The 56,740-nt window shown below is 43.2% G+C and carries 58 protein-coding genes, 5 pseudogenes and 2 riboswitches (1 of these 65 cut by a window edge); of the genes and pseudogenes, 13 read left to right on the top strand and 50 right to left on the bottom strand.

What is annotated here, in order from left to right:
- From ACESTK_RS10705 to ACESTK_RS10645, 13 genes are all read right to left on the bottom strand, one after another.
- Nucleotides 1-107, bottom strand: partial view of a BMC domain-containing protein gene (locus tag ACESTK_RS10705; RefSeq protein ID WP_118577770.1) — the 5' portion only. The gene continues 442 nt to the left of window position 1, outside the view; 107 of the gene's 549 nt are visible here — the first part of the coding sequence; it begins with the start codon at nt 105-107; the stop codon falls past the left edge of the window.
- A gap of 16 nt (nt 108-123) precedes the next feature.
- Nucleotides 124-1,452, bottom strand: coding sequence for a 4Fe-4S dicluster domain-containing protein (locus ACESTK_RS10700; protein WP_118577771.1), 1,329 nt, complete (start codon nt 1,450-1,452; stop codon nt 124-126).
- Nucleotides 1,453-1,456: 4 nt separating this feature from the next.
- A complete protein-coding gene (locus ACESTK_RS10695; RefSeq protein WP_117850917.1) occupies nt 1,457-1,723 on the bottom strand; it encodes a EutN/CcmL family microcompartment protein in 267 nt (88 codons plus the stop codon).
- A 104-nt stretch (nt 1,724-1,827) separates the two neighbouring features.
- A complete protein-coding gene (gene pduL, locus ACESTK_RS10690) occupies nt 1,828-2,472 on the bottom strand; it encodes a phosphate propanoyltransferase (protein WP_117850748.1) in 645 nt (214 codons plus the stop codon).
- Between the two features lie 128 nt (nt 2,473-2,600).
- Entirely contained in the window at nt 2,601-2,879 is a 279-nt protein-coding gene (locus tag ACESTK_RS10685) for a BMC domain-containing protein (protein ID WP_005427721.1), read from the bottom strand.
- Nucleotides 2,880-3,082: 203 nt separating this feature from the next.
- Nucleotides 3,083-3,385, bottom strand: a complete 303-nt coding sequence (locus ACESTK_RS10680; RefSeq protein WP_118577772.1) for a BMC domain-containing protein — start codon at nt 3,383-3,385, stop codon at nt 3,083-3,085.
- Between the two features lie 21 nt (nt 3,386-3,406).
- Nucleotides 3,407-3,682, bottom strand: coding sequence for a BMC domain-containing protein (locus ACESTK_RS10675; protein WP_118577773.1), 276 nt, complete (start codon nt 3,680-3,682; stop codon nt 3,407-3,409).
- A 128-nt stretch (nt 3,683-3,810) separates the two neighbouring features.
- On the bottom strand, nt 3,811-4,125 hold the full coding sequence (locus ACESTK_RS10670) for a BMC domain-containing protein (protein ID WP_118577774.1): 315 nt from the start codon (nt 4,123-4,125) through the stop codon (nt 3,811-3,813).
- Between the two features lie 23 nt (nt 4,126-4,148).
- A complete protein-coding gene (locus ACESTK_RS10665) occupies nt 4,149-5,387 on the bottom strand; it encodes a zinc-binding dehydrogenase (protein WP_173717926.1) in 1,239 nt (412 codons plus the stop codon).
- A gap of 17 nt (nt 5,388-5,404) precedes the next feature.
- Nucleotides 5,405-6,793 (bottom strand): aldehyde dehydrogenase family protein, encoded by a 1,389-nt coding sequence (locus tag ACESTK_RS10660; protein WP_118577776.1) that lies wholly within the window; start codon nt 6,791-6,793, stop codon nt 5,405-5,407.
- 72 nt (nt 6,794-6,865) lie between these two features.
- Complete coding sequence (locus ACESTK_RS10655; protein ID WP_118577777.1) at nt 6,866-7,732, bottom strand: class II aldolase/adducin family protein; 867 nt, start codon at nt 7,730-7,732, stop codon at nt 6,866-6,868.
- A 255-nt stretch (nt 7,733-7,987) separates the two neighbouring features.
- Complete coding sequence (locus tag ACESTK_RS10650) at nt 7,988-8,461, bottom strand: EutP/PduV family microcompartment system protein (RefSeq protein ID WP_195991568.1); 474 nt, start codon at nt 8,459-8,461, stop codon at nt 7,988-7,990.
- Between the two features lie 6 nt (nt 8,462-8,467).
- Nucleotides 8,468-8,845, bottom strand: a complete 378-nt coding sequence (locus ACESTK_RS10645; RefSeq protein ID WP_021924989.1) for a BMC domain-containing protein — start codon at nt 8,843-8,845, stop codon at nt 8,468-8,470.
- A 279-nt stretch (nt 8,846-9,124) separates the two neighbouring features.
- Here ACESTK_RS10645 and ACESTK_RS10640 point away from each other — a divergent pair, with 279 nt between their 5' ends.
- Nucleotides 9,125-9,838 carry a phosphatase gene (locus ACESTK_RS10640; RefSeq protein WP_373119711.1) on the top strand — a complete coding sequence of 238 codons (714 nt, stop codon included), beginning with the start codon at nt 9,125-9,127 and terminating at the stop codon, nt 9,836-9,838.
- 123 nt (nt 9,839-9,961) lie between these two features.
- Here ACESTK_RS10640 and ACESTK_RS10635 read toward each other — a convergent pair whose 3' ends face one another.
- From ACESTK_RS10635 to bsh, 13 genes are all read right to left on the bottom strand, one after another.
- Nucleotides 9,962-10,270 (bottom strand): cysteine-rich small domain-containing protein, encoded by a 309-nt coding sequence (locus tag ACESTK_RS10635; RefSeq protein ID WP_118577780.1) that lies wholly within the window; start codon nt 10,268-10,270, stop codon nt 9,962-9,964.
- 460 nt (nt 10,271-10,730) lie between these two features.
- Nucleotides 10,731-10,919, bottom strand: a riboswitch (cobalamin riboswitch).
- A gap of 91 nt (nt 10,920-11,010) precedes the next feature.
- The gene (locus ACESTK_RS10630) at nt 11,011-12,057 is read right to left on the bottom strand and encodes a GDSL-type esterase/lipase family protein (RefSeq protein WP_118577781.1); all 1,047 of its coding nucleotides are present in this window, start codon (nt 12,055-12,057) and stop codon (nt 11,011-11,013) included.
- A 169-nt stretch (nt 12,058-12,226) separates the two neighbouring features.
- The gene (locus ACESTK_RS10625) at nt 12,227-13,582 is read right to left on the bottom strand and encodes a C40 family peptidase (RefSeq protein WP_195379212.1); all 1,356 of its coding nucleotides are present in this window, start codon (nt 13,580-13,582) and stop codon (nt 12,227-12,229) included.
- 372 nt (nt 13,583-13,954) lie between these two features.
- Nucleotides 13,955-15,475, bottom strand: a complete 1,521-nt coding sequence (locus ACESTK_RS10620; protein ID WP_295260874.1) for an N-acetylmuramoyl-L-alanine amidase family protein — start codon at nt 15,473-15,475, stop codon at nt 13,955-13,957.
- 310 nt (nt 15,476-15,785) lie between these two features.
- Entirely contained in the window at nt 15,786-16,772 is a 987-nt protein-coding gene (locus ACESTK_RS10615; RefSeq protein WP_148461163.1) for a diaminopimelate dehydrogenase, read from the bottom strand.
- 292 nt (nt 16,773-17,064) lie between these two features.
- A complete protein-coding gene (locus ACESTK_RS10610; protein ID WP_118577784.1) occupies nt 17,065-17,724 on the bottom strand; it encodes a J domain-containing protein in 660 nt (219 codons plus the stop codon).
- Complete coding sequence (locus ACESTK_RS10605; RefSeq protein WP_118577785.1) at nt 17,708-18,562, bottom strand: DUF5685 family protein; 855 nt, start codon at nt 18,560-18,562, stop codon at nt 17,708-17,710. The genes ACESTK_RS10610 and ACESTK_RS10605 overlap by 17 nt, the downstream gene beginning before the upstream one ends.
- Before the next feature lies 1 nt (nt 18,563).
- Nucleotides 18,564-18,977: a hypothetical protein gene (locus tag ACESTK_RS10600; protein ID WP_118577786.1), complete on the bottom strand. Its 414-nt coding sequence runs from the start codon at nt 18,975-18,977 to the stop codon at nt 18,564-18,566.
- Nucleotides 18,978-19,118: 141 nt separating this feature from the next.
- Nucleotides 19,119-20,321, bottom strand: a complete 1,203-nt coding sequence (locus ACESTK_RS10595; protein WP_148461162.1) for a class I SAM-dependent rRNA methyltransferase — start codon at nt 20,319-20,321, stop codon at nt 19,119-19,121.
- Nucleotides 20,322-20,637: 316 nt separating this feature from the next.
- Nucleotides 20,638-21,249 carry an ECF transporter S component gene (locus tag ACESTK_RS10590; protein WP_118577788.1) on the bottom strand — a complete coding sequence of 204 codons (612 nt, stop codon included), beginning with the start codon at nt 21,247-21,249 and terminating at the stop codon, nt 20,638-20,640.
- Between the two features lie 348 nt (nt 21,250-21,597).
- Nucleotides 21,598-23,226, bottom strand: coding sequence for a DUF1002 domain-containing protein (locus tag ACESTK_RS10585; protein WP_226854711.1), 1,629 nt, complete (start codon nt 23,224-23,226; stop codon nt 21,598-21,600).
- Between the two features lie 231 nt (nt 23,227-23,457).
- A complete protein-coding gene (lon, locus tag ACESTK_RS10580) occupies nt 23,458-25,731 on the bottom strand; it encodes an endopeptidase La (RefSeq protein WP_226854709.1) in 2,274 nt (757 codons plus the stop codon).
- 199 nt (nt 25,732-25,930) lie between these two features.
- Nucleotides 25,931-26,905 (bottom strand): choloylglycine hydrolase, encoded by a 975-nt coding sequence (bsh, locus tag ACESTK_RS10575; RefSeq protein WP_195991537.1) that lies wholly within the window; start codon nt 26,903-26,905, stop codon nt 25,931-25,933.
- A gap of 246 nt (nt 26,906-27,151) precedes the next feature.
- On the opposite strand from bsh, the gene ACESTK_RS10570 reads away from it, so the two are divergent.
- Nucleotides 27,152-28,387, top strand: coding sequence for a nucleotide sugar dehydrogenase (locus ACESTK_RS10570; protein WP_148461157.1), 1,236 nt, complete (start codon nt 27,152-27,154; stop codon nt 28,385-28,387).
- 15 nt (nt 28,388-28,402) lie between these two features.
- Here the strand turns inward: ACESTK_RS10570 and ACESTK_RS10565 are convergent, their stop codons facing one another.
- The 4 genes from ACESTK_RS10565 to ACESTK_RS10550 form a co-directional block, all read right to left on the bottom strand.
- Nucleotides 28,403-28,576, bottom strand: a complete 174-nt coding sequence (locus tag ACESTK_RS10565; protein WP_319017259.1) for a DUF6783 domain-containing protein — start codon at nt 28,574-28,576, stop codon at nt 28,403-28,405.
- A gap of 65 nt (nt 28,577-28,641) precedes the next feature.
- Nucleotides 28,642-29,364: a LytTR family DNA-binding domain-containing protein gene (locus tag ACESTK_RS10560; protein ID WP_226815623.1), complete on the bottom strand. Its 723-nt coding sequence runs from the start codon at nt 29,362-29,364 to the stop codon at nt 28,642-28,644.
- A gap of 134 nt (nt 29,365-29,498) precedes the next feature.
- Nucleotides 29,499-30,254, bottom strand: coding sequence for a ThiF family adenylyltransferase (locus ACESTK_RS10555; protein ID WP_148461155.1), 756 nt, complete (start codon nt 30,252-30,254; stop codon nt 29,499-29,501).
- A gap of 241 nt (nt 30,255-30,495) precedes the next feature.
- Nucleotides 30,496-33,714: a response regulator gene (locus ACESTK_RS10550; protein ID WP_118577792.1), complete on the bottom strand. Its 3,219-nt coding sequence runs from the start codon at nt 33,712-33,714 to the stop codon at nt 30,496-30,498.
- 55 nt (nt 33,715-33,769) lie between these two features.
- On the opposite strand from ACESTK_RS10550, the pseudogene ACESTK_RS10545 reads away from it, so the two are divergent.
- Nucleotides 33,770-33,904, top strand: a pseudogene (locus ACESTK_RS10545) (DUF6783 domain-containing protein); the annotation flags it as partial.
- A 78-nt stretch (nt 33,905-33,982) separates the two neighbouring features.
- A riboswitch (cyclic di-GMP riboswitch) is annotated at nt 33,983-34,073 on the bottom strand.
- Nucleotides 34,074-34,147: 74 nt separating this feature from the next.
- Here the strand turns inward: ACESTK_RS10545 and ACESTK_RS10540 are convergent.
- On the bottom strand, nt 34,148-34,348 hold the full coding sequence (locus ACESTK_RS10540; protein ID WP_272067007.1) for a hypothetical protein: 201 nt from the start codon (nt 34,346-34,348) through the stop codon (nt 34,148-34,150).
- Nucleotides 34,349-34,455: 107 nt separating this feature from the next.
- Between ACESTK_RS10540 and ACESTK_RS10535 the strand changes: the two genes are divergently transcribed.
- The 5 genes and pseudogenes from ACESTK_RS10535 to ACESTK_RS10515 all read left to right on the top strand — a co-directional run.
- Nucleotides 34,456-34,623, top strand: a complete 168-nt coding sequence (locus ACESTK_RS10535) for a hypothetical protein (RefSeq protein WP_173716616.1) — start codon at nt 34,456-34,458, stop codon at nt 34,621-34,623.
- Nucleotides 34,624-34,707: 84 nt separating this feature from the next.
- On the top strand, nt 34,708-34,980 hold the full coding sequence (locus ACESTK_RS10530; RefSeq protein WP_118578232.1) for a type II toxin-antitoxin system RelB/DinJ family antitoxin: 273 nt from the start codon (nt 34,708-34,710) through the stop codon (nt 34,978-34,980).
- A complete protein-coding gene (locus ACESTK_RS10525) occupies nt 34,977-35,258 on the top strand; it encodes a type II toxin-antitoxin system YafQ family toxin (RefSeq protein ID WP_148461153.1) in 282 nt (93 codons plus the stop codon). Before ACESTK_RS10530 ends, ACESTK_RS10525 begins: the two co-directional genes overlap by 4 nt.
- Nucleotides 35,259-35,347: 89 nt before the next feature.
- Nucleotides 35,348-36,040: pseudogene (locus ACESTK_RS10520) on the top strand (phage tail tape measure protein); the annotation flags it as partial.
- Between the two features lie 28 nt (nt 36,041-36,068).
- Nucleotides 36,069-36,437 (top strand): annotated as a pseudogene (locus ACESTK_RS10515) (recombinase family protein); the annotation flags it as partial.
- Between the two features lie 29 nt (nt 36,438-36,466).
- Here the strand turns inward: ACESTK_RS10515 and pnuC are convergent.
- From pnuC to ACESTK_RS10490, 5 genes are all read right to left on the bottom strand, one after another.
- Nucleotides 36,467-37,147, bottom strand: coding sequence for a nicotinamide riboside transporter PnuC (gene pnuC / locus ACESTK_RS10510; RefSeq protein ID WP_148461152.1), 681 nt, complete (start codon nt 37,145-37,147; stop codon nt 36,467-36,469).
- A 401-nt stretch (nt 37,148-37,548) separates the two neighbouring features.
- Nucleotides 37,549-38,913, bottom strand: a complete 1,365-nt coding sequence (gene rlmD, locus ACESTK_RS10505; protein WP_373119706.1) for a 23S rRNA (uracil(1939)-C(5))-methyltransferase RlmD — start codon at nt 38,911-38,913, stop codon at nt 37,549-37,551.
- A gap of 390 nt (nt 38,914-39,303) precedes the next feature.
- Nucleotides 39,304-39,534, bottom strand: coding sequence for a hypothetical protein (locus ACESTK_RS10500; protein ID WP_173716615.1), 231 nt, complete (start codon nt 39,532-39,534; stop codon nt 39,304-39,306).
- A 115-nt stretch (nt 39,535-39,649) separates the two neighbouring features.
- The gene (pcrA, locus tag ACESTK_RS10495; protein WP_226854703.1) at nt 39,650-41,881 is read right to left on the bottom strand and encodes a DNA helicase PcrA; all 2,232 of its coding nucleotides are present in this window, start codon (nt 41,879-41,881) and stop codon (nt 39,650-39,652) included.
- The gene (locus tag ACESTK_RS10490; protein ID WP_373119704.1) at nt 41,882-42,070 is read right to left on the bottom strand and encodes a DUF6783 domain-containing protein; all 189 of its coding nucleotides are present in this window, start codon (nt 42,068-42,070) and stop codon (nt 41,882-41,884) included.
- A gap of 204 nt (nt 42,071-42,274) precedes the next feature.
- Here ACESTK_RS10490 and ACESTK_RS10485 point away from each other — a divergent pair, with 204 nt between their 5' ends.
- Nucleotides 42,275-42,901: a DUF1836 domain-containing protein gene (locus ACESTK_RS10485; protein WP_118578215.1), complete on the top strand. Its 627-nt coding sequence runs from the start codon at nt 42,275-42,277 to the stop codon at nt 42,899-42,901.
- A gap of 92 nt (nt 42,902-42,993) precedes the next feature.
- On the opposite strand, the gene ACESTK_RS10480 is transcribed toward ACESTK_RS10485, so the two are convergent.
- Nucleotides 42,994-43,320 (bottom strand): YerC/YecD family TrpR-related protein, encoded by a 327-nt coding sequence (locus ACESTK_RS10480; protein WP_118578214.1) that lies wholly within the window; start codon nt 43,318-43,320, stop codon nt 42,994-42,996.
- 227 nt (nt 43,321-43,547) lie between these two features.
- On the opposite strand from ACESTK_RS10480, the gene ACESTK_RS10475 reads away from it, so the two are divergent.
- The gene (locus ACESTK_RS10475) at nt 43,548-44,243 is read left to right on the top strand and encodes a YesL family protein (RefSeq protein ID WP_118578213.1); all 696 of its coding nucleotides are present in this window, start codon (nt 43,548-43,550) and stop codon (nt 44,241-44,243) included.
- Nucleotides 44,240-45,172 carry a TIGR01212 family radical SAM protein gene (locus ACESTK_RS10470; protein WP_207742919.1) on the top strand — a complete coding sequence of 311 codons (933 nt, stop codon included), beginning with the start codon at nt 44,240-44,242 and terminating at the stop codon, nt 45,170-45,172. The genes ACESTK_RS10475 and ACESTK_RS10470 overlap by 4 nt, the downstream gene beginning before the upstream one ends.
- On the opposite strand, the pseudogene ACESTK_RS10465 reads toward ACESTK_RS10470, so the two are convergent.
- Nucleotides 45,145-45,252: pseudogene (locus ACESTK_RS10465) on the bottom strand (DUF6783 domain-containing protein); the annotation flags it as partial. The gene ACESTK_RS10470 and the pseudogene ACESTK_RS10465 overlap by 28 nt on opposite strands.
- Here ACESTK_RS10465 and ACESTK_RS10460 point away from each other — a divergent pair.
- Nucleotides 45,229-45,279, top strand: a pseudogene (locus ACESTK_RS10460) (hypothetical protein); the annotation flags it as partial. The pseudogenes ACESTK_RS10465 and ACESTK_RS10460 sit on opposite strands and share 24 nt — an antisense overlap.
- A 168-nt stretch (nt 45,280-45,447) precedes the next feature.
- Nucleotides 45,448-45,960 carry a DUF4364 family protein gene (locus tag ACESTK_RS10455; RefSeq protein ID WP_148461144.1) on the top strand — a complete coding sequence of 171 codons (513 nt, stop codon included), beginning with the start codon at nt 45,448-45,450 and terminating at the stop codon, nt 45,958-45,960.
- Between the two features lie 127 nt (nt 45,961-46,087).
- Here ACESTK_RS10455 and ACESTK_RS10450 read toward each other — a convergent pair whose 3' ends face one another.
- The 12 genes from ACESTK_RS10450 to infC form a co-directional block, all read right to left on the bottom strand.
- Nucleotides 46,088-47,410 carry a replication-associated recombination protein A gene (locus tag ACESTK_RS10450; RefSeq protein WP_226854700.1) on the bottom strand — a complete coding sequence of 441 codons (1,323 nt, stop codon included), beginning with the start codon at nt 47,408-47,410 and terminating at the stop codon, nt 46,088-46,090.
- A 287-nt stretch (nt 47,411-47,697) separates the two neighbouring features.
- Nucleotides 47,698-48,510 carry a polysaccharide deacetylase family protein gene (locus tag ACESTK_RS10445; RefSeq protein ID WP_226854689.1) on the bottom strand — a complete coding sequence of 271 codons (813 nt, stop codon included), beginning with the start codon at nt 48,508-48,510 and terminating at the stop codon, nt 47,698-47,700.
- Between the two features lie 276 nt (nt 48,511-48,786).
- Nucleotides 48,787-49,404, bottom strand: a complete 618-nt coding sequence (locus ACESTK_RS10440) for an AAA family ATPase (RefSeq protein ID WP_148461142.1) — start codon at nt 49,402-49,404, stop codon at nt 48,787-48,789.
- 218 nt (nt 49,405-49,622) lie between these two features.
- Nucleotides 49,623-50,333 carry an ABC transporter ATP-binding protein gene (locus ACESTK_RS10435; protein WP_195477682.1) on the bottom strand — a complete coding sequence of 237 codons (711 nt, stop codon included), beginning with the start codon at nt 50,331-50,333 and terminating at the stop codon, nt 49,623-49,625.
- A 13-nt stretch (nt 50,334-50,346) separates the two neighbouring features.
- On the bottom strand, nt 50,347-51,105 hold the full coding sequence (locus ACESTK_RS10430; RefSeq protein WP_226854687.1) for an ABC transporter ATP-binding protein: 759 nt from the start codon (nt 51,103-51,105) through the stop codon (nt 50,347-50,349).
- Between the two features lie 2 nt (nt 51,106-51,107).
- On the bottom strand, nt 51,108-52,181 hold the full coding sequence (locus tag ACESTK_RS10425) for a branched-chain amino acid ABC transporter permease (RefSeq protein ID WP_226854685.1): 1,074 nt from the start codon (nt 52,179-52,181) through the stop codon (nt 51,108-51,110).
- Between the two features lie 10 nt (nt 52,182-52,191).
- Nucleotides 52,192-53,076, bottom strand: coding sequence for a branched-chain amino acid ABC transporter permease (locus ACESTK_RS10420; RefSeq protein WP_118578208.1), 885 nt, complete (start codon nt 53,074-53,076; stop codon nt 52,192-52,194).
- A 391-nt stretch (nt 53,077-53,467) separates the two neighbouring features.
- The gene (locus ACESTK_RS10415; protein WP_118578207.1) at nt 53,468-54,628 is read right to left on the bottom strand and encodes an ABC transporter substrate-binding protein; all 1,161 of its coding nucleotides are present in this window, start codon (nt 54,626-54,628) and stop codon (nt 53,468-53,470) included.
- 48 nt (nt 54,629-54,676) lie between these two features.
- Complete coding sequence (locus ACESTK_RS10410; RefSeq protein WP_255610517.1) at nt 54,677-54,805, bottom strand: hypothetical protein; 129 nt, start codon at nt 54,803-54,805, stop codon at nt 54,677-54,679.
- A gap of 351 nt (nt 54,806-55,156) precedes the next feature.
- Entirely contained in the window at nt 55,157-55,513 is a 357-nt protein-coding gene (gene rplT, locus ACESTK_RS10405; protein WP_117850812.1) for a 50S ribosomal protein L20, read from the bottom strand.
- Between the two features lie 40 nt (nt 55,514-55,553).
- Nucleotides 55,554-55,751: a 50S ribosomal protein L35 gene (gene rpmI, locus ACESTK_RS10400; protein ID WP_117850817.1), complete on the bottom strand. Its 198-nt coding sequence runs from the start codon at nt 55,749-55,751 to the stop codon at nt 55,554-55,556.
- A gap of 88 nt (nt 55,752-55,839) precedes the next feature.
- Nucleotides 55,840-56,334: a translation initiation factor IF-3 gene (infC, locus tag ACESTK_RS10395; RefSeq protein WP_118578206.1), complete on the bottom strand. Its 495-nt coding sequence runs from the start codon at nt 56,332-56,334 to the stop codon at nt 55,840-55,842.
- Nucleotides 56,335-56,740: the final 406 nt, after the last annotated feature.

Below are 56,740 nucleotides of genomic sequence, written 5' to 3'. Positions count from 1 at the left end.
GTCTGCGCCTCAACGATTTCTACATCAGATGTCTTAACCATTGCATCTGCTGCAGTAACGCCGGTAGCTGTAGTTTTGAATTCAATCATTCCGATTGCTTTACTCATTTTCTGCACGTCCTTTCTAATTCTTTGCAACTACGATCCAGCGGTCTGTCACCTCGGTAACTTTACCGGAGATGGTTGCATGGATACCAACACTTAAGCCCTGGGCAGGAGAAGCGATCATCTGACCTCTTGTCACCTGATCTCCAACTTTTACAATTGCCTGAGCAGGTGCTCCAATATGCTGGCTAAGAAGAATTTTAACCTTTGGAATATCAACCAGTGTCTCGTCCATCGGTGCGTCCTTGTCATATTTTGTAAGACCAAGACGTGCCATTAGGCGTTCTTCCGGAACCTTGCGGTATTCTCGGGATTCCTTAACTGGTACTGGCTGTACTCCCTGAGGAGGACGAATACCTGCCTTACGAAGTCCGCCCTTCATGTCTGCAAGAAGTGTTCTTGGAGCAAGGCTCTGAGGACATGCATACATCTCACAAACGCCACAGGAGCTGCAGAAGCTTGCATTGATGTATGGATTAACATCTCTGAAATCCTGATTGGAAGCTGCACGCATGAAGCGGGCTGGATCAATCGGATGTCCCAGATTGTTACGTGGGCAAAGATCTGTACAAGTATTACACTGGCAGCAAATAGATGCTGCACGTTTTAAATCTATAGCAGAAGTCCGCATCTTCTTCTGTACGATTAAATGGTCTTTTGGCAGAACCAGAATCGCATTTGTTGTCTTCGTCACAGGGTCAGAACCTTTTCCGATTCTTCCCATCATCGGTCCACCAATAAAGTAAACCGGGTCTTTTACAGTAGTTCCGCCTGCCTGGGCAACAACATCATCCATAGTACATCCAAGAGGTACTTTTACAGTTACCGGATGATTTACCTCAGCTACAACAGACACATATTTGGCTGTTACAGGCTCTTTTTTCTCTACTGCCTGGTATATATTATACAATGTCTCTACGTTAAACACAGCAACTCCCTGCTCAATAGGAAGTCCGCCAGGTCTTACAACTCTACCAGTTGCTTCGTAGATCAGTACAACCTCATCTCCCATCGGATACACTTCATCCAGAAGGTGGATGCGCATTCCCGGGAACTCTTCGATATGCTGTTTCAGAGCATTTACTGTCTGAACATAAGATTTTTTGATTCCAATAATGGCCTCAGAAGCTCCAACTGTTTCCTGAACCATATGGAAGGTTTTCATTATTTCGTAAGCGTGCTTCTCTAATAACTGTCTGTGTAATTTCAGTAAAGGTTCGCACTCTGCACAGTTCATAAGAATGGTATTTGCTTTATCTGTCAGCTTCATGTATGTAGGGAATCCTGCACCGCCGGCACCAACTACACCATTCTCCTGTATAATATTCTGTAATTCTTTGATATCCATGGCGTTACTCCAATCCTGCACCGTCATCAACGATACCTACAATGGCGGCATCTACCGGTGCTGTTTCTACGCCGCAGCCAATTCTTGCCGCGCTTCCTTGTGCCACCAATACATATTCTCCGATTCCTGCACCGATAATATCGATCGCAACAATCTGACTGAGGTCACCTTTCATGTGATGAACCGGTTCCACGATCATAAACTTATTGCCGATCAGCTTTTCGTTTTTTCTTGTGGAAACAACGCTTCCTACTACCTTGCCAACTATCATGTGAACCTCCAAATTTTATATCAGTTCAGCCATGCATCTGTCATTTTCAGAACCAGCATGGCTGAACACTTTATTTTAGTAATGAGGAAATGATTTCCAAAACATTACTTTATAATTGTAACTGTATTGCCTGTGGCAATTTTTGCTGCATTTGCTTCATCTGTATCAATGTGCATCTCCAGTGTAAAGCTGTCGTCTACACGGATCTTCACCTGATTGAAAATGGTTCCTCTCTCATTGTCTGCCTTAACAGATACGATATCTCCATCCTTCACACCGGCTGCCTGGGCATCCTTCGGGGACATATGAATGTGACGCATTGCTACGATACATCCCTCTTTCAGATAAATCGCACCTTTCGGTCCGACAATTGCAATAGGAGCACTTCCCTTAACATCTCCAGACTCACGCACCGGTACTTTCATACCAAGCTTGATTGCGTCTGTAGCTGATACTTCAACCTGTGAAGCCTTGCGGACCGGTCCGAGAATACGTACATTCTCAATTGCACGGAGCTTCAGTCCAACGATAGTTACTGTCTCATTGGAGGCAAACTGTCCGCCCATCAGCTCTTTCTTCTTGGTGAGCTGATATCCTGGTCCAAATAAAGCTTCAACATGTTCCTGCGTCAGGTGGATATGTCTTGCGGAAACTCCGATGGGCACCATGAAGCCATTGCCTTTTTCTTCTTTTTTATTGAGAGCATCCAGTACCATTCTGGTAATCAGCTCAACATTATTGGTTTCCAAAAGTACACCTGCTTTCTTCCTGAAATTCGGTAATGTCTGCCATAGCAGACATTATAAAAGTAAGGAGCATCCATGAATTCGCTCATGCAAGCACAGCTCATTCATGGCTGCTATCTGGGACTTTTATATTATTTCAGAACTGGAAGGATTTTCTCAACATCTGTATGAGGTCTCGGAATTACGTGTGTAGCTACAAGCTCTCCAAGTCTGGATGCTGCTGCGCTTCCGCTCTCTACTGCAGATTTAACTGCTCCAACATCTCCACGAACCATAACAGTTACAAGACCGGATCCGATCTTCTCTGTTCCAACTAATGCAACGTTAGCTGCTTTGCACATCTGGTCAGCTGCCTCGATAGCTGCTGTAAGTCCTCTGGTTTCTACCATTCCTAATGCTTCCTGTGTCATGATTTTTTCCTCCTTATGAATTGCTGGTTTCTCAGCTTCTGTATGTTTGGTTTCTGTAATCTCTTTGTCAGCTGCAGTGGTCTTCGGCTCTTCGGCCTTTACTTCTGCTGCTTTTGCTCTGGTTGTTCTGGCCGTTCTTCTCGGAGCGGCTGCCTTTTTAGGGGCTGTTTTTTTCGCTGTCTCTTTCTTTTCTTCGTCAGCCATTATTCATCCCCCTTTTTCTTTCTCCATCGACTTGCGCTAAGCTCCACCATTTTGACGATTTCCTCATGGGGATTGGCAATTACTGCATAGCTTGCCGGTTTCTTGATGGCATTTGTTGCTGCCGCTTCCACAGCTTCTGTAACAGCTGCCACATCGCCTTGTACAATAATGGTCACCAGTCGTCCGCCCAGCTTACGCTCCCATGACGCCAGCTCAACGTCTGCCGTTTTACACATAATGTCCAGGGCATCCATGGCCGCTACAACACCTGTGATTTCAATAAAACCATATGATTTACTCATGAGCGAACTCCTTATAGTTCATTAGATGCTTGGAAGGATTTTCTCCACATCTGTATGAGGTCTTGGGATTACGTGTGTAGCTACAAGCTCTCCAAGTCTGGATGCTGCTGCGCTTCCACTCTCAACTGCTGCCTTAACAGCTCCGACATCACCGCGAACCATAACAGTTACAAGACCGGATCCGATTTTCTCTGTACCAACCAGTGTAACCTCTGCTGCTTTTGTCATTGCATCTGCTGCCTCAATTGCAGCTGTAAGTCCTCTGGTTTCTACCATTCCTAAAGCTTCCTGTGCCATGATGAATTCCTCCTGATATATCTCGACTTTTCAAGTACGCTCCAGCGTACTTGCTGTGAGGTACCTGCCATGCTCCGCATGACTTTGTTCATTTTTATTATAGACTTAAATTCACTGGTTAGCAATCATTAATCCTTATCCAGTGCGCTGATTTTCAGCATTTTTTGTGTACCGGGTTCCGGATTTGGTATTACGTAGTGCTGTACCACACCGGTCATACTCTCTGCTACTCTGATTCCAGCTTCCACAGCCTCTGTTACATCAGAAACGCTTCCGCGGAACTTGATGCAGACAAGGAGCGGTACCGGCAGACTGTCCGCATTTGCAGGTTTATTTTTATCAAAAACCTCCAGATGGACATTTGCTGCCTTGCAGCCGGCGTCGGCCGCCACAAACGCTGTTGCCAGTCCGAACACCTCCAAGATTCCTACAGCTTCTGCCATCTTGATTCTCCTTTATCCGGCAATTATTTATTTACAACTGCGATCTTAAGACCGGTCATTGCAAGGTTCTTCTTTAATGCTTCATTGATCTCCTCAAGCGGATACTTGTCTGTGATCAGCTCAGACATTGGAAGTCCGATTGCATTTGCTCTCTTAAGGAAATCAAATGTTGTAACGTAATCTCTTAAGGTGTATACCCAGGAGCCTACGATTGTGATCTCTTTGGAGCAGATGTCAAAGTGCGGGTTGATTGTAGCATCTCCACCATTGATGAAGAAACCAAGCTCGCAAAGGCCACCGCCGTTACGGATGAATTTGTAGATGTTTGCATGAGCAACAGGTGATCCTGTACACTGGAATGCAAAGTCTGCAAGATGTCCGCCAAACTGATCTTTAACAGCTTCAGAAAGTGCTTCGATTCCTTTGTGCTCCATGAAGTTTACACTCATGGTAGCGCCCATTCTCTTAGCGAAATCAAGACGCTGCTGATTTCCATCTACAGCACAGATGTTCTCGATACCCATGGTACGAAGAACTGCAATACAGATCAGACCGATTGGTCCGCATCCCTGTACAACAACTCTGCTGTTGAAACGAAGGATACCAGTTGTTTTTGCTCTCTCAACTGCATGTACAAGAACTGCACATGGCTCGATCAGGATACGGGAGTCCAGATCAAGATCACTTACGTTGAAGAATGTGCTTCCAAACTCTCCACCTCTGATAAAGATGTAATCAGAGAACCATCCGTTAAGATGAATGTCATCATCTGGAAGAAGTCCGTATACGTCAGCTCCTCCAACGTTTTTCTTGTTTAAGTCGAACATTGTGATTTCAGGATCATCCTTGAAGATCATACAGGTAACGACTTTGTCACCGATCTTAACCGGCTTTCCAGCTGTATCAGTCTTAACATTTTTACCCATGGCAACGATCTCACCAGTTCCCTCATGTCCAAGTGCAACCGGGATCAGGTTGAATGGGTCTCTCTTGAATTCGTGAGCATCAGTACCGCAAACGCCGCAGCCTTCTACTTTAACAAGGATGTCGTCATCGCCAATTGCCGGAATCGGGTACTCTTTAATATCAAAATGCTCTTTTTCAGTAAGTACTGCAACGTGTGCAGTTTTCGGAATTGCGCCTGCCGGTGCTGCAGCTGGTGCTGCCGGTGCTGCTGATGCAGAAGCTGCCGGTGCTGTTCCAGCCATTCCAGCAAGAACCTGTTTTACGATTTCTTCGATATTTACGTTATTCATATCCATTTTTATGTTTCCTCCTGTCAGCGAATGCAAAGGCTGTCTGCCATTACGCAGCGTCTTCTCTTGGTGAATGTACTTGCACTTGTAAGTCCTTCACCAGTACGGCTTGCGATTGTGAATGTACAGTAACCTTCTCCGCCGAATCCAAGTGCTGCATAGGAAGGTGCATTCTTAACAAGGATTGCGGTGTCGATTGCTTTCGCATATTTGGTGATATTGTCAATGTTCTTGGAATGAATGTGTGCAGAGTGGCGGTTGCCATGCTCAAGCCATACAGCCTGCTCTACTGCATCATCAAAATCTTTTGCCCTTACAACGCCAAGGATCGGCATCATAAGCTCTGTAGCGATAAGTGGATGTTCCTTCGGTCCTTCAAATACGATGCAGCGGATATTTGCAGGAGCATTTACTCCGATCATGGAAAGTAATGTTCTTGCGTCACGTCCAACGCATTTACGGTTCAGCTTGCCGCCTGCAAGAACAACTGCTGTAAGTTTATCCTGTTCTTCTTTGGAAGCAAGGTAACAGTCATTCTCACTTACCAGATAATGCATAAGCTCATCTGTAATAGAAGCAACTGCTACGATTTCCTTCTCTGCGATACACGGAAGGTTGTTATCGAATGTACATCCGTTTACGATATCCTGAGCAGCTTTTCTTACATCTGCTGTCTCATCTACAACTGCCGGAGGATTTCCTGCGCCAGCGCCGATTCCACGTTTTCCAGAGGAAAGGACTGCTGTTACAACGCCAGGACCGCCTGTTGCTGCGATAAGCGGGATATCTTTATGTTTCATCATAATATTGCTTGTCTCTAATGTAGGTTTCTCTACTGTTACTGCGATATTGTCCGGGCCACCTGCTTCCAGGGATGCCTCATTTAAAAGATTAATCGCATAAATAGAGGTTTTGATTGCTGCCGGATGCGGATTAAATACAACTGTATTTCCACCTGCCAGCATACCCATTGTGTTGCACAGAATGGTTTCACTTGGGTTCGTACACGGAGTGATTGCTCCGATTACGCCAAACGGTCCCATCTCGATCAGAGTAAGTCCTCTGTCGCCTGACCATGCTGTAGTGCTGAGATCTTCTGTACCAGGGGTCTTATCTGCTACCAGATGATGTTTCAGGATCTTATCTCCTACATTTCCCATTCCGGTCTCATCAACACCCATACGTGCAAGGATTTCTGCATTTTCTTTTGTTTTTCTTCGAATGCAGGTAATAATTTTTTCTCTCTGGTCCAAGGACATTTTCCGAACGATCTTCTGGGAAGCTTTCGCAGCCTCAATGGCCTCGTTCATATCTGTGAAAATTCCATGTTTACCGGCCGGAGCGTCTGCAATCTGCATTTTCGCCATAACTTCCTGTACAATATCCTGTACCATGCTCTCGCTGATTGGCATGAGATTGTTCCTCCTTAACAATTGCCTGCAGCTGCCTGATTCTCTCACAGCTGCGGCCTTTATATTTTCTGATTATTTCAGTCCTAACTGAGCCATAACCTGTTTGGTGATCTTAGCTACTAACTCTGCATCTGCATTAGCTGTATCTGCTGCCGGAGCATCGCAGTTGCCGCCAACGAAATCATACTGATATCCTGGGAACTGTTTATAGTCTTCGTTGTGACATGCACCACCGCAGTTATGGCAGTTCATGCCATCTTTGTTCTGGCAAAGGCTTGCCGGATGTTTTCCAGGCATACCGAATTTACGACGGATCTCATAAAGTTTCTTAATGTTCTCTTTATCAAATTCCTTCGGGCCTCCAAGAAGTTTGCTCTGATACAGAAGCTGTGCATAGAATTCTACGGACTCCATCTTCATGTATGCAGCGTTCAGGTCTGTGCTCCAGGTAAGAGCTCCGTGGTTCTCAAGAAGAACTGCATCGAAATATGGAAGATATTTCTCAAGGTTATCCGGAATCTCCATTGTAGAAGGTGTACCATACTCAGCGATCGGAACACATCCAAGAGCGATAACTGCCTCTGGCATGATTGGCTGTGTAAGCGGAATACCGGCAATAGCAAAAGATGTTGCATAAATTGGATGAGCATGTACAACAGATCCTACATCAGGTCTCTTCTCATATACTCTCATATGCATCTTGATCTCAGATGATGGTTTGAATCCCGGGTTAGCCTGAAGAACATTTCCTTTTGCATCTACTTTACAGATGAACTCTGGAGTCATAAAGCCTTTGGATACACCAGTAGGTGTGCAAAGGAACTCATTGTCATTCAGTTTTACAGAGATGTTTCCATCATTTGCTGCAACCATGTTGCGGTTATAGATTCTTCTTCCGATGTCGCAAATCTGTTTTTTGATTTCGTATTCGTTTACCATGCTTTTTTCCTCCTTAAGCACATTCAGGTGCGGTGGATTATGTATGTTATAGTACCGCACCGGGTAACTTATCATGGCTAGGCATAGCTAGCCTGTTACTTTTTTGGTTATGTTGTAAGTTTACACCATTCCACATTATAAGTCAAGGTTTTTCCGTTGTTTTATGTTGTTTTATGTGGATTTTTTTCTGGATTGCTATGTTGTTTTTCGTGGTTTTGCTGGTTTTACTGTTTTTCCACATTTGACAGGTATTTTCTAATTCACAGGATCAGAGGCATCTTTTTCCCATGGCATTACATCGCCATCTTCCCTAAGATATTCCAAAATCTCCGGAATGCCCTCCTGCTGCCTGGAGTCTACATAAAAGATTTTTTTACAGCCGGCAAGCTCCAGCCAGGACGTGGCAAGTTTTACATTTGCATCCGGATTGTGGATTTTGGTAACAATTCCAATTACTTCACGGTTGGCCATACAGGTAATGCAAGGTGGAAAAAGGCAATACGGTTCCGTGGCAGATACCAGCAGCCCTACCACATCTGATTCATATGTATACAACGCCAGGGCGTGTCCCAGACCTTTCGTCTGGGCATACTCTCCTGGCGTATCTACGATCACATCAAAATTATTTACATATTGTGTTTTATGATAATGTATTTTTTCACCATGCAGGGCCTGGGTCAAAGTAGTTTTTCCAGCCTCGCTGCGACCGATCAGAACAAGTTTCTTCATATTCTGTCAAGTCCTTGTAATGGGGCATAAAGTAAAGCCCAGTTTATTTCCCACATAATCCAGAATTGCGCTGGTAGAAGCTTCTACTTCCGACACAGTACCTGTGATGATCAGGCTTCCGCTGAAACGGTCAACAAACCCCAGTTCAATGCCAGATGATTTCATCGCAATATCTGCCATAATGATAGCAGTTTCTGCCGGACTTACAGTCATGATCCCAATGGCTGCTCTTGAGTAGTCCAGCGACGGATCAAGGCCCAGCTTGGTGTAAAGAATCTTATCCGGATTGGCAATGATATGTGCCAGGGAAATCTGCTTGCCTGGTACAAGCTCCTGTACGATTCTCTGTTTCATTTCCGGAGACATATTATCTGTGTATCCCATTTTCTCCTCCTGAATAAAGAGTTTTTATAATCTGATTTGATTATACCTTTCTGATTTCCAAGTGTCAACAAAAAGCAACATTTCCTGGCATGTTATATGTGGTTTTTCTTGTAGTACAATGTTGTTTTTATTTGTTTTCTCTGTTTTTTCTTATTTATGATTGACATGTTTTTTTCCCTCTGGCATACTAAAGTTAACTGTAAATGGCTTTTCAAAACACTTTTATAGTGAAATTACCAGCTGCATATATTCACGTAATCTTGACTAGGAGATGATTTTATGTATCTTTCTGATATACACACACATTCCATTGCCAGCGGACACGGCACAACCTGCACCATCAGCGACATGGCAAAGGCTGCTTCTCAAAAAGGGCTGAAGCTTCTTGGAATCACAGACCACGGACCAGCCACTCTGTCTGCCGGAACTTCTTCTTATTTCCGAAGCCTGATCTATTCGCCCAGGAAGCGTTTCGATGTGGAATTATTATATGGAATTGAACTGAACATTCTGGATACCGATGGAAAAACAGATCTGCCACAGGAGCTTCTTGATAAGCTGGACTACGCAATCGCCAGCATGCATTATCAGAATTTCCGGCCAAAGACCAGGGAAGAAAATACTGCTGCTTTTCTGAACGTAATGAAGAATCCGGTTATAAAGATCCTGGGACACATTGATAATCCCCAGTATGACATAGATTACGACGCAGTTGTAAAGGCTGCCGGTGAAAACGGTGTTCTCCTTGAGATCAACGAAGCTTCCCTGGCACCTTACGGATATCGGGGCGATACCCATGCCAACTGCGCGCAGATCCTGTCCTGCTGCCGGAAGTATCTGGTTCCAATCGTGCTTTCCAGTGACAGTCATGGAACAGAGCATATTGGAGACTTCACTTATGCCGCTGATTTCGTTCATAATGCTATGTTTCCAGAGGGTCTGATTCTCAACAACCAGATTCCGAAATTAAAGATGCTGTTAAGCATACGATAAAAAGGATCCAGCTTGCAGAATTCCAATGGAATTTTGCATTACGCAAAAACTCTCCGAGAAATATAAATACGTAAGCTTAACTTCGTATATATTCCGGAGAGTTTTTTATACTTATTTCTTTGATTACTCATTTTCATTTTTATGATCTGCTTCTCTTACTTTCTGCATCATCGCAGCAAGTTCCTGATATTTTCCTGTCACATAACCGTAGTTTTTCTTCTTATGAGGTAGCTGACAATTCGTACAATCTTTAAATCCCTTCTCATTATATTTGAAATTTCCGCCGCATTTGTCTCCAAGGGCATAAAGCGGGCAATAGCAGAACAGACAGTTAAAGTCCTCTGGATCAGCTCCTTTATGGCATGGAAAATACTCACATTTCTTATGACTGAAATAAGCGTATTCTTTATCTTCCCAATATTTTTTCTCCATATTTCTCTCCTTATCTCATACAGCTCAAAACAAAATATTCTTTATATTCTATTTCGTAATGCCCCAAAATCAAATGCAAAAAAAGAATCCCGCTTACAGGAATAGAATACGGCCAGAGCGTGTTTAAAAAAGGCTTTCTGTAAGATGTGCGTCACACCCTGCAGGAGATTACGGGAATAATTCTACAAACAGGCTCAGGAAAAGTGTAAAAAAAATACCGCATATGCGGCTTCTGAATCATCATTATTTAAGAGGGAGCGATGCTACTCCGGGGTAGAATATGATCCGTTCATATATACGCGGAGGGAACGGTTTCATCCGAAGTAGTATCGCCTGCCATTTAATCTGTATAATTCTTCTGAACAGGCGATCATTCCATAAAAAATGTCCACTCACAAAAGCGGACAACATCTCAGGGCTGCGGATTCCCCAAAACTGGTTGTTACACTTTCATCGGAAGTTTAACCTCGCCATACCAAGCAGGTTTCCTGGCTCCAGGATCATCACATCCTCTCTCCTTCTCATGCGCAAGCACAATGGACTATGAGATTCGCTCCTCTGTTACAGTGACCGGATCGCTCAGGTTTCTCACCTGATTCCCTCTTTCTGCCAGCTTATAGCTGTCAGCACTTAATATGTTCACTATGGAATTATACTGACACCATAGTACCACCGGTCACTGTCTTTGTCAACCCTTTGAAAAGATTTTTGTTATTTTTTTATCAACCAGATGTTGCTAGTCACGGCGTGACCAGCAGCGTCATTTTTTCCTGAATCTTCTCCACCAGGATTTTCGCTGTTCTTTCATGAGATCTGTGCCCTGGGTGCTGCCTTGATCCAAATTCTCCTTCCTGTGTATCCGGAAGCTTCACAAATTCCACGCGCTCATCCCCTGTTTTTCTTTTATAATTCCCCACCGCTTTCTCAAGCGTAGGCAAAATCTCATCTCCAAGCATTCCATAACACCACAGAATATAGCTTTCTGGATTACATACGCGCAGTTTTCTCAAAAAGTCTTCCACAGCCTTTCCAACTCTGTCCATATTCTTCGTGCCGCTGCTGTCGTTTGTCCCCAGATTCACTACGATCACATCAGGCTGAAACTTCTGGAAATCCCATTTTTCCATAGCACCCAGTTGTTTGTTTCTTTCTCCATTTAAAAGACCGCACACCTGCTCATAATATAGCGGGATTGCCTGCTGCTCATTGCCTTCCCAGGAACAGAAAACGCCCCAGCCGCTCTGACTGATGCAATTGTACACCGCGCCCAGTTCTTTTGCTGCCATATATGCATAATTATCCACGGCATTAAAGCAAAAGGAATTCCATGTCATTTCTTCTCCTGCACCGCTGCCGCCCTCACCAGAGGTAATGCTGTCCCCTATTACCTCCAATCTGAGCTTTGGTGTTTCAAGAGGTAAAAACTCACCGTCAGTTTCAACCTCCAGAAGCTGAAGCAATGTTTTTTCATCTGTGGGAAACGCAGGAGTATCACGAAGAAGCTTTACATTTCTTACCTTATCCCTTTCCATATTACGGAAAAGACAGATTTCCTGTTCTCCCTTATTTACCATAAGCCGTTGGGACAATACGCCGTCTACGATCACATCCACCCATGGCTCAAAAACATCATAATCGGAGCGGATTTTCACCCATATTTCTGTTGCTTTTACATTCAGTTCAATTCCGGAAGCGGTCCAAAATAGTGTTACCGGTTCCAGACTGCCATTCGTTCTTCCTAATATTCTTAAATATGGAATTTCCTTCATCTGATAATGGCTAAGCATTTTTCTCCACCTCTCATCTGGCTATACGAAATATTTATGTTACGATTTTCAGACAATACTTTTATTCTTACTATACTTCTTTTTTCTTTGCTTTTCCACATTATTTTCAGTAAAAAGCCCCTTCCGGATTTTCATCTCCGGAAAGGGCTCACAAATTCATTTATTCAGATTACACAAGACGTCTTACAGAAGTAATCGTTCTGTATGCAGCATTATCGCTGACCTTGATGCCATCTCTGGCATTGGATGCATGGACAATCTGTCCATTTCCCATATAAATTGCAACATGTCCGCCATAGCAGATCAGGTCGCCTGGCTGAGCATCCGCATAGGATACTTCATATCCGGCATTCTGCTGCTCATAAGATGTTCTTGGAAGACTTACGCCAAAGTTTGCATATACACTCTGCACAAAGCCAGAGCAGTCAGCACCACTGGTAAGGCTTGTTCCACCCCATACATATGGGTTTCCAACAAACTGTGTTGCATAGGATACAACAGAAGAGCCGGAACCTGAAGAACTGCTGGCTGATGAACTGTCAGAAGAACTATCTGAGGAACTGTCGGAGCTGCTTGCCTCGGAATTGTAATCAACTGTATTGTCAGTATCAATTACATTACCATACTCATCGTATTCATAATCAGAAGATCCATCAGAAGAACCACTTACAACATTTCCATCTTCATCATACTGGACATCTTCTGAGGAATTATCTCCGTTCTGAGCTGCTTCCTGTGCAGCTGCAGCTGCTGCGGCCTCTGCCTCTGCCTGACGTCTTGCCTCTTCTTCTGCGGCAATACGCTCTGCCTCAAGCTGCTCAATTTCTGCCTGCTGCTGTTCCAGAAGGTTCGCATACTCAGTAGCCTGCTGCTGTGCATATGCAATCTCGTTCTCGCAATCAGCACTGTTTGCACGAGTTACATCCAACTGATACTGAAGGTTAGACTGCTGGGCCTCATATTCTTCCTTCATGGTCTCAAAATCAGCTTTCTCTTGCTCATACTGATCTTCTAACTTCTGAACCTCCTCAATCGTTCTAGCATATTTCTGAAGGCTCTCTCTGTCCTGCTCATACATCTGCTGTGTATACTCAGCTCTGGTAAGAAGGTCTGCAAGGTTATCTGCATTTAACATCATCTGGAACCATGCATTATTTCCACCTTTTTCATAAAGATACTGAATACGTTTCTTCATGGCGCTGTACTGTTTATCCTTGGCATTCTGAGCCTTGGTCAGGTCGCCCTGTGTTTTCTCAATTTCTGCTTCCTTAGAAGCGATATCACTCTCAAGAGTCTGAATGGAAACCATTACATTTACAAGATCAGAATTCAAAGATTCGATCTGGCTCTCAAGCTGCTGCTTCTGATCCCACAGAGCACTCATACGTGCGTATGTAGCATCCAGCTGCTGGCTTGTCCAGGCCTGCTCTTCTCTTAAATCGCTCTCACGGTCAGCCATTACGCTTACAACCTGTGAACCGCACATTAAAATTGCCAGTGTCAGACATACAATTCTTTTCTTCATGTTTCATCACCCTCGTTAATCATTTTGATAATCTAAAATAACTTAATTTGTAATATGTTTGCAATATTTCATTCAATCTTGCTACATATTAACACACCCTTGCAAAGTTTTCAACCCTAATTTGCAATAAATTTTAAATTTCTGTAACATTTCGTAATATATTCGTTTGAATTAAGCTTTTTTCCACAAGAAAGAATCCTGCTTTGCAGGATTCTCCGCCTGCGGCGGGTCGCTATAAGCGACATCTACCTTTCCGCCGCTTCTGGATCCTGCCCGGCAGGGCTTTTTTATGCTATAGGGAATTCCAACGTAATTTCCTATAGCATAAAAAAAGAGAACCGGCGTTTCCACTGGTTCTCTTCCATATAATTATTATTTTCCAAACAGGTCATACAGAATCTGATCTGCTGTCATATTATAATAACCATCCGGATCAGAAAGTGTATTTCCATTCCATCTCAGATAGTTACCATTTCGAATATAGTTTCCAACAGATGGATGATAATTAAAAATACTGTATCCGGAATACAAGGACATATACTTCTTCGCAAGGGCTACAGCCTCACTGGAATAGCTTCCTGTAGGTGTGGTAGTTCCGGAAATCTGGACACCTGCCTGCGGAGTAGAGTGGATGATAACAACACTCTTATCACTGCACTGACCAAGAACGATCCATGTATGACCATCATTGTATCCGATATCGCCAGGCTTCAGCTCCCAGCCATTCTGTGACAGGTAGGACTGGTTTACAATTGTACCCCATCCTTTGCCCTTGTAATAGCTTCCGATCTCACCAGATACCACTGTGTATCCATAACCTACGCCTGACTGAGTCTGCATTACCTGGTAAGCGGACCAGCCTACAAAGCCCGAACAGTCAAAGCCCTTCGCACGGTTCGAGGTGGAAAGATCACGATAATTATTGTAGTCATATCCAGAGGGATTAGCTGACCATTTATTGTACCAGTTGGTCATGGTATCGCTCAGACCTTTTCTGGTAGAATCATTCCAGCCGCCGCCCCATACATAAAGAGCCTTTCCTACTGGCATCAATGCTCCTGCCAGATAGTTCTTGATCGTTTTGCTTCCTGTATTTCCATCTGGTGTAGGGTCATTCTGCTTCTCACCCTGGCATACACCAGTGTCAGAGAACACATAAGTAACACCGTCAATTGTCTGTGTACCTGTATACATAGCTCCTGTAGTAGGGTCAAAATAGTACTTGGTACCTTTATCTGTATTCTCTACCCAGCCGGTTGCCATAGCACCGGAGCCACTGTAGAAATAATATGTAACATTGTTAATGGTCTTAAATCCAACTGCCATAATTCCATTGGTCGAAGTGGAAGAAGTGCTGGCAAAATACCGCTTCACTCCGGAGGAACTTGTCAACCAGCCTGTAGCCATAATTCCTGTCTTGGAAAAATAGCGGATATTTCCTTTGCTGTCCTTTACAAAACCGGTAGCTGCAACGCCTGACTTAGCGTAAAGGTAATAGGTCTTTCCGCCAAGCTTCAGCCACTTTGTCTTCATGTATCCGGTTGATGGTGCAAAGTAACGACGCTGTCTCTTGGAATTGGAAAGCCATCCAGTTACCATAACACCTGCTTTGCTTGTGAAATAACGCTTTCTGCCCTTTTTATCTTTCACCCAGCCTTTCACCTGAACACCGGTAGATTTATTAAAATAATATTTCTTACCGTTCAAGGTAAGCCATCCTTTGACTTTCTTGCCGTTTTTATAGTAGTATGTTTTCCCTTTTACTGTACGGAATCCATTCTTCGTGGCAGCCTGTACATCTCTTGATGTACTATGGCATGTAAAACCGGCTGCCATAAGCATTACCAGCAGCAGGATACTCCAAAGTCTGAATTTTTTACATTTGTTTTGCATACTTACCTTCCTTTTTAATTAATCTGTTGCTGTCCACAGGTAATACTGCTGTCCAGCAAACACAACCCCTGTTATTATCATCTTCAAGTTTTACAAAGTTGTTACAGCTTTATGTAGCTCATTATATTACAGTTTCCATCTATCGTCAACCCGAAAGTAAAATTCTGTAAAGTTTTCACAATATTTTCGTATTATTTTTTTCTTTAAAAGCAATGATTTCAAAGGTATTTTCCATAAAAAAAGAACAGTCCCACACAATGTAAAAGAACTGTCCTTTTATAAATTCTGTAATATTTCTGTTATAAAGTGATTATAACAAATGTTTTCTTAATTCTTCTCCGCTCAGAGCGCTTAAGTAAGCAGGTGCTACATCAAATACCGTCTTGCAGCCATTCTGTCCTTCCTGGTTCATGCGGTATGCAGCTCTTGCATATGCAATGATTACAGAAGAAGTAAATTCCGGATTGGAATCCAGTTTCAGGCTATATTCGATCACATGGCTATTCTCATCGTTCCAGCCAGTCTTGCCTGTGCGGATTACAAATCCACCGTGCGGAATTCCGCTGTGGTCACGTTTCAGTTCCTCTTCGGAAATAAAATGTACTGTGGTATCGTATTCATCAAAGTAGTTCGGCATAGTCTTGATTTCATTCTCAATTCTTGCAAGATCAGCGCCTTCTTCAGCTACTACGAAACACTCTCTGGTATGTTTCTCTCTTGTAGTAAGCTCCGGATTCTTTCCGCTTCTTACTGCTTCCAGAGCAGACTCAACTGGGATGGTGTACTGTTTGCCGTCTTTTACTCCTTTGATACGGCGGATTGCATCAGAATGTCCCTGACTTACGCCTTTTCCCCAGAATGTGTAATCCTTGCCGTTTGTCAGGATTGCATTTGCATACATGCGGTTCAGAGAAAACATTCCTGGATCCCAGCCTACAGAAATAATTCCAACATGACCGCTCTCAGAAGCTGCTTTGTCCACATTTGCAAAATGTTCCGGGATTCTCTTATGGGTATCAAAGCTGTCTACCACATTGAACCACTGGGCATACTTAGGTGTCTGCTCCGGCAGATCAGTAGCACTTCCGCCGCAAAGAATCATAACATCAATCTGGTCTTTCATCTTCTCAGCATCATCTACAGAATATACCTTCGCTGTCTCTGTCAGAATTTTAACACTTTCAGGAGCACGACGGGTAAAAACTCCCACCAGTTCCATATCAGGATTGTGTTTGATCGCACATTCTACGCCACGTCCCAGGTTACCATATCCCAGGATACCAATACGAATACTCATTATCTGATTCCTCCTATACTACCGCACGCCAGATGCACAATCCCCACAAATGGTCATGCAGCCCCCAAAAGCTGTATTATCCCATACGAACGTCAGATGCTTCACGTCTGCGGTATCTATATCTATTTCACGCTTTAACAGTTTAATACGTGCGAGTTTTCTTGTCAATTGATTTTTAACAAAATCTGTCATTCAAAGATTACTGTTCTCTGGTAACATCAAAACACCTCAAAAAAGAATACTGTACAATGGCATCCTTCTCCACGGTACAGTATCATAAACTTCTACTTTATCAACAGCACAGCACTCCGCTTCCCGGACAGCACATTCCGCAAAGCGCATTCGCCAGACAAAGCTTCAGGCACATATCATCCCCTGCCACTGGCATTCCTCCAAACGGTCCCTGCTGTGTCTCATACCAGCTTCCGCCACCTTCCATCCGGTTCAGGAGCATACGGTACTGCTGATTATTCGGCTCCTGGCGCACAGCTTCACGAATATGCTCCAGCGCTTTTACATTATTCCCCATTCCCATGTTCGCCATGGAGGAAATATAATACCACTCTCCATTCTTCTGGGAAAGGGAATTCAACACATTCATAGCCTCCTGATAATGTCCGCTCTGAACAAAATTAGCTGCTGCACGTCTGCGCACACTTTCCTCATCTTCATAAGTGCTCTGGCGCTGCTGTCCTCCAAAGCCGCCAAATCCTCCATATCCATAACCACCGTATCCGCCGGAAGATCCACCACTGCTTCCATACTCGCGTTCTCTCATGATCTGCTCATATGCCTGCTGTACTTCCTTAAACTTCTCTTCTGCCTGATCCTTGTTCGGATTGTTAATATTCGCATCCGGATGGTACTTCCGGCTTAACTTTCTGTATGCCTTCTTTATTTCTTCATCTGTTGCATTTCTGGAAACTCCCAGTACGCTATATGGATCCAACATGTTCTTTCTCCCGTTCTTCCCTGCGTTTCCTGCTCACTTCCTCGAAGCGGCACCACACACCGGAATATAAAATGTTCCGAAGAATATCCCCATATTTAATAATAGGAAGCTTCTCGAATTCTCTGCAGGTTTCTGCCATCATCATCATAAGGATCTGGCGTACTTCCCCTTCAAACCCTTCCATTGTATATTTTTCTGCGAAAGGATTGTAATCTTTATTTTTCACATCTTCTTCCACATCATCATATGCATCCAGAAGATAGATGAATTTGCCAAGATAAAAGCCAATTCTTCGAAGGCTTTTCTCCCACTCATCCTGCCTGTAAGCAAGAATCTCCTCCATAATATGCCCAAAAATCCCGGACATTCTGTCTATATCTGTCTCTCCCTGTTTCTCCAAAGCGGAAAGCTCATCCAGAAGTTCGACGATCCGCTTCGCCTTATCTGGATAAAGTTTTAACAGACGGTTATTTTTCCCCTCGAGAAGCCTGGCGTAACCAAGCTTCACATATTTTCTATCATCGTTCCAGTCATCCAGACATTTATAATAAGTTAAAAGTATATTCATGTCTGCACAGTATTCTGTCATCACATTCTTTCGAACTGGCTGTTTTCTCACAGGATGAAGAATGCATCTGGTAGTGCCCTTGTACGTCTTTGGCTCATAAAGGCCGGAAAGAAGCATGATCACAAAAGTCATATCATAGCTTAATGTAATCTGGCCGGATATCCCGTATTTCTCACGCAGTTCCCTGCAGAGTCCACAGTAAAAGGTTCTGTACATGTCAAAATCCTTCATCTTGATCTCCGGCTTGTTCATTACAATATATCCAAACATATCAGCGCCTCTTTATAAATTTGGTATGACACTTGGGACATTCAATCTCCACTTTCTTAAATCCGCCTCTGGGAATACGGATTTTCTGACCGCAGCCAGGGCAGCTGTAAATATGATAGTCCTTGCGCTGGCTCATCATTCGCTTCTCTTTCTGGAAACGGGCTCTTAACTTATCTGTCATCTGAAGATACTTCTGATTCTCCTGATAACGTTTGGAAATATTTTTGGAAAAAATCCTGAAATAAGTATAAACAATGGCAGCCATTCCAAACAGATCCAAAAATGCGCCAATTCCACTTCTGGTCCCAGTAAATAAGGTGAGCACAATAGCAGCCAGTGCCACTCCCATAGTGAATCTTGCAAACTGATCCACTCCGTTGCGTCCCTGCATAAATCTCATAAATTTTTCTTTCAATAAAATACCTTCTTTCTTGTGAACTTATCTTCCTGGAATAAGTTTCTGTCGCTCTTTTGTTATTATATTATTTCCCTATCCCTGATTCTGTACATTCACTATTATGGTTCACAAAACAACCAGCAATCATTCCGTCTTTTCCTATCTGTCGCTGCAGACTTGAAAAATGTAAAATTTCAGATAATAAGATTCATCAGCAGACCATAAGATCGGATGATCTGGTGCCTGGGTGCGATATTCTACCTGACGGAGACGTTTATGCACATTTCTGGCAGCCTGCCCGATGGTCTGGGTAAAAAGCTGGTAATCCATAAAATGTGAACAGGAACAGGTTGCAAGGAAACCGCCGTCTTTCACCAGCTTCATGGCACGAAGATTGATCTCACGATAGCCTTTCACTGCATTCTTAACAGAGCTTCTTGACTTGGTAAATGCAGGTGGATCCAGAATCACCACGTCATATTTCTCGCCTTTCTCTTCCAGTTTCGGAAGAAGATCGAAGACGTCCTCACAGATAAATTTTACAGAATCAGAAAGTCCGTTTAAAGCTGCATTGGCTGTAGCCTGATCAACTGCAAGCTGTGAAGCATCCACACCAGTTACTTCTTTCGCTCCTGCATATCCTGCATTTAAAGCAAAAGAACCAGTATGGGTAAAACAGTCCAGAACTCTGGCATTCCTGCAAAGCTTCTGGATTGCCAGACGATTGTATTTCTGATCCAGGAAAAATCCTGTCTTCTGACCGTCTTTTACATCCACCTGATATTTTACACCATTTTCCACAATTTCAACCAAAGTAGGGAACTCTTCACCAATAAAGCCCTTATATGGCTCCATTCCCTCCTGCTTACGTACTTTCACGTCACTTCTCTCGTAAACGCCGCAGATCCGGATACCATCCTCTGCCAGAACTTTCTTCAGAAGTTCCACCAGCATCTCTTTATAACGGTCGATTCCAAGTGCAAGGGACTGTACCACCAGCACATCAGAAAACTTGTCCACAATAAAACCCGGCAGAAAATCTGCCTCTCCGAAGATCACGCGACAGCTTGAAGTATCCGTTACTTTCTTACGATACTCCCATGCATCCCGCACTCTTTTCTCAAAAAATTCCTCATCGATCACAGTATTCTCATCTCTTGAAAGAAGACGTACCACAATCCTGGAATTCGTATTGATAAATCCTCTTCCCAGAGGATATCCGTCAAAATCATGAACCAGTACAATATCTCCATTTACAAAGCTTCCCATAATAGAAGCTACTTCATTATCAAAAATCCACATTCCGCCGGATTTCAAAAGACGTCCTTCTCCCTTTTTCAGGGTTACTACTGCCAGACTCATAGCACTACTCCTTTGCTTTTGCGATTTAGGTAACATTGTAGCACACAATTTCTCAATTTGCCAGTGTTTCCAGGGGTTCTGAGAAAAAGTCATAAAAATTTCACTAATCTTAAAATTTTATAAACTGCCAGCCATTCATCTTCTTTTTTTAACAGACATCTCAGTCTCATTAACAACACAAAAAAGCTCCGGACTGCCTGAACTCGCTTCCTATCGTCAGATTCTAAATCTGACTTTCAATGGCGGTACACGGTTCAGACATTCCAGAGCTTTCACTTATCTTATATTCTGACTTTTCCAGATGGTTATTTTCTTCTTATTTCGCATTCGCTGCAGTTACATATACATGAATCAGATTTGCCTTAATAAGGGCTGGACGAACTGCATTGTAAATAATCACAACCAGGATTGTAGATACAATTGCATTTACAAATGTAGCACCGGCGCTTAATTTTGCAAGGATGCTCGCTACTTCCTGGGGCTGACCAAGAATGTACTGTTTGTAGAAATAGCCAACGATGGGATCTGCGATCACATTAAAAGCAAGACCTGCAATGGAAGCGATCAGACTCCATTTGAATACGTATTTCTTGTCGTTCGTCTCATTGATCTTTGCAATCTTGTGGGCTACAAGACCTGTTATAAGACCGATGCAAAGCTTCAGGACAAAAGTCTTGGGTGCTCCTGTAATGTAAACCGGATCCATAAGGTCTGCAATAGTCATTCCAATAGAACCAGCAAGACCGCCGTACCAACCGCCAAGAAGCAGAGCTCCAAGCACGCAGAAGGTATTTCCGATGTGAAGAGAAGTAGCATCTCCACCCGGTACCGGAATCTTAATCTGCAAAAATGTAAAAGATACATAGCAAAGTGCTGCAAGAAGTGCAGTCTCTGCAAGTTTCATAATGGTAGAATTCTGTTTGTTCATAGGTTTCTCTCTCTTTCCCGGAAACCTGGTACATATTGAAAAAACATTCTGCAAGATGTGCCTCACAAGTTGCAGGAATGATTTCTCAAACAAGCTCCAATGTTTCCTGTTTAATCACTGCTTTTTATACTGCAGTATCTAATTAGCACTTATCATAGCGAGATACTGGTATGTCTTCAATAGACAGTTTTGATTATTTTTAAGAGGTCAGTTGTTTTCTGCAAAAAAAGGTACAGTCCCCAATATCCCACTGGATATCAGTTTCTGTACCTTTTCCACCAGCAGACATGTCATCTCCTGGAGCATCACCACATACTATTCAACAGTATTCTTCCGAATTCAGGTCTGTTATTCTTCGTAGGACTCTTCATCAATAGTCTCGTCGTAAGATTCATCGCCAACTTCATCTGTAGCACTTTCATCTGTTGTCACATTTTCAGAGCCGTCAGCTGAATCACTGGAATCTGAACTTTCACCATAAAGTTTCTCAAAGAACTTCATGGTATCTTTATACAGGGTATCTTTATCATCAGAAGATACTGCATCGCCAAGAACATCAATATCCTCAGAAGACTCACCATCATCGATCACATCAATGCCGAAAAGTTTCTTCATCTCTTTATCCAGCATGTTCAGTTCTGGTGTAATGTATTTCTCAGTTCCATCCTCCTGATAGGAAACAGCACCATTTCCAAGGATACCAAGGTATTTCTGAAGAACCTTGATGGAAAGCTTGTTGGCTGTGTCGGAATCAAGTGTTACAGTAACTGCAGCATCATCTCCCATTACTTCGTAAAGAGCGTCCTCATCACCGCTGTACTCTCCCTGACAGAAGGTCTTCGCTTTTTCAAATTTCGCTTTCGCATCATCGCCAAGGAAATCTGTATTCAGCTGGGATATATCTGTGATCTCTTCGGAAGAATCACTGCCATCACCAGTATCTGTTCCGCCAACTTCACTGATGTCACCATCAGCTGACTCATCTGTACTTCCATCTGTGTTCTCGCCGGAATCATCAGAAGCCGGAAATTCTTCCCAGGATTCTTCACCGGATTCGTCTGCAGCTCCAGTCTCCTCAGCAAGTCCCGGATCCTCTGTAGAACTCTCGATAACATTGTCACCAAGAGCACTCTGGTCTACATTATCCACAATACTGTCCTCATCATCTGATGAATCACTGCTCTCCTCTGCCTTTCCTGTTACATTGTCATTTACACGCTCCAGAGTTTCCTGCATCTCAGAGTAATCATAGTCCTGCTGGGAAATCTGCTGAAGCAGGTTTACGATGGTATTAATCTCATCATCTGTAAGAGTTACATTGTTATTATTGGAGATATTTACAACAATATTGTAGATATCGTCTGCATTCTGAACATTGTCTGCAATAACCTGCATTTTCGCCTGGTTGATAACAGTGGTAGCGTCATTCTTTCCTACAGAATCAGCAAGATTACCTGTAACTACCATCTCCTCAGTAGCAAGCTTCTTCTTGGTCTCATCAAGCTTCTGTCCACTGGCAGTCTCATATGCCATCTGGATACCGGTCAGTGCTCCTGTACCGGATACCTCGAATGGGCATGCAGCAACAACCTCACAGTTGGTAACACCAGATGTGGAAAGGGAACTTGCAATCATATTGCAGGTAACCCAGTTCAAATTGGCGGTACGAACCTTGATGCCACCGGATGTGGTAGGCTTCACATAAGCGCAGCTCACTGTTCTTGTACCAATCTGCTCCAGCGGAACATAGGAACTTAAGTGATCCCTCTCATCCTGATTGGTAACGTAGATAATCTGTACCTGGCTGGAATCCACCTTAAAATATTTCAGCATGGTGTTCTTCTGCTCATCTGAAAGATCTGCGCCAAGTGTAACAACCTTCATAGCATCTGCCATAGCCGGTACCGTGGGAACCAAGCTTCCCATAACCATTGATGCGCTGCAGAGCAGCGTAGCTAATAATTTGCCTTTCTTCATAACTTTTCCTCCAACTTTCTGTCTGGGTTATAATCTGATCTTTAATGAAAGCCTCATACTCTGTAACGGCTTCCATGCACTGCACTTCTGTCTTTGCAGTTGTTTCATTTAGTACACTTATTATAACATACTTCTTATAGTTTTTGTAATTTTAATTGTTAATTCTCTCTTTGAACCTGAAAATATGTTTTGGTAAAAAAATTATTATATCAGCAGCTTTTCCAGAGCCTGTTACCGTGCAGGCTGTAAACAGTAATCCAGAACCTCCTGCACGGTCTTAACTGGTGTAATCTCAAGCTTCTCTTTTACCTCATCGGCCACATCATCAAGATCATCCATATTCTCATATGGAATAAACACATGCTTTACGCCAGCTCTTTGGGCAGCCATCAGCTTCTCCGGCAATCCGCCAATAGGCATAACACCGCCGCGAAGGGAAACTTCTCCTGTCATTGCTATTTCTGCTGGTGCAGGCTTTCCTGTCACCAGAGAGGATAATGCAGTTACCAGCGTGATGCCTGCTGATGGGCCATCCTTGGGAACTGCTCCTGCCGGCACATGGATGTGAAGATCATTTTCCTTGAATTTATCTGCAAATTCCGGATAGAGGGACTTCACAAGAGTAATGGCAATCTGGGCGGACTCTTTCATCACATCTCCAAGCTGTCCGGTAATGATCACCTTTCCATCGCCTTTTGTAAAAGAAGTTTCGATAAAAAGGATTTCTCCACCAGCACTGGTCCAGGCAAGACCGGTTACAACTCCAGGCACTGGGTTTTCCAGAATCTTCTCATGATGAATTCCATGTCCCAAAAATTCTGCTACACGCTTCTCACTTACCGTAATGCTCTTCTGCTCACCCTTTACCAGCTTCACAGCTGCATATCTGCATAGCACATCCATCTGCTTCTTCAGTCCGCGGACACCAGCCTCCGCTGTATACTCTTCAATAATGCGGCGGATTGCCTCATCTGTCACCTTCAGATTCTGGGCTTTGATTCCCATGCTCTTCATTGCTTTCGGCAAAAGATGACGTCTCGCGATCTGAAACTTCTCTACTGCAGTATATCCAGGAAACTGGATTACTTCCATACGATTGAGCAATGGCTCAGGAATGGTATCGGTGGAATTGGCTGTACACACAAAAAGCACATTTGAAAGATCATAAGGAACATTCATATAATGGTCTGTAAAGCTTCCGTTCTGCTCCGGATCCAGCACTTCCAGAAGAGCACTTGCCGGATCACCGCCGTAATCTTTGGCGAGCTTGTCCACCTCATCCAGTACCATAACCGGATTTGCAGCTCCGCTTCTCTTCATTCCTTCCATAATCCTGCCTGGCATAGCACCTATGTAGGTTCTTCTGTGTCCTCGAATTTCCGCTTCATCACGGATTCCACCAAGACTGATACGCACGTATTTACGGTGAAGCGCACGGGCAATACTCTGTCCGATACTGGTTTTTCCAGTTCCAGGCGCACCTACAAACAATAAAATGGAACCAGACTGTTTCTTATTAAGAGCCATAACAGCAAGCTGCTGGATAATTCGCTCTTTTACTTTTTTCAACCCATAATGGTCTTCATTCAGGATTTCTTCTGCCTCGTTCAAATCAATTTCAGCAGGTTCCTCTGTCTTCCAGGAAAGACTTGTAGCAAAGTCCAGATAATCATACAGCATACCATACTCATGGCTGTCTTTTCCTTCCTGCTTCATGCGGTTCAGCACCTTTTCAGCTTCTTTGCGTGCTTCCTCATTCATGCCGGATTCCTGGATTTTCTTCTGGAAACGGCGCACATCAGAAATATTCTCCGGATGCATTTCGTCCAGCTGCTGCTGAAGAAATTCGATCTGCTTCCGGATAGCGGACTCCCGGTAAACTTTCTCATTGGAGTTCTTCTGCGCAGTCTCAGCTTCCTCACTGACACGGAAAATCTCCATCAGCTCATAGACAGCCTCTTCCATCAGATGCATGCGTTCTTTCCTGGAATCCACCTCGATCATATGGTATTTTTCTTCCCAGGAAAGGCTCATGTAACCAGCCAGGGCACTGACGGCTTCCGGATAGCTTTTCCAATGGTAGATCATGCTGCGTACCCAGACGCCCCACTGAAAGCCTTTTGCAAAATCCATCAGTTCTTTCTTGATCTTATCAAATTTCTCCTTTTCTTCTTCCGGGGAGATATCCTGGATATCCGGAAGATCTACCGCTTCTGCCTGAACCATGCTGTCAGTATATTCTACATGAGTCACCTGCACTCTTCTTCTGGTAGTAATCTTGACGCTGCCTTCCTCGTCTATATTCTCAATGATTCCCATCACGCCCACTGGAAAAATATTTTCCATGGAAATTTCCTCTGGGGCTATTTCTTTCTTCTGTAAAACGAAGAGAATTTCTTCTCCGATATTCTGTTCTTTAATTCTGCCTTCCGGAAACATATCTTTTTTAAAGAAAAATGTAACTTCCGGTAAAAGAAGAAGTTCATAAACTGGTATTGTAATCATACATGTTTCCTCCTTGTATTGTTAGCACTCCTTTAATATGAGTGCCAGATTTGTTCTATAGAAAATGGCGAACTCATATGAATTCGCCATCTGAATCTATGATAGTTCATTATAGCACTAAATTAAAATTTTGCAATAAGAATCGAACATTCTTTCTGGAACATGGTAGTTTTTTGAAACATTTATTTCGAAACGAAAGCTAATTTTGCATTCTGATCTGTTCCCCTTTTATGGGCGCATAGGTATAAAGCTTCTCACCATCCAAATCCGCCTTGTACATATCCACAGCACTGATCTGGTGATTGTCGTAAGTATTATAATAATAGATTCCCTTATCTGTATTACAGCAGGAAGTATATAGCGTAATCTCATACTTGTCTTCTCCCAGCTTGCAGCAGCCTCTCTGCTGGTCTACGCTGCCAAGAATGTGGAAAAACTGGCTTACACTTTCTTCTTCTGAATCCCCGGACAGAGAGTTCATTTTTACAAAGGCCACCCGCACAAATCTTGACTGGGAGGAGAGATCTCCCGGCAGTCCCATGCCACCCATTCCCCGGCTGTACTGATTCAGTTCCAGATTTTCTGAAAACGTGTTACTGCGGTTTTCCACAGCCAGCTGCATATAATTGTTCAGATTAAACATCTGATAGTTAAAGGGCGGATTGTTTGTGAGGACACCTACTGGATTATCATATATTTTCATTCCCTCTTCCAACGACTCCAGGGTAATACATTCCTCTTTGTCCGCAATAATCCAGTGCAGCTGCGCAACTGGCAGATCAGGAAGAAATGGGGTGTCAATCAGGTTCATATTCTTAAGAAGCTGGCGTGCTTCTTTCACTGTAGCACATTTTCCCAGAATCCATGGGATCAGTTCGAACTGAGTGATATTGTCTTTCCCCTCTACAGGCTTCTTGTAGCTGGCATTTCCAACGAAATTAAGGCCGGCGATTCCAAGCCCTTTCTCATTGACCGCATCATAATACAGAGGATAGTTCTCCATAACACATGCCATTCCGATCATGGCATAATGATTTTTCAGCTGACCGCCTTCTCTTAAGTCAAATACATAATTTCTAGGCGTGATCACTACCTGGTCTCCATAGGAAATCTCATAATCCAGAGTTCTTCCAAAATAGAAATCCTTTGTTTTATAGGTTGCTGCTGTACACATATTCTGTTCCTCCATTCATCAGAGACTGTTTAAAAGTCAGTTCTGTATTACTGTTCACTGGTAACGTTCTGTAATCTGCATATTCCAAAAAGTTCCCAAGGCGTTGTATTTTCCAGTCTGTCATGTTATTATTTATAAAAATTGTGCATGAACGGTTCATCATTAGTGTTATATATTGTAGCACAAACTGTGAAAATTTAAACTCTTTTTTCCCGATTTCACACTTTTTTAAGAAAGGAACTTACCATGAATAAATCTATTGCAGTCGCAGGTACCGGATATGTAGGGCTTTCTATTTCTGTACTGCTGGCTCAGCATAATCATGTTGTTGCAGTTGACATAATTCCGGAGAAGATTGCTTTGATAAACCAGAAGAAATCTCCAATCCAAGATGAATATATCGAAAAATACCTGTCGGAAAAGGAACTGGATCTTACGGCCACCTCAGACGGAGAATCCGCCTACGCAGAGGCTGATTTTGTGGTAGTGGCCACCCCCACCAACTATGACAGCAGGAAAAATCATTTCGACACTTCCGCTGTTGAAGCTGTACTAAGCCTGGTCACAAGGGTGAATCCTGCTGCCACAATTGTGATCAAATCTACGATTCCTGTAGGCTACACAGAATCTATCCGAAAGAAGCTTCACAATAACAATATTATTTTCAGCCCGGAATTTCTCAGAGAGTCCAAGGCCCTGTACGACAATCTTTACCCAAGCAGGATCATTGTCTCCTGTGATGAGCACACCAGAGAGGCAGCTCACACTTTTGCAGCACTTCTTCAGGAGGGTGCTCTCAAAGAAAATATCGACACCTTGTTCATGGGATATACGGAAGCAGAAGCTGTAAAACTTTTTGCCAACACCTATCTGGCACTTCGTGTTTCCTATTTTAATGAGCTGGATACTTACGCGGAAATGAAGGGGCTGAACACCCGCGATATTATCAATGGAGTCTGTCTGGATCCCCGGATCGGAACTCATTACAATAATCCTTCCTTTGGCTACGGCGGCTACTGCCTGCCTAAGGACACCAAACAGCTTCTTGCCAATTACAACGACGTTCCTCAGAATATGATGTCCGCAATCGTGGAAAGCAACCGTACCCGAAAGGATTTTATTGCTGATCAGGTACTGCAAAAAGCCGGCTATTACAACTACAATGAGGACAACCTTTATCAGTCAAGCCTGGAAAAAGAAGTGGTTATCGGCGTCTACCGCCTCACTATGAAGAGTAATTCCGATAATTTCCGGCAAAGCAGCATTCAGGGTGTTATGAAACGGATCAAGGCAAAAGGCGCCACTGTCATCATCTATGAGCCCAATTTGGAAAACGGTTCCACATTTTTTGGCAGCAAGGTTGTAAATAATCTGGAAGAGTTTAAAGAAAAAAGCCTGTGTATTCTGGCGAACCGTTATGACAAGGTCCTGGACGATGTGAAGAAAAAGGTTTATACAAGGGATCTGTTTTCCAGGGATTAAGAAACGAAAGCGTGTCTAAAAAAGGCTTTCCGCAAGATGTACATCACAATTTGTGGGAGATTTTGCCCGGATGAGGGCGCCGCAGCGGGCTGCGTAGGTCGAATTCGAGCAAAATATACCGCAATCTGCACCATACAAAAACAGGCAGGAAACATAGCGATCAAGAGAGCAATAGCTCCGTTTAATCACTGTGTTTCCTGCCTGTTGTCTATGAAATCCGTTTTTTTATTCACCATACTGGCAATTGCTCTCTTTCAATTGCCGGATGACTTTATCCTGAAATAGTGATTATAAGCATCCAGCACATCCTTACGTCCTCTCACGCGAATGGGAACCCGTTCTCCATTTCGGAGTAAAAACTCCTCTTCTACATCTGTAATGTGATCCATATTTACCAGAAAGCTTTGGTGGCAACGCAAAAAACGGGGATCCTCTATCTTTTTCTCAAGATTCCCAAGTTTTTCCGCAGTTTCAAGCACCGAACCATCCAGCATATGTAAGGTTACTGTATGGCGGTCACTTTCCAGGTATAAAATTTCATCCACGAAAGGATAACGATACTGTCTTCTGCATTTCACGGAAATCCGCCTGCGAAGCTCAGACTTCAGCAGTCTGTTTAAAATTGCTGTGGTCTGCTTCTCTTCTGCAGGTTTCAGAAGATAGCCGGATGCTTCTACCTCATAACTTTCAAGCGCAAAATCAGGTGAAGCAGTCAGAAATACAATAGGCGCTTTTACTCCCAGGTCACGCAGCTTCCGTGCCGTGTCCATTCCATTCAGATCGCCCATATAAATATCAAGAAAAATCAGATCTGGCCATATATAGCCCTCTTCAATGTCTGCAAGGAGGCTCTCTCCAGATTCATATTCCTGGATCTGCGCCTCCCTGCCATTTGTCTGAAAGTACACCATCAACTGACGCTTCAGCACAAAACGCTCAACTTCCACGTCGTCACATATGGCAATTCTGTTTACCAAAGCTCTCCCAAAGCCTCCTTGTACTTGACTAGTTTATTATAACACAACGTTCCCTCTCGGGGAGAAATCTGCATAATCGTCACGTTTCAGAGCATAATCCTCAATTACCTGCACTCCCCACTTTGTGGGATCTTTCAAGGCTTGCAAAGATCCTTCACAACCTCTCCGGCAATGATCAGTCCTGCAACAGACGGCACAAATGCTACGCTTCCCGGAATATCACGACGCTCTGTACATTTGTGCTTGGCACCTGGCGGGCAGATACAGTGGGTTCTGCAGCTGATGGACATATCCTCTATCGGTCTTGTAGGGATTTCCTCGGAATAAACCACTTTCAGCTTACGGACGCCACGTTTCTTCAGTTCGCGGCGCATAACCTTGGCAAGAGGGCAGACCTTAGTCTTATAAATGTCCGCAACTTTAAACTGGCTTGCATCCAGTTTGTTTCCGGCACCCATAGAACTGATGATCGGAACCCCTTTCTCCTTCGCCTTCATGACAAGGGAGATTTTTGCAGTAACGGTATCTACTGCATCTACAATATAATCATATTCTTCAAATGGAAAATCGTCTGCATTCTCCGGCAGAAAAAAACACTTATGTGTCTCCACCTTCACGTCCGGATTGATTTCCAGCATACGCTCTTTCATAACATCCGTCTTGTATTTTCCCACTGTTTTTCGCGTTGCTATGATCTGGCGGTTCAGATTCGTAAGGCATACCTTGTCGTCATCGATCAGGTCAAAAGCACCTACCCCGCTTCTCACCAACGCCTCACACACATATCCGCCAACACCGCCGATTCCAAATACTGCCACTCTGGCACCGGCAAGCTTCTTCATCCCCTCTTCTCCAAGAAGAAGCTGGGTTCTTGAAAACTGATTTAACATAAATTTTTCTCTCCTCAATGAAAGACAGGCAACAGACTTTCAAACAGACATTTCTCTTTCAATAAGAAAACTGCGGTCTGTTCTATCTTCACATAAAAAGCCTGGGAAGCTTATCCACCCAGACTTTTGTCCACATTACCTTTCGGAAATATTTTATAATGACTGTGTTTTTCTGTCAATTATTTTTTCGCCTACACATAAATAAATTACAGCGTTCCTGTTCACTCCGTTCGCAGTATCATTACAGCCATTTTTTCAAAACATCACTCAGCTTATTCATATCCAGCGGCTTTGCGATATGTCCGTTCATACCTGTATTTTTTGCCAGCTGTACATCTTCTGCAAAAGCATTGGCAGTCATGGCAACAATTGGCAGTTCTCCTTTTTCACCGGGGAGGCTTCTAATTGCTGCGGTTGCCTGATAACCATTCAGAACAGGCATTTGGATATCCATAAAAATAAGGTCATACCGGTCTTTTGGAGAAACCTCCACTTTTTCAACTGCAATTTTTCCATTTTCGGCTGTCTCAACTTCTGCCCCTGTCATCTGCAGGATTTCCACTGCAATTTCTCTGTTTAACTCATTATCCTCGACCAGCAGAATCCTTTTTCCTGTGTAATCTGCTTCTGACAGATTCTCCAGATAATTCCTTGCTGTTTTTTCTTTTTTGTCAGAAACAAACTGCCGCAGTGTAGCGGTCAGCCTGGAACGGAATAACGGTTTTGCAATAAAAGCATCTACACCTGCTGCCTTTGCATCTTCTTCAATCTCGCTGAACTCATAAGATGTCAGTACAATGATGGTAATCTCCTTCCCTATCCGTTTCCGAATCTGTCTGGCAGTTTCTATGCCATCCATATCCGGCATCTTCCAGTCCAAAATAACAGCAAAGTAATCATTTTTTAGCTCATGACGTGCATAGCAGCGCTCAACGGCTTCTCTGCCGGAGAGGACCCATTCGCCTGTAATTCCAATCTCCTTCAATGTCGCAACTGTACTTTCACAGCATGTCTTATCATCATCCACAACCAGAACCGGCAAATTCATCAGATTTTCATCCTTTTCTTTCTCTTTTTCCTGAAGTTCAAGATAAATTGTTACCGTAATTTTAGTTCCCTTGTGTAAGGTGCTGTCCACTTTAATATTACCATTCATCAGATTTACAATATTTCTGCTGATTGCCATTCCCAGACCAGTTCCCTGAACTCTGGTTGTCCGATGGTCATCTGCGCGGCTGAAGGGATCAAACATGATTTTCTGGAATTCCGGCGACATACCGATTCCATTATCCTCAATCGTGAATTCATAGCATCCAAGCTCCGAAAATCCATTTGGCTTTTCCTCTATGGAAAAAGTAATATTCCCGCCATCCGGTGTATACTTGATCGCATTACTCATCAGATTCACAAATACCTGCTGAATCCTCAGACTGTCACCGCAGACATCCTCATGTTCAATATGATTAATGTGTATATCAAAATTATGTTTATGTTCATCAAGCACCGGTCGCGTAAGTGTAATAAGATTATCCACCAATTCTGACAGATTGAAATCTTCCTGTGCCAGTGTCATTTTTCCACTTTCAATACGTGCCATATCCAGCACTTCATTGATCAACCCAAGCAGATGACGGCTTGATTCTGTAATCTTGCTGAGACATTCAATAACTCTGTCCTGACTCTCAATATTTGCTCCGGCGATTGCTGTCAGACCCACAATGGCATTCATCGGTGTCCGGATATCATGGGACATATTGGAAAGGAATTCTGTTTTTGCACGATTTGCATTTTCTGCGGACCGGTAAGCCTCTTTCAGTGCCTGACGGGATTCAATCTCTGCTTTCTTCTCCTGTGTCACATCCATGGATGCCAGCAATACCTTTTCCAGCTTTCCATTCTTCCATTCCAAGGGAATATAAGAAGCGATTTTATAAGTCTTTTCATCCAGGCTGCAATACTCAAACTTATAAATATCATTTTCGCTTTTCAGATTTTCCCGGATATTTTCCGGGGCTATCAGAATATCTATAGCTTCCAACGGTTCCAGTGTCTTATACTTTTCAAGAACCTGCATCTGAAAATCATGATAGAAGCCCAGAGGTTTATATATCATCTGTCCATTCAGATTGTAGAATTCATATCTGTCATTTTCCAGATCACAGACAACAAAACGGTCAACCAGACGCACTATGCTCTGAATCAGCTGCTCCATGGAAGCATTATCCGCTGCCATCTGCAGATGCCGTGCGCTCTCTACCTTTGCCTCCGTAATATCCCGCAGAAAAATCATGGCATATTCTGAATCCTCTATCTCGCCACGTATGATCACATTACGGACCCATCGTTCTTCTCCCTTCAGAGTGATTCGGCACTCCAAAGACAATTCGGTTTCCAGACCCTTCAGTTTTTCCGCAATATAGCCACGATCATAAAAAGCAGATACTGCCTTCTTATCTGTTTCCACAACATAGGAATCCACAAAATGCCGGATCAGTTCATCCCATGTATGACTCTGTTCAAAAACAGTCATCAGGGACGGTTCAACCTTAAAGGTATCAAATGTGTTTGCTTCCAGGTTAACATAATATTCGCACAGATCTGTTTTCGTAAAGGCACGGTGGAAAGCAGCTGACTTTTGTGCCTGCATAATTTCTTTTTTTTCCGCATCAATATTAATAAAAATCCCGGCAATCCTGCTGGCAGAACCATCCAGCCGGCGTATTACTTCTGCTGATGCCCGAAACCACTGGTACTGATGATCCTTCATTCTCATACGGTACTCTACCTGGTATTTTACCTGATTCGTCTTATCCGCAATTGCCGCCTGAAGCTGCATCATTACTCTTTCTTTATCCTGTGGATGCAGAAGATCTGACCAGGATTCCAGTTTATTCGGAAAATCCAGAGTATCATGATAGCCAAGCATTTTTCGGAACTCATGGCTCCAGTTTGCATTCACAATCTCACTGTTTTCGTCACAGTCAAAATACCAGAAGCCGGAACAGATAGCCTCATTGATCAGTGCCAGATTTACATGATCCCAGTTGACCTGTACGGACATAATCCAGATCTGTCTGCCTGCTTCATCTGTCGCATCCTCTTTATAAAGCCGTACATTATTCACTGTACCGTCCGCTGTAAGAATCTGCGCTTCCCCGGCTCCGTGGATCTGCAAAAAACGGTCTCGATCCAATATACTTATATCCTTGCCGTAAAAAAAATTCTTCAATGAGCCTTTTGTCTGCTTCATAAAAGAATCGAACGTATGTCCTATACTATGTAGCAGCAGATTACTCACAGACAGAATAGACAGATTTTGGTCATAATATCCGGTCAACATACCTACCCCGCCATTATTTTCCAGTGTTTTCTGTATTGCCTGTGATAAATCCTGTGTTTGTCCAGGTACCGTCTTGTTTAAAGAATATATTTTATCCTCATAATTTTCCTTATATAACATTTTATAAAAACCCTCACTCTGTTTGATACGTGTTTGAAAAAGGCTTTCTGCAAAATGTGGCGCGCAGATTGTAGGAATGCTTTTTCAACCACGCTCCAGAACATGCTCCGGCAAGTTCTCGTACATATTTTGGCATATAAAAAGGACACCTGACAAACATCCTGCCAGTGTCCCTGCTACATCTTTTTAAACTCACACATCCATATACATATAGTATAAAAGGTATCGGAATCGCTTCCGTTCTCACGTCTTTTCTATATATGGAAACAGCAGCAACCGGCTGACATGGTCAGACTTTCTGACTTTAGCCCCTTCTGGCTTTGCGTCCCTGCCTTTCAGCAAGTTTGCCTTTAAATAATTCCCATTTTTCATCAAAAATAAAATACCATGAAGTTTCCGGTGCGTCAATAATATTTTGATAGAAAATCTGTGTTTATGAACCATTCGCAAAGTCGAAGATGTCTCGCACAATCGTTACTCTGTCTTTGTCATATTCCCCGAAGTTCTGAATCATGCAGCAGCCACCACCAACAACTACATATAAACGCATCAGCTCCGGATTGTATTCCCGTTCTCTCAGATTATGAAAGATTTCTCTTGTGTAATCACTGGCAGCCTTACGGATTACAGCCAAATACTTTTCTCCGATGTCTGCTGTCCCGGTACGGATCACCTGTTCAATCTATAGAATATCCAGACGGATGTGGAGTCTAAAAAAAACTTCACGCAACTGACCGCCCGATGACCACACCCTTGTTTCTGCTTCGCTGCGTACAGCTCGGAATCTCCAGCCGGGATCTGGATCTTCTTACGATTGGGATGGTGAACGACATGTACGCAGAAAGCAGCAATGATGAGTACAAAGGCTATGCGCAGATCGCTACGCAGAGGGATTTTGATGCATTTTAGCAAATTTATGTGCCTTATATAATGACAGTGTGTTGACATTAGACACGCATTTGAGTATACTATACTTGAATGGAGGTGTTCTGTATGGCAACAACTAATTTAAATATTCGTACAGAGAAGGCAATCAAGGATCAGGCGGAGGAAATCTTCAATGAGCTTGGTCTGAATATGACAACTGCTGTAAATATGTTCCTGAGAACCGCTATCCGTGAGCATGGTATTCCTTTTGAATTAAAACTGGAAGTACCGAATGATACGACAGCCGCTGCCATTGAGGATGGCAGAAAAATGATGAAGGATCCTTCTGCTCCGCGTTATTCCAGTATGGATGCGCTTAAGGCAGCTCTCGACGTATGAAATACGACATTCAGTTTACCAATCAGTTTAAAAAGGATTTGAAGCTTGCCAAAAAGCAAAATAAAAATCTTGATAAGCTGTTTGAGGTAATCGATATTCTGGCGAATGGCGGTACGCTGGATGCAAAATACAGGGATCATGACCTTACAGGAAACTATAAAGGCACGCGTGAGTGTCACATCGAACCGGACTGGTTGCTCATTTATGAGATTCAGAACAACGTTTTAGTACTCATGCTTTACAGGCTTGGTACGCACTCAGAACTATTCAAAAAATAGATTTAAAAAACAGAATAGCAATTCAGAAAGCATCTATCAGAAATGGTAGGTGCTTTTCTTATGCCCAAATCCAGGAAAGGAGGTGCGCTATGGCGGGAAGTAGAATCAAGGGTATCACGGTCGAGATCGGTGGCGATACCACCAAACTTCAGACAGCCTTAAAGGGTGTCAATTCAGAAATCAAGAATACGCAGTCACAACTTAAGGATGTCGAAAAGCTCCTGAAATATGATGCTCTTCAGAGGGAGATCATCGAAACGGAAGAATATCTCAAAAAGCTGTAAGCGCAGGCCAATCAGTCTGCCACTGCTGTGCAGAAGATTGCTACTGCTGGTGAAAACCTGAAGTCTGCAGGCGATAAGGTTTCCTCCACCGGCGAAAAGCTCCTTCCTGCCTCTGCTGCAGTTACAGCTCTTGGCGTTGCTGCTGTAAAAACAGACTCCGATTTTGATTCTTCTATGAGCCAGGTAGCCGCCGTGTCTGGTGCAACCGGAGATGATTTCGATAAGCTCCGTGCAAAGGCTCATGAGATGGGTGCGAAAACCAAGTTCTCAGCATCCGAGGCTGCGGATGCTATGAACTACATGGCGATGGCTGGATGGAAAACCTCCGACATGCTGGATGGTATCGAAGGTATCATGAACCTTGCTGCGGCATCTGGTGAGGACCTCGCCACCACATCGGATATCGTAACCGATGCACTGACTGCATTTGGTCTGACAGCCAAAGATTCTGGGCATTTCGCAGATATCCTTGCAGCGGCAAGCTCTAACGCAAATACAAAGGCAATGGATGATTGACGACTGCGAAGCCGAAAACATCGACATGATTATCACCAAGTCCATCAGCCGATTTGCCAGAAACACGCTGGACTGCCTGAAATACATCCGCCAGCTGAAAGATAAGAACATTCCCGTCTTCTTTGAAAAGGAAGCCATCAATACAATGGATGCCAAGGGTGAGGTTCTGATTACGATTATGGCTTTCCTTGCGCAGTAGGAATCATAATCCCTCAGCCAGAATGTGAAGCTGGGACTCCAGTTTCGCTACCAGAATGGCCAGGTACAGGTAAATCACAATCACTTCCTCGGCTACACCAAGGATGCAGATGGGAATCTCATCATCGATCCGGAACAGGCAGAGGTGGTAAAGCGCATCTACCGGGAATACCTGGAGGGTATTTTCTACATCCACAAACCAGAATTGTCTTAACACTGTGCTGTTTCTCTTTTCTTCCAACATATGAATCCATACATGTCATTAAGAAAAAATATCAAGAAATTTACAACCACTGGAATATACCCCGGGTCCTTAATTGATGCCAGTATCCATAAGATAATCAGCACGATGTCATTCGATGCATATCCCAAAGCATAATAGGAAGACCGTAACATAGTGAGTGATGCAGCAAAAAAACTTGTTACTACCGAAATGGTACTAAATATCAGATTCGGCGTGTTAAGTTTTTTTAGTAATATATAAAATGCAATTGTCACTGCCACATTGCAAAGAACAAGAACTCCTGCTCCTTTTCTTGTAATTTTTCGTATTTCTACTGTTCCATCACTACTGTTTCTCGCATTTTTCAGCCATGTCACAATCGACCAAACAGACATCGGAAGTGACATAAATAAGTAAGTAAACATCTCTCCCCAGTAGCGAAAACGGTATGATATTATCGCATACTGGATGCAGAAAATCGTCATCAATATCGGTGCCCATACATTTCCCTGTGCGGCAAATATCAGTGAAGTTACACCAATACAAGTTGCAGTAAGTGTCAAAGCATCTACTCTTCCTGCCATAATATTGGACATAACAACAATAGCAATAGACACGAACCAAAGTGCCCATTCTCTTTTGGTCATTCTTTTAAATGGATTATTCATTTTTCTAATTCCCTTCATACGTTGATTTGAGACAACAGGAAATTAGATATATTTTATACCTGTTGTCTCTTAAAATTGGATACCCTTTATATGCTTCTCTTGCGAAGCAATGGCACCCTTCTGCATATGAAGGATTGCATAATTACTTTCGTGAAATTGATAATATCCAAAAAACATAATTTTATCCTCTATAACGCTCTGACAAATCGCGATTCACCGAATTTTCCCTTGCCATCTAATCCACTGCCTCAAATCGTGACATCTAATCCGAGGTTACAACCTGACACACATTTTGCAGTAGATATGTTTCCATATAAAACAACCGAGCTTTTTCAGGAGTTAGGCTTCTATTCCCAACTTCCGAAAAATCCCGGAAATACGCCGCTTTCTGGCACTTGATTTTATTTTCTTGACATCAAGACTACCGTCTCGACATGCACCGTCTCACAAAACTGATCCACGCTGCAGCTGCGCTGAACCTCATAACCAGCTGCCAGAAATGCAGGTAAATCTCTTGCAAGACTTGTTGGTTTGCAGGAGATATAGACGATGTTTTCCACTCCATATGCCAGGATCTTCGGCAGCGCTTTGGGGTGGATTCCATCGCGAGGGGGATCCAGAATGATCATATCTGGTTTTTCAGTAAGATCGTCCAGGACTTTCAGGACGTCACCTGCGATGAAACGACAATTGGTGAGACCATTTAAGGCGGCATTTACTTTTGCAGCTTCCACAGCTTCCTCAACAATTTCCACGCCGATAACCTCTTTCGCAACAGAAGCAAGAAGCTGGGCAATAGTTCCAGTACCGCTGTAGAGATCAAATACTTCTTTGTCCTTGGTGTCACCAATGTAATCACGCACAATAGAGTACAATACTTCGGCTGCCAGTGAGTTTGGCTGGAAGAAGGAAAATGTACTAATCTTAAATCGCAGACCCAGCAACGTTTCATAGAAGTAATCCTGTCCATAAAGCAATCTGGTTTCATCGCTCTGCACCACATCAGACAGAGAATCATTGATAATGTGCATAATTCCCACTATTTTTCCCTCCAGCGGAAGAGCCAGAAGCCTTGATACCAGCGGCGCATAGTCGTACTCTGCCTGGCTTGTGGTGATCACATGTACCAGAATTTCACCAGAGGTCACACCGCGGCGCAGAAGCAAGTGGCGCAGATAACCAGTATGCTGCATTTTCTTATAATGCACAGCCCCAAGCTCTGTAAAAAAGTCCAGCACACTGGAAAGGATCGCTGTCATATCCGGATGCACCAGCTTGCAGTCAGAAGCTGTCAGTACGTCGTAAGTGCTGCCTTTCTTGTGCAAACCAAGAGAAAGAGGACCATCTTTATATTCATCTCCAAAGGAAAATTCCATCTTATTACGGTAACCAAATTCAATAGGACTTCCGTGGATTCCTTCCCAGTGAAGGTCTGTATCACTACCTACTGCCTCCTGGAGAAGTCCTTTCACCTGAGTTTCCTTCATTTTTAACTGTTCTTCGTAGGACATTGTCTGGTACATGCAGCCACCGCATGCCGGAAAAATCTTACATACAGGCTCTCTTACCTCAAGGGGAGAATCCTCCAGAACCTCCAAAAGCCTGCCTTCTGCCCTGCCCGAGCGCTTCTTATTGATCATAAAGCGAACTTTCTGACCTGGAATTCCATTTTTTACAATTACTTTTTCTCCATCTATGTTCACATATCCCTTGTTGGGGAAATCAACTTTCTCGATAATTCCTTCGTAAATCTCTCCTTTTTTCATAAATCCTCCATAAAATAATTATATATAGATCGTAACTATTCCGCAGCTATCTTTTATATATAATGCTGTCGCTAATGGATTACTGTTCACTGGTAACGTTCCGCGAGGTGTTTTTTTGTGAACAAAGTTCACAGAAAACCCGAAAATTGCGGCGCGAAATCATGTAAATGCATGATTTCTATGCATCGCGAAGCGTATTACTATGAAGATACAGAACAATTACCTTAAATCAAAAATAAGGTATACGGGGGAGCATAACTGCTATATGCCCGTATACCTTTTCATTTAATATGCACTCACTTATAAAAAATCCCCGAAATTATCCACATCCAAACCAGATTTGTATTCCAAAAATTGTGGACGACCGTGGATATCCGCTAAACGCCTTACTTATTTCTCCTCATCCTCGAAATAATCGTCATAATCATCATCAAAGTCTTCCTCGAAGTCTTCAAGATAATCCGGTGCGAAGAAGCGATATACTGCAAATGCAATTCCTGCAACAGCAGCTACAGCGCCAATGATAGCCAGTACCCAGAGGACTGTATTCTTCTGCTTCTCATCTTCTTTTTTCTTAAGTAATGATAATAATTCCTCGAGCTTATCCATTTTAATGTTCATGTGATACCATCCTCTCTTTCAAAGTACTCATTAGGTTTATTTATTATACCACTTTTGCAATTATTTTACCATAGTTAATATATTAATTTTAAATTTTTCCAAACCCAATTTCCAATCAAATTTTCTTCAGCTTGGCAAAGCTTGCGAACATCTTCTTCACACCAACCTTATCAAACTCCACTGTAACCTCATAATCACGACCGCCTTCCACGATTTCTTTCACAATTCCAACGCCAAATTTAATATGGCGAACCGTATCTCCCACCTCATAATCCAGCGAATTGGCTTTTGTTACTTTAAATTCTCTTGGCTTGTAATTTCTGCCCTGGAGAATTTCTTTCATCTTGGAGTATTTCGCCGGTGTTGGGATTAGTTCCTCCACTTTCGGCTTCTTCTCCTGAATAGTGTGTCCCAGATCTACCAGTTCTCTTGGAATCTCTCTCACAAACCTGGAAACCCTGTTATACTGAGTCTCTCCACGGATCATCCTCTGCTGGGCGCAAGTCAAAGTAAGGTCTTTCATTGCACGGGTAATTCCCACGTAACAAAGTCTTCTCTCTTCTTCCATCTCCCCGTCATCGCCATAGCTGATGGTCATATGACTAGGGAAAATGCCGTCTTCCATTCCTACCATAAACACCTTCGGAAACTCCAGACCCTTGGCACTATGTAAAGTCATAAGGAGCACATAATCCTGATCCGGATCTACAGTATCAATATCTGCTATCAGTGCCACCTCTTCCAGAAAGCCAGAAAGCGTAGCAGGCTGATTCTGCTCCTCCATATCCTCCTGATAAGCCACAGTCTTGGAAATCAACTCATCAATATTCTCAATTCTTGCTCTTGATTCTTCTGTATCCTCAGCTTCCAGCTCTGCCACATAACCTGTGGAATCAATTACCTCCTGCAGGATTTCCTCCACTGTCATCACATCTGCCTTGCTCTTCAGCATCTGTATAAAAGTTACAAAGCCATCGATCTTTGACAAGCTTCTTCCAATAGAAGGAACCTCTTCAGCCACGCGCAATGCCTCATACAGACTGATTCCCATATTGTCCGCATAATCCTGGACACGTCCAAGTGTCGTTGCACCAATTCCACGCTTCGGCACATTGATGATTCTCTGCACAGCAAGATCATCTCTGGCATTATCAATCGTTTTCAGATAACAGAGAAGATCCTTGATTTCCTTACGCGCATAGAAATTAACGCCTCCTACCAGTTTATATGGAATATTGGCTGCAATAAATTTCTCCTCGAAAATACGGGACTGGGCATTGGTACGATAAAGAATAGCGCAATCACGGTAGTTTCCAAGACCGTTTCTTTTTAACTTGCTGATTTCCCCTGCCACATACTCTGCTTCCTCATAGGCATTCAAAAACTGGCGAAAATGCACCTTGCTGCCTTCTTCGTTCTCTGTCCACAGGGTTTTTGCCTTACGCTCTGTATTATTCGCAATCACCTGGTTCGCTGCATTCAGGATATTCCTTGTAGAGCGGTAGTTCTGCTCCAGACGGATTACCCGGGCATCTGGAAAAACATGCTCAAATCCAAGAATATTTCCAATATTAGCCCCACGAAATTTATAAATGGACTGGTCATCATCACCTACCACACAAAGATTCTGATAACGCTGAGCCAGAAGGCTGATAAACTTAAACTGTGCCGTATTGGTATCCTGATACTCATCCACCATAATGTATTTAAACCGCTCCTGATAGTACTCCAGCACTGCACCGCATTTTTCAAAAAGCTCCACCGTCTTTACGATCAGATCATCAAAGTCCAGTGCATTATTCTTACGAAGAGCAGCCTGGTATTCACGGTAAACAGAAGCCACTTTCTTCATATTGTAATCTCCGGCAGCTTTCATCTCCATATCATCTGGTGTAAGCAACTCATCCTTGGCATGGGAAATCTGGGCAAGAAGGGAACGCTCTTTATAAATCTTGGTGTCAATGTTCATCTTCCTGCACACATCTTTCATAAGAGACTTCTGGTCATCTGTATCATAGATTGTAAAATTCGTGTCATATCCCAGATTATCAATATGTCTCCGAAGGATTCTTACGCAGGCTGAGTGGAAAGTAGACACCCAGATACTCTCAGAACCAAAGCCCACCAGCTTATCCACACGCTCTCTCATCTCCTGAGCAGCCTTATTGGTAAACGTAATAGCCAGAATATTCCACGGATTTACTCCCTTCTCATCCATCAGATAGGCAATCCTGTGTGTCAGCACTCTTGTCTTGCCGGAACCAGCTCCCGCCAGGATCAGGACTGGTCCCTCTGTCTGTGCTACCGCCTCGCGCTGAGGGGGATTTAATGTATCATATATGCTCATTTATGTTCTCCTTTTTTCGCTAAAGCATGTTTGAAAAAAGCTTTCTGCAGGATGTGCGCCACAATTTGTAGGAGCTTCCGCCCTGATGAGGGCGTCACAGCGGACTGCGACAACTGAATTCGGACGAAATATACCGTCAAATGGGGCATGCAGATTGCGGGAATGATTTTTCAAATAGTTAAATCTCATTATACATGAAATCCTTATCTCACACAACCCCGAACGTGCAGAAAATCCAAACATAGATTCGGGTTTTTACTGTTTACCAGTAACATTCCGCGAGGTGTTTTTTGTAAACAAAGTTCTGGTTTTTTTCTGTTTTTCACAAGATCTGAAAAAAACAGTTTACAAGTAGTTTTAAAAACTATATAATAAGGAGCAGAGGTGATAAAAATGACAGCTGATGATAAATCCATATTAAAGAGCATTCTGGAGCACATTTCCGGAATGGATTATATAAAACCAGAAGATCTTCCAAACATCGACCTGTACATGGATCAGGTCACCACGTTTATGGAGGATCAGCTTGCGTCCACAAAGCGTCACGATGATGACAAGATCCTGACAAAGACCATGATCAATAACTACGCCAAGAATAACCTGCTCCCTTCCCCTGAGAAGAAGCGCTATTCCAAAGATCATCTGCTCATGCTGATCTTCATTTATTATTTTAAGAATATTCTGTCCATCACAGACATCCAGAAGCTTCTCGGTCCCATCACAGCGAAATACTTTAAAGGTGAGCCAGGCAAGGACATGACCTATGTATATAATGAAGTTTTTGGAATGGAGAACCGCAAGATTGACCAGTTGATCAAGAATCTTCTGAAGGATTACCGTTTCTCCAGCGCCACTTTCCAGGATGCAGATGAGGAAGATCAGGAATTTCTGAAGCGATTCAGTTTTATCTGTCTCATGAGCTTTGATGTCTACATTAAGAAGATGATCATTGAGAAAATGATCGATGACATTTCCCCATCTGAGCCCAGGGACAAACATAAGAAGAATAAAGACAAATAACAGTACAAAACCCGCGAAATTATCTCATAGCACAATTTCGCGGGTTTTCTTTCGTATATTTTATTCTATTTCGGATTCAGATCCTCTGACGCTTATTCGTCCTTCTGATCCAGAGAACGGTTCTGCTCTTTTTTCTCTTCCATTCTCTTAAATACCATATCATAACCGTCATTGCCATAATTCAGAGAACGGTTTACACGGCTGATCGTGGCTGTGGAAGCACCGGTCTTCTCAGAAATGTCAAGGTAAGTTCTCTTATCCATCAGCATTTTGGCCACTTCAAATCTCTGAGATAAAGAAAGAAGTTCGTTAATGGTACACACATCCTCAAAGAAAGTGTAGCACTCTTCCTTATCCTTCAGACAAAGTATGGCCTCAAAAAGATGGTCAACTGCCTCAGTTCTGATATTTTTACTCATTTCGCTACTCCTTTTTCTATATTTAATGTTTATTATTCTCTTTTCAATGATTACTATTTTAACACTCTGACGTGTGATAAGCAAGGACTTTCTATAAATATTTTTGTGAAGATTATATAGTTTTTATGTTCTTTTTTATTTTCAAATTGCTTTTTTTTCACAGATTCGTTATACTATGTGATAAGCTCATTAATGCTATATACAAAATAGAAAAGAGGAATTTTTGAATGGATCGTTTTTTCAACATGGATAACAAATTTTTCACCTTCATGAGCAGGGTGGCAGATCTTATCATTCTGAATCTGCTTTGCATTGTCTGCTGCATTCCGGTGGTGACCATTGGACCTTCCATTGCCGCCATGTTCTACGTCACTTTGAAAATGGTTCGTAATGAAGAGTCTTATATCGTCCGCGGATTTTTTAAATCCTTTAAACAGAATCTGAAACAGGGTATTGTGATCAATCTGATCATGCTTGCGGCCGCCCTTTTGCTGTACTTTGACATTAGCATCTGCCGCAGCACACCTGGCACCATCGGTAAGGTTCTTATGGTATTATTTATGATGATCCTGGTCGTTTACCTGATGATCTTCCTGTACATCTACCCGGTTCTTGCGAAATTTTACAATACCATCAAGAATACTTTTACCAACGCATTTTTGATGTCCATCCGCCATCTTCCATATACAGCACTTATGATCCTTGTCACTGCAGCCCCGGTTCTTGTATTTTTTATTCCAAGTGCCCAGGTACAGTCCATGGTCATCCTGCTGCTGGTGCTCATTGGATTTTCCGGAATTGCATACATCAATTCCCATTTCTTTGTGAAAATTTTTGACAAATATATTCCGGAAGAAACCTCTGAGCCGAATCCTGACAGTGTAGTAGACCACAGTCTTGATTCCGACAATAAGAATTTATGATCACCAGCTGGAATGGAAAGCCCTATCACTCCCTTGACTATATGCTAAAGGAGCGCTTCGGGGAAAAGGTTTATAAAGTCACCTTAAACGGCGGCATGAGCTGTCCCAACCGCGATGGTACAATAGGACACGGCGGCTGCATCTTCTGCAGCGAAGGTGGCAGCGGTGATTTTGCCGCCAGTGCAGCCCTCTCTATCCATGAACAGATAGACAGCCAAATTGCCATGCTTTCCGCCAAAAGACCTATTCACAAATACATCGCCTATTTTCAGGCTTACACCAATACTTATGCTCCTGTGCCTTATCTGGAAAAAATTTTTCAGGAAGCTATTTCCCATCCGGGGATTGTGGCACTTTCTATTGGTACAAGGCCGGATTGCCTGGAGGACGATGTAGTAGAACTTCTTTCCCGGCTAAACATGGTTAAACCAGTCTGGGTAGAACTGGGACTTCAAACCATTCATGAATCTACCGCAGCTTATATCCGGCGAGGTTACCCTCTGTCCTGCTTTGAAGACTCCCTTAAGAGACTCCGCGCAGCTGGTCTGGAAGTAGTAGTTCATACCATTCTCGGGCTTCCCGGCGAATCCAGGGAAGATATACTGGCTACTATGGATTATTTAAATACCCGGGATATTCAGGGAATCAAGCTTCAGCTGCTCCACGTTCTGAAAGGCACTGACCTTGCATATGATTATCTTGCCGGGAAATTTAAAGTGCTGGAACGCGCCGAATATATTGACCTTGTAGCAGACTGCCTGGAACATCTGGATCCATCCATTGTGATCCACCGGGTTACCGGCGATGGGCCGAAAGATCTGCTGATCGCCCCTCTATGGGCCAGCAGAAAAAGAGAAGTGCTGAATCTGCTCCACCACCGTTTGAAAGAGCGTCAGAGTTTTCAGGGCAAAGCATTAGAGCGTGTTTGAAAAAGGCTTTCTGCAAGATGTGCGTCACAATTTGTGGGAGATTTTGTCCGATTGAGGGAGGCGTAGCGGGCTACGCCGACTGAAAGAGGGCAAAATCTCCCGCAAAGTGGGGCGTGCAGATTGCGGGAATGATTTTTCAAACACGCTCCAGAGTCTGTTTGAAATATTATTCCCGCAATCTCCCGCAAAGTGTAATACGCATCTTGCAGAAAGCTTTTTCAAACACACTCGAATTTAGAACTTATGCAATATTTCACCAGAAGGGAGGCTGGAAAATGGCTACACCATTTACTGTTTACAAACTGATCATCCTATATATGCTTCGGAATTCTTCGTCCCCCATCACTAATTCAGAAATTTCAGAATTTATTCTGGACCACGAGTACACGAATTATTTCCATTTGCAACAGGCCCTTTCCGAGCTTGAGGAAACAGAGCTGATTGAGAAGCGTACCATTTCCAATACTTCCTACTATTATCTTACTGAAGATGGAAAAAACACGCTCACCTATTTCGAGAATGATATTTCCCAGGACATCCGTACTGAAGTGCTCCAGTACCTTGCAGCCAGAGGTGCCTCCACAAAGAATCAGGTGAAAGCTCAAGCCGATTATTACATTAATAATCAAGGAGAATATGTGGTTCACCTTCAGCTTTTGCAGAAGGGTGCTTCTGTGATCGATCTTTCTCTTGCAGCGCCATCTCTTTCCGCTGCCAAGGCCATGTGCAGGCAGTGGCCCAAGAAATATGAAGAAATTTATGCAAAAATAATGGAGGGGCTTTTATAAAGCTCCTCCACTTTTTATTTCAGATTTTGTAATTATTCAATACCTTCACAGCTGCACGCTTGGCAAAATAGCACTTGCTGATAATTACTCAATATTTATTCCAACGCGTGTTTGAAAAATCATTCCTTCAATCTGCATGCTCTTTTATAAACTTCATGTGTTCCTTCAGTTTCTTCTCATATCCCATATCTGACAGCTCATAGAATTTCTCTCCCTGGATCTCATCTGGCAGATACTGCTGCTTTACATAATGATTTGGATAATCGTGGGCATACTTATAGCCGATTCCATATCCCAGCTTCTCATGCCCTCCATAATGGGCATCCTGAAGATGAGCCGGAACAGTCGTCCTGGTATGCTTCACACTGTCCATTGCTGCAAAAATAGCATTCACCGCTGCATTGCTCTTAGGTGCACATGCCATATATGCGGCAGCCTGGGAAAGAATGATCTGGGATTCCGGCATTCCCACCCGCTCAACTGCCTGGGCTGCTGCGGTTGCCACTACCAGGGCCTGGGGATCTGCATTTCCAATATCTTCAGAAGCAAGGATCATCATACGTCTTGCAATAAATTTCACATCTTCACCTGCATACAGCATCTTCGCCAGATAATAAACTGCAGCATCCGGATCGGAACCGCGCATACTCTTGATAAATGCAGAAATAATATCATAATGGTTATCTCCATCTTTATCATAGCGCACCACACGCTTCTGGATACACTCAGAAGCCACATCCAGAGTAATATGGATCTTGCCGTCTGAAGCTCTTGGCGTAGTAAGAATGCCAAGCTCTATGGCATTCAGAGCGCTTCTGGCATCTCCTCCTGCCATATCTGCCAGAAACTCCAGGGCATCTTCATCCAGAACCGCATTATAGCTTCCCATGCCCTTTTCCTTATCGTTCACTGCCCGCAGGAGCAGTTCTTTAATCTCCGGAATCTCCAGCGCCTTCAACTCAAATACAATAGAACGTGAAAGGAGAGCACCGTTTACCTCAAAATAGGGATTCTCTGTGGTGGCTCCAATAAGGATGATGGTTCCGTCCTCCACAAAAGGCAAAAGATAATCCTGCTGTCCTTTATTAAAGCGATGAATCTCATCAATAAATAAAATCGTCTTTCGCCCATACATTCCAAGGGCATTCTGAGCCTGTTTTACCACTTCTTCCATATCTTTCTTGCCTGCTACGGTGGCATTGATCTGGGTAAAGTCTGCGCTAGTAGTATTGGCGATGACTTTAGCCAAGGTGGTCTTTCCGGTTCCTGGAGGACCGTAAAAAATAACGGAAGTCAGCTTATCTGCCTTGATGGCTCTGTAAAGTAATTTATCTTTTCCCACAATGTGCTGCTGTCCCACTACTTCCTCCAGTTTCGTAGGGCGAAGACGTGAGGCAAGTGGGGATTCATTCTCCATTGTCCTGGATTTCGCATATTCAAATAAATCCATGTATTTCTCTCCAATTCAAAAGTAATTTTCCGTACATTTGTTCTAATTATAATCTATATTTCTCATTTAGGCAAGTTTATAAAGCTATTTTTTAACTGTTCGCGGAGCATTACATTACTGTTCACTGGTAACGTTCCGCGAGGCGTTTTTTGTGAACAAAGTTCACAGAAAATCCGAGAATTGCGGCGCGAAATCATGCGAATGCATGATTTCTGTGCATCGCGAAGCGCGTTACTGTGAACGGAGTGAACAGTAACACATTACCAATGAACATCTTTAACGATCTTTTACGGCAATATCAGCTCCTCTACAGTCACGAATTCATATTCTTCTGCCATCAGAAGATCCACAATCTGAAGCGCTGCATCTACTGAGCTTTGGTAAGCATCATGCATCAAGATCACTGCCCCGTCTGACACTTCCGACCGCACAATTTTCATAATCGAATCTACATTTTTACTCTTCCAGTCCAAAGTATCCACATCCCAGAGTACAGGAAACATCTCCACATAAAAATCCAGATTTTTTCGCCACTCCCCATAGGGCGGTCTTAACCATGCCGGGTACACACCTGTGATTTCAAAGATTTTCTGGTTGGTTGTCTCAATTTCTTCTTTTGCTGCCTCCTTTGAAATCTTATCCAGCTGTACATGATTGTATGTATGATTCCCGATCAGATGACCTTCCTCCTGTATTTGCTTCACCAAGGCCTCTTTTCCCTCAATATTCTTCCCCATGAGAAAAAAAGTAGCATGAACCCCTCTCTCCTTCAGCCCTTTCAGAAGCAGCGGCGTATATTTACTGTTAGGACCGTCATCAAAAGTCAGAGCTGCTTTTTTCTTTTCCGTCACATTCTTTTCCAAAGTATCTTCCAGCTTCTTTTCTGACCTTCTATTCCTAGCCCCTATCACTTTGTCACTGACAGTTTTTTCCTCTCTTTTTCCGTTTCCCTTCTGCGCACCTTCCTGTTCCCGCCCGGCACAGGTATATTCCTGCACTTCTTTTGCATTCTCCCGGATTCTCACAGTTTCCAGCCTTGCCAGCAGCATCGCCAACGCTATAACTTCTACCCACATCACCAGATGTCTTTTTTCCTTCATATCCCGCCGCCTGACATCTGTCTTTCCTGATAATATATGTTTATGAAATGTAAAAAAGAATCCTGCTTGCAGGATTCTCCGCCTGCGGCGGGTCGCCTCGAGCGACAACTACCTTTCCGCCGCAGTGCGATCCTGCCCGGTAGGGCTTTTAATGTAACAGGAAATCCAAACGGAATTTCCTGTTACATTAAAAAGCACTGGCAATCTCTTTCAAAATCACCAGTGCTCTTCCTTTTTGTTTTCACATGATATGCTGCTATGTGGCACAGCCTGTTATTATTTCAGCAGCTTCAGCTGATTTTCAATTTCTTCGATGCATTTCTCATATCCAAGCTTGCTGCTATCCAGACACAGGTCATACTGAGTGGCATCCTTCCATTCCTCACCTGTAAATCTGCGGTAATACTCATCCTTACGTTTGTCATCCTTCTGAAGGAATTTTTCGATCTCTTTCTGGCTCATGCTCAGCTTCTCAGCAGCCTTTTCCATTCGGAAATTCCAATCAGCGTGAATAAATACACGAAGCACATTTGGATAATCCTTCAAAATATAGTTGGAGCATCTTCCGATGATCACGCAGGACTCCTTCCCTGCCAGTTCACGGATGATCTTTGCCTGATAATTAAACAGGTTCTCATCAGAGGTGAAGTCCTTACTCTGAGGCGAGATCAGCTCACCGCTGTAAATTCCATTCTTCCCGAAAAGCGGTTTTTTTGCGCTGGAATACTCATCTACTCTTCCAAAAAGAGTTTCGTGAATTCCGCTGTCCTCAGATGCCATGCGGATAATATCCTTGTCGTAATATCCAATCCCTAATTTCTTCGCAAGCATTTCACCAACGGTACGTCCACCGCTTCCGTACTGTCTTGCAATTGTAATTACGAAATTGTCCATTTCTCTCCTCCTTATTACACTGGTCAGCTTTCTAAAGCGTTGTTTTTTCCATTCTTTCCGACAACAATAAAAATCACCTGACCAGATTATTTTCCCAAAGACCTTACTGTTCACGACCTGTCCAGTAACCGCTTCGTGATGCACCAGATTCCCGAGATTTCTGTGCATTTTGTTCACAAAACGGACATGTCGCCTGTCAGCTGTCAGATCTGCAAATTTTATTCACCCAGATAAGCCTTCTGTACCGCTTCATCATTCAGCAGGTCGCTTGCTTTTCCACTCATTGTGATCTTGCCAGTCTCAAGAACGTATGCACGATCTGCGATAGAGAGGGCCTTCTTCGCGTTCTGCTCTACAAGAAGTACCGTAGTACCACTTTCGCTTACCACACGGATAATATCGAAGATCTCATTTACAAAGATTGGGGAAAGTCCCATGGATGGCTCATCCATTACGATCAGTCTGGGTTTACTCATAAGGGCACGACCCATGGCAAGCATCTGCTGCTCACCACCAGAAAGTGTACCGGCACGTTGTCCTTTACGCTCTTCCAGACGCGGAAACCTTTTATAGACTCCTGCAAGGCTTTCCTGGATCTCAGCTTTATCTTTTCTCGTATAAGCACCCATGATCAGGTTCTCATATACACTTAAATCTGAAAAAACACGACGTCCCTCCGGAACATGTGCAATTCCCATTTCAACAATCTTATGGGCCGGAACCCTGGTAATATCTTTTCCTTCAAAAACAACGGAACCTTCTTTTGCTGAAAGAAGACCTGTAAGTGTCTGCAGTGTAGTGGTTTTTCCTGCACCATTGGCACCGATCAAAGCAATAACCTCGCCCTGGTTTACCTCAAAGGAGATTCCTTTTAATGCCTGGATTACACCATAATATACGTGTAAATCTTTTACTTCCAACATTGCCATTTCTTTTTCCTCCTTATTCGCCCAGATATGCAGTAACAACAGCAGGATCTTTCAGAACCTTTGCTGTCTCACCCTGACAAAGAACCTGTCCGAAGTTTAATACAGTCAGTTCCTCACAGATACCGCCAACCAGCTTCATATCGTGCTCAATCAGAAGGATCGTCATATTAAAATGATCTCTTACAAACCGAATGGTATCCATCAGCTCCTGTGTCTCATTGGGGTTCATGCCGGCGGCCGGCTCATCCAGAAGGAGAAGCTTGGGATCTGTGGCAAGCGCTCTGGCAATTTCCAGCTTACGCTGTTTACCATAGGGAAGGTTTCCCGCAAGAAGACCAGCCTCCTGATCCAGATTAAACACCTTCAGGATCTCCATAGCACGCTCGTTCATCTCTTTTTCTACTTTAAAATACTTGGGAAGTCTTAAGATTCCGGTTAAAGTAGAATATTTATAATGATTATGCAGACCAGCCTTTACATTGTCCAATACGGTCATATCTTTAAAAAGTCGAATATTCTGGAATGTTCGTGCGATTCCAGCTTTATTAATATCGATAATACTTTTTCCGGTGATATCCAGACCATCCAGCTTGATAATTCCCTCTGTTGGCTTATAAACACCTGTAAGAAGATTAAATACGGTTGTTTTTCCGGCACCGTTTGGTCCGATCAGGCCGTAAAGCTCGCCTTTTTCGATTTTCAGTTGAAAATTATCTACAGCATGAAGGCCGCCAAACTGTATGGAAAGATTATTTACCTCTAACATTGCCATAATTAAGCTGCCTCCTTTTCTTTCACGTGACCTTTGATTTTTTCAACAATACGGCTTCTGAAATCTTTAGCTGCAGGAGCCCAGTTGAAAAGCATCATTGCGATCATTACGATTGCATAAATCAGCATACGGTAGGTGGAGAATCCACGAAGCAGCTCGGGAAGTGCATAAAGCACAATCGTTGCCAGAATACTTCCGCGAAGATTTCCCATACCACCAAGAATTACATATACCAGAATGGTGATGGACATGTTGTAGTCAAAAATAGAAACCTTCAGCATGGAAAGGTTGTGGGCATAAAGTACACCTGCTACACCGGCAATTGCAGCGGAAATAGTAAATGCAAGCAGCTTATTCTTTGTTACGTTGATACCGATGGACTCAGCTGCAATACGGTTATCACGGGTAGATGTAATGGCACGTCCGCTTCTGGAGTTTACCAGATTCTGGATAATAAACAGAACGACCAGAATCAGAATCACACCGATCAGGAAGAAATAATCCTTAATATCTTTATATAAGGTTGCAGTACCGGAAACACCGAGAGCACCCTTGATGATCTGTTTTCCGCCTGGATCCAGCTTCAGATTGGCTGCGCTTGTTGCAACGTGAAGCCCTTTATCATCCACACCAACATACAGAATATTGATCAGGTTCTTGATAATCTCACCAAATGCCAGGGTTACGATCGCCAGATAGTCTCCCCGAAGTCTCAGTACCGGGATACCGATCAGCACACCGAAGACAGCAGCCACAGCAGCACCTACCAGCAATGCAAGAATCAATCTTGGAACAGATGGAAGCACATCACTGGTAACATGGGAAAACAGAGCACTGGAATAAGCTCCAACGCACATAAATCCTGCGTGTCCAAGGCTCAGCTCTCCGGAATAACCGACTACCAGATTCAGGGAAAGAGATGCGATGGTGTACACACAGATGGGTACCAGAAGGCCGGTAAGCAGTCTGGACAGATTTCCTGTGGAGGAAAGGATCTGTACCACAACAAAGATTGCAATTACCATGCCATATGTAATAAAGTTGTTTTTTGTCGTTTTGTTCATATTTTTTTTCATATCGGCCACCTCATACTTTCTCCTGGATGTTCTTGCCGAACAGACCAGATGGTTTTACAAGCAGCACGATGATCAGAACTGCAAATACAATTGCATCTGCAACCTGAGAGGAAATATAGGCCTTACTGAAAATCTCAATAACACCAAGGAGAATTCCTCCAACCATTGCTCCTGGGATAGAACCGATTCCACCGAATACTGCCGCTACGAAAGCCTTGATACCAGGCATTGCGCCTGTATAAGGAGTCAGTGTAGGATATGCGGAGCAAAGGAGAAGTCCTGCAATTGCAGCAAGTCCGGAACCGATTGCGAAGGTAAGGGAAATGGTTGCATTTACGTTGACACCCATCAGCTGTGCGGCGTCACGGTCCTCGGAAACAGCCTGCATGGCACGCCCCGGTTTTGTTTTCTTTACAAAAAGCTGAAGACCGACCATGATCACAATACAGGCAAGGATTGTTACGATCGTAACACCTTTAATCGTAAGCTGTCCGCCAAACAGCTCCAGAGACGGAACATTGATAACCGGAACGAAGCTCTTTGCATCTGCACCAAAAATTAAAAGTGCCAGGTTCTGAAGCAGATAGCTGACACCGATTGCCGTGATCAGAACTGCCAGATTCGATGAAGCCTTACGAAGAGGTCTGTATGCAACTGCCTCAATAACAACACCGGCAACAGTACAGATCACAACAGAAAGAATGATTGCCAGGATTGGTGACATACTGGCTTTGGTAACTGCGGTAAGAATTACAAATGCTCCAACCATGATAACATCACCATGTGCAAAGTTCAGCATTTTTGCAATACCATATACCATTGTATAGCCGAGAGCGATGATCGCATAGATACTGCCCAGGCTGATACCATCTTTTAAATAGGATATAAAACTCATAATGCACCTCTTAACTGGATTTATTACTGTAGATAGTAACTGATTTTTCTTTTTCACGAGCGTGTTTGAAAATTCATTCCCGGCTTTTTCCACTGTTAAGCTTCCTGTCACTTTCTGACACGAAAAAGCGGAAGTAAATTTTCAGACACGCTCCAGCTATTTACTATGAATGTCCCGGACGGCAGCTGACTTTCCTATATCATGATGTCGTCGACAGGCCACCTGTCCGTTTGTTGTATCAGACTGAAACAACAATCATTTCTGTAATTGCAAAGAAGGAGACGGACCCACAGGTAACCGTCTCCCCTTTGCTAACGGCCATCCCCTGCGCAATCAGGGAAATGGTTAAAGCCTCTGCCGTATGCCCGGCACAATGGCCCTATTCTTATAATTACTCCATAGAAGCGTAAACGCCATCTTTGATCACATAAGCCTTAGGTGCTTTATCGCACTCACCGTCTTCTGTCCATTTAGCTTCTCCTGTAAGACCATCAAGAGTAATATTCAGCATGGAAGCAGACATTGCTGCACTGATGTCTTCATTTGACATATCTGGTGTGATGCCAGCATCATTTGCTGCTGCCTGCATAGCGTAAAGTACATCATATGTATCTGCAGCAAACTGATTTGGTGTCTCACCATTGTTTGCATCGCCATATGCTTTAACAAATTTTACAGTTGCCTCATCATCGCCTGTAGCAGAGAATGGTGTCAGAAGCATAACGCCTTCTGCAAGAGATTTATCAAAGTTCTCAACATTCAGGATTCCATCCATACCATCAACACCAAAAATCTTCATGTCAAGACCAAGGTCATGAGCCTGCTGAAGAATCAGAGCGTTGTCAGAATAGTAGTTCGGAAGGAACAGGAGCTCAGCGCCACTGTCTTTGATCTTTCCAAGCTGTACGGAAAAGTCTGTGTTGTTATCTGTTGTGTATGCTTCATCAGCTACAACCTCAAGGCCGTAATCAGCGCAGGCTGCAACGAATGCATCATGTACACCTGAGTTGTAATCAGCCATGGAATCGTAGAGGGTAGCTACCTTCGTAGCAAGACCTTTCTCAGAAATATACTCAGCAGATTTCGTTCCCTGCATTGGGTCTGTAAAGCACATACGGAACTCATTGTCACCAGCGGTAATGCTGTCTACTGCTGTAGCAGACGGTGTGAAGAGGAATGTACTATCAGCTGCCTCTGCACCTACTGCGATACAAGCACCGGAGGTAACAGTACCGCAAAGCATCTGCATTCCTTTGTCAAGAAGGTCATTGTAAGCGTTAACTGCTTTCTCCGGATCTCCCTGATCGTCACCAGCGTCAAGGATTTCTACCTGATATCCATTGAATCCGCCGTTTGCATTGATCTCATCTGCTGCGATCTTAGCTGCATTATATACACCATTACCATACTGTGCATAATCTCCTGTCATAGGTCCGATGACACCAATCTTGAAGGTTTCCTCGCTCTCTGCAAATACAGATACAGGTGTTACTGTGGATACTGCCATTGCTGCGGCTGCAGTAATGCTGAGTACTTTTTTCAGATTTCTCATAATAAATCTCCTCCTTAATTTATGTAAGAGCGTCTGTCATCTCGCCTCTCATGGTGCCCAAGGCATATCCGAAAAACATGGCATGCAGATTGCAGGAATGATTTTGGGAACAGGTTCTGCAACACTGAGATAGTATAAAAGCCCACTGGTGGTTTCCCAGCCGGCTTTGGCTTCCATAACTTCTTCTCTTTACTACTTTAATGTTATGATTATAGCATTCTGTTTTTTTGATTGCAATAGAAAATTTTATAGTTTTTTTAGAATTGCAAAAGAAATTTCCGTTACAATGACCAATTTTTTCTGTTTATGTTGTTTCTGTGACGTACAAACGTACGTTGTAGGACATACTTTCATGCTGATTTCATATTTTGTATTATGCTCGTATTGGAATGTGTTTAAAAAATCAATTCGGACAAAATTAACCACAAGGTGAGACCTTCAGATTGCAGGAATGATTTTTTTGCAGACTCCGGGATAAAAAAAGGAGATGGTCACCCATCTCCCATTCAAATATCCTATTTATTTCAATTAAGCAATTGCTTTCTTAGCAATCTCAGCAAGTGCTGCGAATCCCTGAGCATCATTTACAGCCATCTCAGCAAGCATCTTTCTGTTAATGTCGATGTTTGCAACTTTAAGGCCGTGCATCATTTTGCTGTAGGATAATCCGTTCATTCTTGCAGCAGCGTTGATACGTGCGATCCAGAGCTGTCTGAACTGACGTTTCTTCTGCTTTCTTCCAGCGTAGGAGCTGGTAAGTGCACGCATAACAGACTGTTTTGCTACTCTATACTGTTTGGAACGAGCTCCTCTGTAGCCCTTTGCCAGTTTTAATACACGATTATGTTTCTTCTTTGCGTTTAATCCGCCTTTAATTCTTGCCATTTCTTATTTTCCTCCTGTTCGTCTTCTTCTATGCTATATCTTATAAATACGGTAATGCTTTCTTCATGCTCTTAACATTAGTAGAATCAACAACAGTAGCTTTTCTGAGATTTCTCTTTCTCTTCTGAGATTTCTTTGTTAAGATATGGCTCTTGTAAGCTTTATTTCTTACTAATTTTCCTGTTCCTGTTTTTTTGAAGCGCTTTGCTGCTGCTCTACAAGTTTTAATTTTTGGCATTGTAATTTCCTCCTTAATATCGTATCTATTTAATGTCCCTCATCCAGCCTGACACCCTCAGGGTGTCTCTCCAAATGAATGCAACATCCTAGTGTTTCTGTGCTAAAAACATTGTCATGCTTCTGCCTTCTACCTTAGGTGCCTTCTCAACTACAGCAATGTCCTTCAGCATATCGGCAAAATCATCCAGAACGTGCTTGCTGCTTGACATGTGTGCCATCTCTCTTCCGCGGAAACGAAGAGTAACCTTCACTCTGTCGCCCTTGGTAAGGAATTTGCGCGCTGCCCCAGCCTTTGTATTCAGGTCATTGGTATCAATATTTGGTGAAAGACGCACTTCTTTGACATCGATGGTCTTCTGCTTTTTCTTGGCTTCTTTCTCTTTTCTGGCAAGTTCGTAGCGATATTTACCATAATCAATGATCTTACATACCGGCGGCTTTGCCTGTGGGGCAATCTTTACTAAATCAAGCTCTGCCTCCTGAGCTTTGGCCATTGCTTCTCTTGCGGACATAATTCCGAGCTGCTCTCCGTCCGGTCCGATTAAGCGTACCTCTTTGTCTCTGATTTGTTCGTTAATCATTAAATTGCTAATTGTCGTGCACCTCCATACCTGATAGATGATCTGTTCTGATCCAGTTTTTAACTTCTGGACTCTCATTCCCCTTCGCAGGAAGAAATTCCTGCCTGATACCTGACGCCGCAAATATAAAAAAAGTGCGGACAGAATCCACACTTCTCCTATTACACTCGCGAACTAAGTCACGCGCTGCTGTGCAATATGAACCCGAGCCGCATCTAAGTATGCGCTGAGGTGAGAGTGAACTCTGCTTTCTTTTCATCACGTACTGTCGTATGATATCATGCCTTATTGTGAAAGTCAAGATGTTTTTTTATTTTTTCTAATAATTTTATGAACCATTTATGATAATGTCCTAATATACCATAAAGGAAAATGTCCCAATGTAGTATAATGCTTCCATCAACAG

Origin of the sequence: Ruminococcus sp. Marseille-P328, assembly GCF_964249465.1 — a bacterium.
Lineage (GTDB): Bacteria > Bacillota > Clostridia > Lachnospirales > Lachnospiraceae > Blautia_A > Blautia_A faecis.
This window is presented reverse-complemented; position numbering and strand designations above follow the sequence as displayed.

What these genes read in the sequence shown, in the direction of transcription:
- ACESTK_RS10450 (WP_226854700.1), bottom strand. Translation starts at nt 47,410, where the DNA reads ATGGATTTATTTGAATATGCGAAATCCAGGACAATGGAGAATGAATCC.
- ACESTK_RS10425 (WP_226854685.1), bottom strand. Translation starts at nt 52,181, where the DNA reads ATGAAAAAAAATATGAACAAAACGACAAAAAACAACTTTATTACATAT.
- ACESTK_RS10630 (WP_118577781.1), bottom strand. Translation starts at nt 12,057, where the DNA reads ATGCTTAGCCATTATCAGATGAAGGAAATTCCATATTTAAGAATATTA.
- ACESTK_RS10665 (WP_173717926.1), bottom strand. Translation starts at nt 5,387, where the DNA reads ATGGATATGAATAACGTAAATATCGAAGAAATCGTAAAACAGGTTCTT.
- rplT (WP_117850812.1), bottom strand. Translation starts at nt 55,513, where the DNA reads ATGGCAAGAATTAAAGGCGGATTAAACGCAAAGAAGAAACATAATCGT.
- bsh (WP_195991537.1), bottom strand. Translation starts at nt 26,905, where the DNA reads ATGTGTACAGCAGCAACCTATAAAACAAAGGATTTCTATTTTGGAAGA.
- pnuC (WP_148461152.1), bottom strand. Translation starts at nt 37,147, where the DNA reads ATGAATAATCCATTTAAAAGAATGACCAAAAGAGAATGGGCACTTTGG.
- ACESTK_RS10675 (WP_118577773.1), bottom strand. Translation starts at nt 3,682, where the DNA reads ATGGCACAGGAAGCTTTAGGAATGGTAGAAACCAGAGGACTTACAGCT.
- ACESTK_RS10410 (WP_255610517.1), bottom strand. Translation starts at nt 54,805, where the DNA reads ATGGAAGCCAAAGCCGGCTGGGAAACCACCAGTGGGCTTTTATACTAT.
- ACESTK_RS10470 (WP_207742919.1), top strand. Translation starts at nt 44,240, where the DNA reads ATGATCACCAGCTGGAATGGAAAGCCCTATCACTCCCTTGACTATATG.
- ACESTK_RS10455 (WP_148461144.1), top strand. Translation starts at nt 45,448, where the DNA reads ATGGCTACACCATTTACTGTTTACAAACTGATCATCCTATATATGCTT.
- ACESTK_RS10695 (WP_117850917.1), bottom strand. Translation starts at nt 1,723, where the DNA reads ATGATAGTTGGCAAGGTAGTAGGAAGCGTTGTTTCCACAAGAAAAAAC.
- ACESTK_RS10685 (WP_005427721.1), bottom strand. Translation starts at nt 2,879, where the DNA reads ATGACACAGGAAGCATTAGGAATGGTAGAAACCAGAGGACTTACAGCA.
- ACESTK_RS10660 (WP_118577776.1), bottom strand. Translation starts at nt 6,793, where the DNA reads ATGCCAATCAGCGAGAGCATGGTACAGGATATTGTACAGGAAGTTATG.
- ACESTK_RS10525 (WP_148461153.1), top strand. Translation starts at nt 34,977, where the DNA reads ATGAAATACGACATTCAGTTTACCAATCAGTTTAAAAAGGATTTGAAG.
- ACESTK_RS10620 (WP_295260874.1), bottom strand. Translation starts at nt 15,475, where the DNA reads ATGCAAAACAAATGTAAAAAATTCAGACTTTGGAGTATCCTGCTGCTG.
- ACESTK_RS10645 (WP_021924989.1), bottom strand. Translation starts at nt 8,845, where the DNA reads ATGGGATACACAGATAATATGTCTCCGGAAATGAAACAGAGAATCGTA.
- ACESTK_RS10420 (WP_118578208.1), bottom strand. Translation starts at nt 53,076, where the DNA reads ATGAGTTTTATATCCTATTTAAAAGATGGTATCAGCCTGGGCAGTATC.
- ACESTK_RS10615 (WP_148461163.1), bottom strand. Translation starts at nt 16,772, where the DNA reads ATGAGTATTCGTATTGGTATCCTGGGATATGGTAACCTGGGACGTGGC.
- ACESTK_RS10475 (WP_118578213.1), top strand. Translation starts at nt 43,548, where the DNA reads ATGGATCGTTTTTTCAACATGGATAACAAATTTTTCACCTTCATGAGC.
- ACESTK_RS10535 (WP_173716616.1), top strand. Translation starts at nt 34,456, where the DNA reads ATGACCACACCCTTGTTTCTGCTTCGCTGCGTACAGCTCGGAATCTCC.
- lon (WP_226854709.1), bottom strand. Translation starts at nt 25,731, where the DNA reads ATGATTACAATACCAGTTTATGAACTTCTTCTTTTACCGGAAGTTACA.
- ACESTK_RS10670 (WP_118577774.1), bottom strand. Translation starts at nt 4,125, where the DNA reads ATGGCAGAAGCTGTAGGAATCTTGGAGGTGTTCGGACTGGCAACAGCG.
- ACESTK_RS10680 (WP_118577772.1), bottom strand. Translation starts at nt 3,385, where the DNA reads ATGAGTAAATCATATGGTTTTATTGAAATCACAGGTGTTGTAGCGGCC.
- ACESTK_RS10485 (WP_118578215.1), top strand. Translation starts at nt 42,275, where the DNA reads ATGACAGCTGATGATAAATCCATATTAAAGAGCATTCTGGAGCACATT.
- ACESTK_RS10590 (WP_118577788.1), bottom strand. Translation starts at nt 21,249, where the DNA reads ATGAACAAACAGAATTCTACCATTATGAAACTTGCAGAGACTGCACTT.
- ACESTK_RS10415 (WP_118578207.1), bottom strand. Translation starts at nt 54,628, where the DNA reads ATGAGAAATCTGAAAAAAGTACTCAGCATTACTGCAGCCGCAGCAATG.
- rpmI (WP_117850817.1), bottom strand. Translation starts at nt 55,751, where the DNA reads ATGCCAAAAATTAAAACTTGTAGAGCAGCAGCAAAGCGCTTCAAAAAA.
- ACESTK_RS10625 (WP_195379212.1), bottom strand. Translation starts at nt 13,582, where the DNA reads ATGAAGAAAAGAATTGTATGTCTGACACTGGCAATTTTAATGTGCGGT.
- ACESTK_RS10435 (WP_195477682.1), bottom strand. Translation starts at nt 50,333, where the DNA reads ATGGCAATGTTGGAAGTAAAAGATTTACACGTATATTATGGTGTAATC.
- ACESTK_RS10500 (WP_173716615.1), bottom strand. Translation starts at nt 39,534, where the DNA reads ATGAACATTAAAATGGATAAGCTCGAGGAATTATTATCATTACTTAAG.
- ACESTK_RS10480 (WP_118578214.1), bottom strand. Translation starts at nt 43,320, where the DNA reads ATGAGTAAAAATATCAGAACTGAGGCAGTTGACCATCTTTTTGAGGCC.
- ACESTK_RS10550 (WP_118577792.1), bottom strand. Translation starts at nt 33,714, where the DNA reads ATGTTATATAAGGAAAATTATGAGGATAAAATATATTCTTTAAACAAG.
- pcrA (WP_226854703.1), bottom strand. Translation starts at nt 41,881, where the DNA reads ATGAGCATATATGATACATTAAATCCCCCTCAGCGCGAGGCGGTAGCA.
- ACESTK_RS10650 (WP_195991568.1), bottom strand. Translation starts at nt 8,461, where the DNA reads ATGAAGAAACTTGTTCTGATCGGTCGCAGCGAGGCTGGAAAAACTACT.
- ACESTK_RS10440 (WP_148461142.1), bottom strand. Translation starts at nt 49,404, where the DNA reads ATGGACAATTTCGTAATTACAATTGCAAGACAGTACGGAAGCGGTGGA.
- ACESTK_RS10595 (WP_148461162.1), bottom strand. Translation starts at nt 20,321, where the DNA reads ATGAGTCTGGCAGTAGTAACCCTGAAAAAGGGAGAAGGACGTCTTTTG.
- infC (WP_118578206.1), bottom strand. Translation starts at nt 56,334, where the DNA reads ATGATTAACGAACAAATCAGAGACAAAGAGGTACGCTTAATCGGACCG.
- ACESTK_RS10655 (WP_118577777.1), bottom strand. Translation starts at nt 7,732, where the DNA reads ATGGTAAACGAATACGAAATCAAAAAACAGATTTGCGACATCGGAAGA.
- ACESTK_RS10445 (WP_226854689.1), bottom strand. Translation starts at nt 48,510, where the DNA reads ATGAAGGAAAAAAGACATCTGGTGATGTGGGTAGAAGTTATAGCGTTG.
- ACESTK_RS10635 (WP_118577780.1), bottom strand. Translation starts at nt 10,270, where the DNA reads ATGGAGAAAAAATATTGGGAAGATAAAGAATACGCTTATTTCAGTCAT.
- ACESTK_RS10605 (WP_118577785.1), bottom strand. Translation starts at nt 18,562, where the DNA reads ATGTTTGGATATATTGTAATGAACAAGCCGGAGATCAAGATGAAGGAT.
- ACESTK_RS10530 (WP_118578232.1), top strand. Translation starts at nt 34,708, where the DNA reads ATGGCAACAACTAATTTAAATATTCGTACAGAGAAGGCAATCAAGGAT.
- rlmD (WP_373119706.1), bottom strand. Translation starts at nt 38,913, where the DNA reads ATGAAAAAAGGAGAGATTTACGAAGGAATTATCGAGAAAGTTGATTTC.
- ACESTK_RS10700 (WP_118577771.1), bottom strand. Translation starts at nt 1,452, where the DNA reads ATGGATATCAAAGAATTACAGAATATTATACAGGAGAATGGTGTAGTT.
- ACESTK_RS10585 (WP_226854711.1), bottom strand. Translation starts at nt 23,226, where the DNA reads ATGAAGAAAGGCAAATTATTAGCTACGCTGCTCTGCAGCGCATCAATG.
- ACESTK_RS10610 (WP_118577784.1), bottom strand. Translation starts at nt 17,724, where the DNA reads ATGTTGGATCCATATAGCGTACTGGGAGTTTCCAGAAATGCAACAGAT.
- ACESTK_RS10570 (WP_148461157.1), top strand. Translation starts at nt 27,152, where the DNA reads ATGAATAAATCTATTGCAGTCGCAGGTACCGGATATGTAGGGCTTTCT.
- ACESTK_RS10640 (WP_373119711.1), top strand. Translation starts at nt 9,125, where the DNA reads ATGTATCTTTCTGATATACACACACATTCCATTGCCAGCGGACACGGC.
- ACESTK_RS10555 (WP_148461155.1), bottom strand. Translation starts at nt 30,254, where the DNA reads ATGTTAAATCAGTTTTCAAGAACCCAGCTTCTTCTTGGAGAAGAGGGG.
- ACESTK_RS10430 (WP_226854687.1), bottom strand. Translation starts at nt 51,105, where the DNA reads ATGGCAATGTTAGAGGTAAATAATCTTTCCATACAGTTTGGCGGCCTT.
- ACESTK_RS10490 (WP_373119704.1), bottom strand. Translation starts at nt 42,070, where the DNA reads ATGAGATTTAACTATTTGAAAAATCATTCCCGCAATCTGCATGCCCCA.